53 protein-coding genes, 1 tRNA gene and 1 pseudogene (2 of these 55 cut by a window edge) are annotated in these 55792 nt (G+C 62.3%); 23 read left to right on the top strand and 32 right to left on the bottom strand.

The window, feature by feature from the left end:
- From nuoL to CCOS865_RS16135, 12 genes are all read right to left on the bottom strand, one after another.
- On the bottom strand, window positions 1-62 hold the beginning of the coding sequence (gene nuoL, locus CCOS865_RS16190) for an NADH-quinone oxidoreductase subunit L (RefSeq protein WP_119142591.1). 1792 nt of this gene lie to the left of the window's left edge; only the first 62 of its 1854 coding nucleotides appear in the window; its start codon is at window positions 60-62; the stop codon falls past the left edge of the window.
- Window positions 59-367, bottom strand: a complete 309-nt coding sequence (gene nuoK, locus CCOS865_RS16185; protein WP_008096201.1) for an NADH-quinone oxidoreductase subunit NuoK — start codon at window positions 365-367, stop codon at window positions 59-61. Before nuoK ends, nuoL begins: the two co-directional genes overlap by 4 nt.
- A gap of 3 nt (window positions 368-370) precedes the next feature.
- Window positions 371-871 carry an NADH-quinone oxidoreductase subunit J gene (nuoJ, locus tag CCOS865_RS16180; protein ID WP_119142589.1) on the bottom strand — a complete coding sequence of 167 codons (501 nt, stop codon included), beginning with the start codon at window positions 869-871 and terminating at the stop codon, window positions 371-373.
- Between the two features lie 10 nt (window positions 872-881).
- The gene (nuoI, locus tag CCOS865_RS16175) at window positions 882-1430 is read right to left on the bottom strand and encodes an NADH-quinone oxidoreductase subunit NuoI (RefSeq protein WP_027592814.1); all 549 of its coding nucleotides are present in this window, start codon (window positions 1428-1430) and stop codon (window positions 882-884) included.
- Between the two features lie 11 nt (window positions 1431-1441).
- Window positions 1442-2449 carry an NADH-quinone oxidoreductase subunit NuoH gene (gene nuoH / locus CCOS865_RS16170; RefSeq protein ID WP_119142587.1) on the bottom strand — a complete coding sequence of 336 codons (1008 nt, stop codon included), beginning with the start codon at window positions 2447-2449 and terminating at the stop codon, window positions 1442-1444.
- Window positions 2446-5160 (bottom strand): NADH-quinone oxidoreductase subunit NuoG, encoded by a 2715-nt coding sequence (gene nuoG / locus CCOS865_RS16165; RefSeq protein ID WP_119142585.1) that lies wholly within the window; start codon window positions 5158-5160, stop codon window positions 2446-2448. The genes nuoH and nuoG overlap by 4 nt, the downstream gene beginning before the upstream one ends.
- A 133-nt stretch (window positions 5161-5293) precedes the next feature.
- Entirely contained in the window at window positions 5294-6673 is a 1380-nt protein-coding gene (gene nuoF, locus CCOS865_RS16160) for an NADH-quinone oxidoreductase subunit NuoF (RefSeq protein WP_119142583.1), read from the bottom strand.
- Complete coding sequence (gene nuoE, locus CCOS865_RS16155; RefSeq protein ID WP_119142581.1) at window positions 6670-7167, bottom strand: NADH-quinone oxidoreductase subunit NuoE; 498 nt, start codon at window positions 7165-7167, stop codon at window positions 6670-6672. Before nuoE ends, nuoF begins: the two co-directional genes overlap by 4 nt.
- Window positions 7168-7169: 2 nt before the next feature.
- Complete coding sequence (nuoC, locus tag CCOS865_RS16150; RefSeq protein WP_119142579.1) at window positions 7170-8951, bottom strand: NADH-quinone oxidoreductase subunit C/D; 1782 nt, start codon at window positions 8949-8951, stop codon at window positions 7170-7172.
- 79 nt (window positions 8952-9030) lie between these two features.
- Complete coding sequence (locus tag CCOS865_RS16145) at window positions 9031-9708, bottom strand: NuoB/complex I 20 kDa subunit family protein (RefSeq protein ID WP_119142576.1); 678 nt, start codon at window positions 9706-9708, stop codon at window positions 9031-9033.
- A gap of 9 nt (window positions 9709-9717) precedes the next feature.
- Window positions 9718-10131: an NADH-quinone oxidoreductase subunit A gene (locus CCOS865_RS16140; RefSeq protein ID WP_003251427.1), complete on the bottom strand. Its 414-nt coding sequence runs from the start codon at window positions 10129-10131 to the stop codon at window positions 9718-9720.
- Between the two features lie 1043 nt (window positions 10132-11174).
- A complete protein-coding gene (locus tag CCOS865_RS16135) occupies window positions 11175-11486 on the bottom strand; it encodes a hypothetical protein (protein WP_119142574.1) in 312 nt (103 codons plus the stop codon).
- Window positions 11487-11946: 460 nt separating this feature from the next.
- Here CCOS865_RS16135 and CCOS865_RS16130 point away from each other — a divergent pair, with 460 nt between their 5' ends.
- Window positions 11947-13107, top strand: coding sequence for an MFS transporter (locus tag CCOS865_RS16130; protein ID WP_244216130.1), 1161 nt, complete (start codon window positions 11947-11949; stop codon window positions 13105-13107).
- Window positions 13108-13244: 137 nt separating this feature from the next.
- Here the strand turns inward: CCOS865_RS16130 and aceA are convergent, their stop codons facing one another.
- Both aceA and CCOS865_RS16120 read right to left on the bottom strand, forming a co-directional pair.
- Window positions 13245-14570, bottom strand: coding sequence for an isocitrate lyase (gene aceA, locus CCOS865_RS16125; RefSeq protein ID WP_119142572.1), 1326 nt, complete (start codon window positions 14568-14570; stop codon window positions 13245-13247).
- Between the two features lie 494 nt (window positions 14571-15064).
- Window positions 15065-15829 carry a secretin N-terminal domain-containing protein gene (locus CCOS865_RS16120; protein WP_208644541.1) on the bottom strand — a complete coding sequence of 255 codons (765 nt, stop codon included), beginning with the start codon at window positions 15827-15829 and terminating at the stop codon, window positions 15065-15067.
- 202 nt (window positions 15830-16031) lie between these two features.
- Here CCOS865_RS16120 and CCOS865_RS16115 point away from each other — a divergent pair, with 202 nt between their 5' ends.
- On the top strand, window positions 16032-17474 hold the full coding sequence (locus CCOS865_RS16115; protein WP_119142568.1) for a SulP family inorganic anion transporter: 1443 nt from the start codon (window positions 16032-16034) through the stop codon (window positions 17472-17474).
- A 145-nt stretch (window positions 17475-17619) separates the two neighbouring features.
- On the opposite strand, the gene fusA is transcribed toward CCOS865_RS16115, so the two are convergent.
- A complete protein-coding gene (fusA, locus tag CCOS865_RS16105; RefSeq protein ID WP_119142566.1) occupies window positions 17620-19731 on the bottom strand; it encodes an elongation factor G in 2112 nt (703 codons plus the stop codon).
- A 100-nt stretch (window positions 19732-19831) separates the two neighbouring features.
- Entirely contained in the window at window positions 19832-20260 is a 429-nt protein-coding gene (locus CCOS865_RS16100; protein ID WP_119142564.1) for a hypothetical protein, read from the bottom strand.
- A 190-nt stretch (window positions 20261-20450) separates the two neighbouring features.
- Here CCOS865_RS16100 and CCOS865_RS16095 point away from each other — a divergent pair, with 190 nt between their 5' ends.
- Window positions 20451-20744 (top strand): hypothetical protein, encoded by a 294-nt coding sequence (locus CCOS865_RS16095; protein WP_119142562.1) that lies wholly within the window; start codon window positions 20451-20453, stop codon window positions 20742-20744.
- Between the two features lie 3 nt (window positions 20745-20747).
- Here the strand turns inward: CCOS865_RS16095 and CCOS865_RS16090 are convergent, their stop codons facing one another.
- Together CCOS865_RS16090 and gcvA are read right to left on the bottom strand one after the other, a co-directional pair.
- Entirely contained in the window at window positions 20748-21998 is a 1251-nt protein-coding gene (locus CCOS865_RS16090) for a 2-aminoadipate transaminase (protein WP_119142561.1), read from the bottom strand.
- 116 nt (window positions 21999-22114) lie between these two features.
- Entirely contained in the window at window positions 22115-23011 is an 897-nt protein-coding gene (gene gcvA / locus CCOS865_RS16085) for a transcriptional regulator GcvA (protein ID WP_119142559.1), read from the bottom strand.
- A 258-nt stretch (window positions 23012-23269) separates the two neighbouring features.
- Between gcvA and CCOS865_RS16080 the strand changes: the two genes are divergently transcribed.
- The 12 genes from CCOS865_RS16080 (at window position 23270) to CCOS865_RS16025 (ending at window position 33977) form a co-directional block, all read left to right on the top strand.
- The gene (locus CCOS865_RS16080) at window positions 23270-24676 is read left to right on the top strand and encodes an amino acid permease (RefSeq protein WP_119142557.1); all 1407 of its coding nucleotides are present in this window, start codon (window positions 23270-23272) and stop codon (window positions 24674-24676) included.
- Window positions 24677-24792: 116 nt separating this feature from the next.
- Window positions 24793-25290, top strand: coding sequence for a PaaI family thioesterase (locus CCOS865_RS16075; protein WP_119142555.1), 498 nt, complete (start codon window positions 24793-24795; stop codon window positions 25288-25290).
- A gap of 316 nt (window positions 25291-25606) precedes the next feature.
- Entirely contained in the window at window positions 25607-25993 is a 387-nt protein-coding gene (locus CCOS865_RS16070) for a DUF4398 domain-containing protein (RefSeq protein WP_119142553.1), read from the top strand.
- 10 nt (window positions 25994-26003) lie between these two features.
- Window positions 26004-26777 (top strand): OmpA family protein, encoded by a 774-nt coding sequence (locus CCOS865_RS16065; RefSeq protein ID WP_119142551.1) that lies wholly within the window; start codon window positions 26004-26006, stop codon window positions 26775-26777.
- 120 nt (window positions 26778-26897) lie between these two features.
- A complete protein-coding gene (locus tag CCOS865_RS16060) occupies window positions 26898-27593 on the top strand; it encodes a glutathione S-transferase N-terminal domain-containing protein (protein ID WP_119142549.1) in 696 nt (231 codons plus the stop codon).
- Between the two features lie 71 nt (window positions 27594-27664).
- On the top strand, window positions 27665-28096 hold the full coding sequence (locus CCOS865_RS16055; protein WP_119142547.1) for a GNAT family N-acetyltransferase: 432 nt from the start codon (window positions 27665-27667) through the stop codon (window positions 28094-28096).
- A gap of 115 nt (window positions 28097-28211) precedes the next feature.
- The gene (locus CCOS865_RS16050; RefSeq protein ID WP_119142545.1) at window positions 28212-28601 is read left to right on the top strand and encodes a helix-turn-helix domain-containing protein; all 390 of its coding nucleotides are present in this window, start codon (window positions 28212-28214) and stop codon (window positions 28599-28601) included.
- A gap of 63 nt (window positions 28602-28664) precedes the next feature.
- Entirely contained in the window at window positions 28665-29303 is a 639-nt protein-coding gene (gene gacA, locus CCOS865_RS16045; protein WP_119142543.1) for a response regulator transcription factor GacA, read from the top strand.
- Window positions 29304-29311: 8 nt separating this feature from the next.
- The gene (gene uvrC, locus CCOS865_RS16040) at window positions 29312-31135 is read left to right on the top strand and encodes an excinuclease ABC subunit UvrC (RefSeq protein ID WP_119142541.1); all 1824 of its coding nucleotides are present in this window, start codon (window positions 29312-29314) and stop codon (window positions 31133-31135) included.
- Window positions 31136-31168: 33 nt separating this feature from the next.
- Window positions 31169-31729, top strand: a complete 561-nt coding sequence (gene pgsA / locus CCOS865_RS16035) for a CDP-diacylglycerol--glycerol-3-phosphate 3-phosphatidyltransferase (protein WP_119142539.1) — start codon at window positions 31169-31171, stop codon at window positions 31727-31729.
- A gap of 64 nt (window positions 31730-31793) precedes the next feature.
- Window positions 31794-31869: transfer RNA gene (locus CCOS865_RS16030), tRNA-Gly, on the top strand.
- 359 nt (window positions 31870-32228) lie between these two features.
- Window positions 32229-33977, top strand: a complete 1749-nt coding sequence (locus CCOS865_RS16025; protein WP_119142537.1) for a BCCT family transporter — start codon at window positions 32229-32231, stop codon at window positions 33975-33977.
- A 56-nt stretch (window positions 33978-34033) separates the two neighbouring features.
- Here CCOS865_RS16025 and CCOS865_RS16020 read toward each other — a convergent pair.
- The 4 genes and pseudogenes from CCOS865_RS16020 to CCOS865_RS16005 form a co-directional block, all read right to left on the bottom strand.
- A pseudogene (locus CCOS865_RS16020) lies at window positions 34034-34150 on the bottom strand (oxidoreductase); the annotation flags it as partial.
- 126 nt (window positions 34151-34276) lie between these two features.
- A complete protein-coding gene (locus CCOS865_RS16015) occupies window positions 34277-34915 on the bottom strand; it encodes an RraA family protein (RefSeq protein WP_119142535.1) in 639 nt (212 codons plus the stop codon).
- A gap of 27 nt (window positions 34916-34942) precedes the next feature.
- Window positions 34943-35917 (bottom strand): hydroxyacid dehydrogenase, encoded by a 975-nt coding sequence (locus tag CCOS865_RS16010; protein ID WP_119142533.1) that lies wholly within the window; start codon window positions 35915-35917, stop codon window positions 34943-34945.
- Window positions 35918-35927: 10 nt separating this feature from the next.
- Window positions 35928-37268, bottom strand: coding sequence for an MFS transporter (locus CCOS865_RS16005; protein ID WP_119142531.1), 1341 nt, complete (start codon window positions 37266-37268; stop codon window positions 35928-35930).
- A 167-nt stretch (window positions 37269-37435) separates the two neighbouring features.
- Here CCOS865_RS16005 and CCOS865_RS16000 point away from each other — a divergent pair, with 167 nt between their 5' ends.
- Window positions 37436-38950 (top strand): IclR family transcriptional regulator domain-containing protein, encoded by a 1515-nt coding sequence (locus CCOS865_RS16000; protein ID WP_119142530.1) that lies wholly within the window; start codon window positions 37436-37438, stop codon window positions 38948-38950.
- Between the two features lie 44 nt (window positions 38951-38994).
- Here the strand turns inward: CCOS865_RS16000 and CCOS865_RS28050 are convergent, their stop codons facing one another.
- The gene (locus tag CCOS865_RS28050; RefSeq protein WP_147406517.1) at window positions 38995-39324 is read right to left on the bottom strand and encodes a hypothetical protein; all 330 of its coding nucleotides are present in this window, start codon (window positions 39322-39324) and stop codon (window positions 38995-38997) included.
- 289 nt (window positions 39325-39613) lie between these two features.
- Between CCOS865_RS28050 and CCOS865_RS28465 the strand changes: the two genes are divergently transcribed.
- Window positions 39614-39823 carry a hypothetical protein gene (locus CCOS865_RS28465; RefSeq protein ID WP_244216129.1) on the top strand — a complete coding sequence of 70 codons (210 nt, stop codon included), beginning with the start codon at window positions 39614-39616 and terminating at the stop codon, window positions 39821-39823.
- Between the two features lie 15 nt (window positions 39824-39838).
- The gene (locus tag CCOS865_RS28575; RefSeq protein ID WP_279630136.1) at window positions 39839-40576 is read left to right on the top strand and encodes a GlxA family transcriptional regulator; all 738 of its coding nucleotides are present in this window, start codon (window positions 39839-39841) and stop codon (window positions 40574-40576) included.
- A gap of 84 nt (window positions 40577-40660) precedes the next feature.
- On the opposite strand, the gene CCOS865_RS15990 is transcribed toward CCOS865_RS28575, so the two are convergent.
- The 4 genes from CCOS865_RS15990 to CCOS865_RS15975 form a co-directional block, all read right to left on the bottom strand.
- A complete protein-coding gene (locus CCOS865_RS15990; RefSeq protein WP_119142528.1) occupies window positions 40661-42712 on the bottom strand; it encodes a TonB-dependent receptor in 2052 nt (683 codons plus the stop codon).
- Window positions 42713-42839: 127 nt separating this feature from the next.
- A complete protein-coding gene (locus tag CCOS865_RS15985) occupies window positions 42840-42980 on the bottom strand; it encodes a DUF2474 domain-containing protein (protein ID WP_119142526.1) in 141 nt (46 codons plus the stop codon).
- A gap of 12 nt (window positions 42981-42992) precedes the next feature.
- Complete coding sequence (gene cydB / locus CCOS865_RS15980) at window positions 42993-44000, bottom strand: cytochrome d ubiquinol oxidase subunit II (RefSeq protein ID WP_119142524.1); 1008 nt, start codon at window positions 43998-44000, stop codon at window positions 42993-42995.
- Window position 44001: 1 nt separating this feature from the next.
- Entirely contained in the window at window positions 44002-45417 is a 1416-nt protein-coding gene (locus CCOS865_RS15975) for a cytochrome ubiquinol oxidase subunit I (RefSeq protein ID WP_119142522.1), read from the bottom strand.
- Window positions 45418-45710: 293 nt separating this feature from the next.
- Between CCOS865_RS15975 and CCOS865_RS15970 the strand changes: the two genes are divergently transcribed.
- The 3 genes from CCOS865_RS15970 to CCOS865_RS15960 all read left to right on the top strand — a co-directional run bounded on the left by CCOS865_RS15970 (window position 45711) and on the right by CCOS865_RS15960 (window position 47326).
- Window positions 45711-46097 carry a DUF2946 family protein gene (locus CCOS865_RS15970; RefSeq protein WP_119142520.1) on the top strand — a complete coding sequence of 129 codons (387 nt, stop codon included), beginning with the start codon at window positions 45711-45713 and terminating at the stop codon, window positions 46095-46097.
- A gap of 174 nt (window positions 46098-46271) precedes the next feature.
- Window positions 46272-46667 (top strand): DUF2946 family protein, encoded by a 396-nt coding sequence (locus CCOS865_RS15965; RefSeq protein WP_119142518.1) that lies wholly within the window; start codon window positions 46272-46274, stop codon window positions 46665-46667.
- Window positions 46668-46750: 83 nt separating this feature from the next.
- Window positions 46751-47326 carry a putative natural product biosynthesis protein gene (locus CCOS865_RS15960; RefSeq protein WP_119142645.1) on the top strand — a complete coding sequence of 192 codons (576 nt, stop codon included), beginning with the start codon at window positions 46751-46753 and terminating at the stop codon, window positions 47324-47326.
- Between the two features lie 116 nt (window positions 47327-47442).
- Here the strand turns inward: CCOS865_RS15960 and CCOS865_RS15955 are convergent, their stop codons facing one another.
- Together CCOS865_RS15955 and CCOS865_RS15950 are read right to left on the bottom strand one after the other, a co-directional pair.
- On the bottom strand, window positions 47443-48852 hold the full coding sequence (locus CCOS865_RS15955; RefSeq protein WP_119142516.1) for a di-heme oxidoreductase family protein: 1410 nt from the start codon (window positions 48850-48852) through the stop codon (window positions 47443-47445).
- 524 nt (window positions 48853-49376) lie between these two features.
- Complete coding sequence (locus tag CCOS865_RS15950) at window positions 49377-50264, bottom strand: MBL fold metallo-hydrolase (RefSeq protein ID WP_119142514.1); 888 nt, start codon at window positions 50262-50264, stop codon at window positions 49377-49379.
- A 195-nt stretch (window positions 50265-50459) separates the two neighbouring features.
- Here CCOS865_RS15950 and CCOS865_RS15945 point away from each other — a divergent pair, with 195 nt between their 5' ends.
- Window positions 50460-51461, top strand: a complete 1002-nt coding sequence (locus tag CCOS865_RS15945; RefSeq protein WP_167469069.1) for a GlxA family transcriptional regulator — start codon at window positions 50460-50462, stop codon at window positions 51459-51461.
- A 242-nt stretch (window positions 51462-51703) separates the two neighbouring features.
- Here the strand turns inward: CCOS865_RS15945 and CCOS865_RS15940 are convergent, their stop codons facing one another.
- The gene (locus CCOS865_RS15940) at window positions 51704-52489 is read right to left on the bottom strand and encodes an ABC transporter substrate-binding protein (RefSeq protein WP_119142510.1); all 786 of its coding nucleotides are present in this window, start codon (window positions 52487-52489) and stop codon (window positions 51704-51706) included.
- A 483-nt stretch (window positions 52490-52972) separates the two neighbouring features.
- Here CCOS865_RS15940 and CCOS865_RS15935 point away from each other — a divergent pair, with 483 nt between their 5' ends.
- Window positions 52973-55150: a methyl-accepting chemotaxis protein gene (locus CCOS865_RS15935; protein WP_425272960.1), complete on the top strand. Its 2178-nt coding sequence runs from the start codon at window positions 52973-52975 to the stop codon at window positions 55148-55150.
- 226 nt (window positions 55151-55376) lie between these two features.
- On the opposite strand, the gene CCOS865_RS15930 is transcribed toward CCOS865_RS15935, so the two are convergent.
- Window positions 55377-55736, bottom strand: coding sequence for a type II toxin-antitoxin system RelE/ParE family toxin (locus CCOS865_RS15930; RefSeq protein ID WP_119142507.1), 360 nt, complete (start codon window positions 55734-55736; stop codon window positions 55377-55379).
- Between the two features lie 2 nt (window positions 55737-55738).
- Window positions 55739-55792: the final stretch of a type II toxin-antitoxin system ParD family antitoxin gene (locus CCOS865_RS15925; protein WP_119142505.1), read on the bottom strand. 237 nt of this gene lie beyond the right edge of the window; only the last 54 of its 291 coding nucleotides appear in the window; its start codon lies off the right edge, out of view; it ends in the stop codon at window positions 55739-55741.

Genomic DNA, 55792 nt, shown 5'->3' with positions numbered 1-55792 from the left:
GAGAACGACAGCAGCAGGAAGCCGATCAGGGGGAAGACGAAAGTCAGGAAGATAAGGTTCATCCGCGCATCTCACTGGCAGCATCGATGTCGAGAGTGTGGAAGCGGCGATACAGCTGCAGCAGGATCGCCAGGCCAATGCTGGCCTCGGCGGCTGCCAGGCTGATCACCAGGATGAACATCACCTGGCCGTCGGGCTGGACCCAACGCGCACCGGCGACGATGAACGCCAGGGCAGAGGCGTTCATCATGACTTCCAGGCTCATGAGCACGAAGAGGATGTTGCGGCGGACCATCAGGCCAACCAGACCTAAGCAGAACAGGATGCCGGCGACCGCCAGACCATGCTCGAGAGGGATAGCACCCATGATTTACTCCTTCGCCTCGTTGCGGCCCAGGTGGAAGGCGGTGACGGCTGCAGCGAGCAGCAGCATCGAGGCCAGCTCGACCACCAGCAGGTAAGGACCGAACAGGCTGATGCCCACGGCCTTGGCGTCGACGGTGGTGCCACTGATGCCGGCGCCGCTCGGGGCGACGAACAGCACGTACAGCAGCTCCAGCAGCAGCAGGGTGCCGAGCAGCACGGGGCCGGCCCAGATACCCGGTTTCAGCCAGCCGCGCTCCTGGGCGACCGACGCCGGCCCGAGGTTGAGCATCATCACCACGAAGACGAACAGCACCATGATGGCGCCGGCGTAGGCGATCACTTCCAGGGCGCCGGCAAACGGCGCACCCAGGGCGAAGAAGATCATCGCCACGGAAATCAGCGAAATGATCAGGTACAGCAGGGCGTGCACGGGGTTGGTGCCGGTAACCACCCGAAGGGTGGAGACCACGGCGATCCCGGATGCAAAGTAGAAAGCGAATTCCATCTTTCTGTCCTTATGGGAGCAAGCTCTTCACGTTGATCGGCTCGGCTTCGTTCTGTGCAGAGCCTTTCGGCTTGCCGGCGATGGCCATGCCCGCAACACGGTAGAAGTTGTAGTCAGGGTTCTTGCCGGGGCCGGAGATCAGCAGATCTTCTTTCTCGTACACCAGGTCCTGACGCTTGAACTCGGCCATTTCGAAGTCCGGCGTGAGCTGGATCGCGGTGGTCGGGCAGGCTTCCTCACACAGACCGCAGAAGATGCAGCGCGAGAAGTTGATGCGGAAGAATTCCGGGTACCAGCGGCCGTCCTCGGTCTCGGCTTTCTGCAGCGAGATGCAGCCAACCGGACAAGCCACCGCGCAGAGGTTGCACGCTACGCAGCGCTCCTCGCCATCGGGGTCGCGGGTGAGGACGATACGGCCACGGTAGCGCGGCGGCAGGTACACAGCTTCTTCGGGGTACTGCAGGGTGTCGCGCTTGCGGAACCCGTGGGAGAACACCATGGCCAGGCTGCGCAGCTGAGTGCCGGTGCCCTTAACGATGTCGCCGATATACTTGAACATGGGTCAAATCCTCACTGGGCCGCGACGGCTGGCGTGTTGTAAAGCACGATCGCAGCGGTCACCAGCAAATTGATCAGGGTCAGCGGCAGGCAGAACTTCCAGCTGAAGTCCATCACCTGGTCATAGCGTGGGCGCGGGATCGACGCGCGCAGCAGGATGAACAGCATGATGAAGAACGCGGTCTTCAGGGCGAACCAGAGGAACGGCACTTGCGGCAGGATGCCGAACGGACCGTGCCAGCCACCGAAGAACAGGGTTACCAGCAGCGCCGAGATGAGGATGATGCCGATGTACTCACCGACGAAGAACATGCCCCATTTCATGCCGGCATACTCGATGTGGTAGCCGTCGGCCAGTTCCTGTTCTGCTTCCGGCTGGTCGAACGGGTGACGGTGAGTCACGGCGACGCCAGCGATGAAGAAGGTGCAGAAGCCGAAGAACTGCGGAATGATGAACCACAGGTTCTGCGCTTGGTACTCGACGATGTCGCGCATGTTGAACGAGCCCACCTGCACCACCACGCCCATCAGCGCCAGGCCCAGGAACACTTCGTACGACACGGTCTGTGCCGAAGCACGCAAGCTGCCCAGCAGGGCGTACTTGTTGTTCGACGACCAGCCGGCGAACAGCACCGCATACACCGACAGGCCGGCCATGGCGAAGAAGAACAGCAGGCCGATGTTCAGGTCGGCAACGCCCCAGCCCGGTGTGATCGGGATGATCGAGAAGCCGATCAGCAGGGCGCTCATGGCCACGACCGGCGCCAGGGTGAAGATCATCTTGTCGACGAAGGGCGGGTTCCAGTCTTCCTTGAAGAACATCTTCAGCATGTCGGCAGCGATCTGGAACATGCCGAACGGGCCGACACGGTTCGGACCGTAGCGGTCCTGCCACCAGCCCAGCAGGCGGCGCTCGACGAAGCTGAGCAGGGCGCCGCAGACCACCACGGCCAGCAGCACCACGATAGCCTTGACGACCTGGATGATCACATCGATCACTTCGGGGGTGAACCAGGTCATTGTGCTGCCTCCTGCAGGCCTTCGACGGATGCACCGAAGATGGCCGGTGGAATGCCCGCCAGGCCTTTCGGCAACGCGACCAGGCCAGCGCCCAGCTCTTCATTGATACGCAGTGGCAAGCGCAGCTCGACACCGCCGACCTTAAGGCTCAGCAGCGCGCCTTCGTTGACCCCGAGGCGGTCGGCTTCGGACTTGGCCAGGGCCACGTATGCGGCCGGGATGCGCTCTTGTACCGGGGCGGCGCGCGAGGAGCTTTCTTCGCTGCCGAACAGGTGGAAGAACGGTACCGCGGTCCAGGTGCCACGGGCTGGGCTGAACGCCGCCGGGATGGCGCTGAACCAGCTCAGGCGGTCACCTTGTGCTTCGATCAGGCGGATGCCTGGGTCACCGGCACGCAGGTGGCCACCGACTTCGTCCTGGAACTTGTTCCAGGCTTGCGGCGAGTTCCAGCCCGGCGACCAGGCGAACGGCACCTGCTGGCGCGGTTCGGCCGAACCCGAGTAGCCTTCCATCGAGAAGGCGAACGCGGAGTCCTTGTCTTGCGGGGTACGCGGCTCGTGCACGCTGATGTTGGCGCGCATCGCGGTGCGGCCGGAGTAGCGCAGCGGCTCACGTGCGAGCTTCATGCCCTTGATGCGGAACGCGGCGCTTGGCGCGGCGTTGACGATCCCGGCCAGTTGCGGCGCGGCCTCGGCGCAGGCGCTGGTGACGTGGTCCAGTTGGGTCCAGTCGATCGGCTTGTTGAGCAGGGTGGCACGCAGGGCGTGCATCCAGCGCCAGCCTTCGTGGATCTGGATGCTGCTGTCCAGGTAGGTTGGATCGAACACCTGGAAGAAGCGCTGGGCGCGGCCTTCGAGGCTGACCAGGGTGCCGTCGCCTTCGGCGAACGAGGCGGCGGGCAGGACCAGGTCGGCGCGATCGCTGGTGGCGGTCTTGGTGTGGTCGGCAACGATTACCACCTTGGCCGCGGCCAGGGCAGCGTCGACCTTGGCGGCCGGTACACGGGTGTACAGGTCGTTTTCCAGGACCACGATGGCGTCGGCCTTGCCGCTGATCACAGCGTCCAGCGCAGCGTCGACCGAGTCACCACCGAGCATGGCCAGGCCGAGGCTGTTGGCTTCCGGCACGATCAGGGTCAGCGAGCCGTTCTTCTCGCGCAGCTTCAACGCCTTGGCGATGTTGGCGGCGGCTTCGATCAGCGCAGGCTCGGCCAGCGAAGCACCGGCAACCAGCAGCGGACGCTTGGCAGCGACCAGGGCATCGGCGATGCGCTGGGCCAGGGCCTTGGCGTCGTCGTCCAGGCCTGCAACGGCCGGGGCGCTCGGGTCGATGGCGTGGGCCACGGCGAAGCCCAGGCGCGCCAGGTCGGCCGGTGCGGCGTGGACGCATTCTTCGGCCACGTCGTCGAGCTTGGTTTCAGTCAGGCTGGCGATGAACAGCGGGTACAGCGCGTGCTGGCCGATGTTCTTCACGGCAGCATCCAGCCACGGCTGGACGCGCATGGCGTCGGCCATGGCTTCGGCCTTGCCCTTGGTTGCCTGGCGCACGGCCAGGGCAACGCGGGCGGCGGTCTGGGTGAGGTCTTCACCGAGCACGAACACGGCGTCGTGGTCTTCGATGTCGCGCAGGGTCGGCACTGGCAGCGGGCTGTTGTTCAGCACGTCGAGGGCCAGGCGCACGCGAGCCAGTTCAGCGGCTTCCATACCTGAGTAGAAGTACTCGGCACCGACCAGCTCGCGCAGGCCGTAGTTGCTCTCCAGGCTGGCGCGTGGCGAACCGATACCGACGATGGTGCGGCCGCGCAGCAGGTCGGCGGCCTTGTCCAGGGCGGCGTCCAGGCTCAGCTTGCTGCCATCGGCAAGCAACGGCTGGCGTGGGCGGTCCTTGCGGTTGACGTAGCCATAGCCGAAGCGGCCACGGTCGCACAGGAAGTACTGGTTGACCGAGCCGTTGAAGCGGTTCTCGATCCGGCGCAGTTCGCCGTAGCGCTCACCCGGGCTGATGTTGCAGCCGCTCGAGCAGCCATGGCAGATGCTTGGGGCAAACTGCATGTCCCATTTACGGTTGTAGCGCTCGGAGTGGGTCTTGTCGGTGAACACACCGGTCGGGCAGACCTCGGTGAGGTTGCCGGAGAACTCGCTCTCGAGCACGCCGTCTTCGACACGGCCGAAGTACACGTTGTCGTGGGCGCCATAGACACCCAGGTCGGTGCCGCCGGCGTAGTCCTTGTAGTAGCGCACGCAGCGATAACAGGCGATGCAGCGGTTCATCTCGTGGGAGATGAACGGGCCGAGGTCCTGGTTCTGGTGGGTACGCTTGGTGAAACGGTAACGGCGCTCGTTGTGGCCGGTCATTACCGTCATGTCCTGCAGGTGGCAGTGACCGCCTTCCTCGCAGACTGGGCAGTCGTGCGGGTGGTTGGTCATCAGCCATTCGACGACGCTGGCGCGAAACGCCTTGGACTCATCGTCTTCGATGGAGATCCAGGTGCCGTCGGAGGCAGGGGTCATGCAGGACATGACGATACGACCACGGGTGTCGTTCTCGTCGGTGTACTGCTTGACCGCACACTGCCGGCAGGCGCCGACGCTACCGAGCGCCGGGTGCCAGCAGAAATAAGGGATGTCGAGGCCAAGCGACAGACAGGCCTGTAACAGGTTGTCCGCACCGTTGACTTCGAGCGCTTTGCCGTCTACGTGGATAGTGGCCATGGTTCAAAGTTCTTCGTTGGCCCGCGTGAGCAGGCGTGGCTAATGGAAATCGGTGTGCCCGCGGCTCTGCCCGAAACACTCGGGCGAGCCAGCGAGGCCGGCGGGTGGCACGGACCACCCGCGCTTCATCTTGTTATGCGCCGACCACGATCGGCCCGCTCGGGATTGGCTTGGCCAGGTTCGGGCGCAGGGCGTCAGTGCCAGTGTTGCTGGCGACGCCGGCCTCGAACTCCGAACGGAAATACTTGATGGCACTGCCCAGCGGCTCGACGGCACCCGGTGCGTGAGCGCAGAAGGTGCGGCCAGGGCCGAGGAAGTTGACCAGCCCGAGCAGCGTCTCGATGTCTTCGGCGCGGCCTTGGCCTTGCTCCAGCGAGCGCAGCATCTTCACGCTCCACGGCAGGCCGTCACGGCATGGGGTGCACCAGCCGCACGATTCGCGGGCAAAGAACTCTTCCATGTTGCGCAGCAGCGAGACCATGTTGACGCTGTCGTCGACCGCCATGGCCAGGCCGGTACCCATACGGGTGCCGACCTTGGCGATGCCGCCGGCGTACATCTGCGCGTCGAGGTGCTCGGGCAGGAGGAAACCGGTACCGGCGCCGCCTGGCTGCCAGCACTTGAGCTTGAAGCCGTCGCGCATGCCGCCGGCGTAGTCTTCGAACAGCTCACGGGCGGTCACGCCGAAGGGCAGTTCCCACAGGCCTGGGTTTTTCACCTTGCCGGAGAAGCCCATCAGCTTGGTGCCGTGGTCTTCGCTGCCTTCGCGGGCCAGCGACTTGTACCAGTCGACGCCGTTGCCGACGATCGCCGGCACGTTGCACAGGGTCTCGACGTTGTTCACGCAGGTCGGCTTGCCCCACACGCCAACGGCGGCAGGGAAGGGCGGCTTGGAGCGCGGGTTGGCGCGGCGGCCTTCGAGGGAGTTGATCAGTGCGGTTTCTTCACCGCAGATGTAACGCCCGGCGCCGGTGTGCACGAACAGCTCGAAGTCGAAACCCGTGCCGAGGATGTTCTTGCCCAGCAGGCCGGCGGCCTTGGCTTCATCGATGGCGCGGTTGAGGTTTTTAGCCGCGGTGGTGTATTCGCCACGCAGGAAGATGTAGCCGCGGTAGGCCTTGAGGGCGCGGGCGCTGATCAGCATGCCCTCGACCAGCAGATGGGGCTGTTGCTCCATCAGCATGCGGTCCTTCCAGGTGTTGGGCTCCATTTCGTCCGCGTTGCACAGCAGGTAGCGGATGTTCATGGATTCGTCTTTGGGCATCAGGCCCCACTTCACGCCAGTGGGGAAGCCTGCGCCGCCGCGGCCCTTGAGGCCGGCGTCCTTGACGGTCTGGACGATATCGTCCTGGGACATCTGCGCCAGCGCCTTGCGGGCGGCACTGTAGCCGTCCTTGGCCTGGTACTCGTCGAGCCACACGGGCTCGCCGTCGTCACGCAGGCGCCAGGTCAGCGGGTGGGTTTCGGCCGCCCGCGCGATGCGGTTGGCCGGGCCGAAGGAAGTGATGGTCATACGTAACCCTCCAGCAGTTTGGTGACGCCAGCAGGCTGCACGTCGCCAAAGGTGTCGTCGTCGATCATCAGCGCCGGGGCCTTGTCGCAGTTGCCCAGGCAGCACACCGGCAGCAGCGTGAAGCGCCCGTCCGCGGTGGTCTGGCCGAGGCCGATGCCCAGCTCGCTCTGGATCTGGCTGACCACCGATTCATGGCCGCCGATGTAGCAGACCATGCTGTCGCAGACGCGAATGATGTGGCGGCCGACCGGCTGGCGGAAGATCTGGCTGTAGAAGGTGGCCACACCTTCGACGTCGCTGGCCGGGATACCGAGGATCTCGCCGATCGCGTAGATGGCGCCGTCCGGCACCCAGCCGCGCTGCTTCTGGACGATCTTCAGGGCTTCGATGGACGCCGCGCGCGGGTCCTCGTAGTGGTGCATCTCGTGCTCGATGGCCGAGCGCTCGGTTTCGCTCAGGGCGAAACGGTCGGTTTGGATAAGCGTGTTGTTCATGCTTAGCGGTCCACGTCAGCCATAACGAAGTCGATACTGCCCAGGTACGCGATCAAGTCCGCGACCATGCTGCCTTTGATCACCGAAGGGATCTGCTGCAGGTGCGGGTAGCTCGGGGTACGGATCCGGGTGCGGTAGCTCATGGTGCCGCCGTCGCTCGTCAGGTAGTAACTGTTGATGCCCTTGGTCGCTTCGATCATCTGGAACGACTCGTTGGCCGGCATGACCGGGCCCCACGAGACTTGCAGGAAGTGCGTGATCAAGGTCTCGATGTGCTGCAGGGTGCGCTCTTTCGGCGGCGGCGTGGTCAGCGGATGATCCGCCTTGTACGGGCCTTCCGGCATGTTGCGCAGGCACTGGTCGATGATGCGGATACTCTGGCGCATCTCCTCGACACGGACCATGCAGCGATCGTAGGCATCGCCGTTGTGGGCCAGCGGTACTTCGAACTCGAAGTTCTCGTAGCCGGAGTACGGGCGGGCTTTACGCAGGTCGAAGTCCAGGCCCGTGGAACGCAGGCCGGCACCGGTGACGCCCCACTCGAGGGCCTCTTTGGTGTTGTAGGCGGCCACGCCGACGGTCCGGCCCTTGAGGATGCTGTTCTGCAGGGCGGCCTTGTTGTACTCGTCGAGGCGCTTGGGCAGCCAGTCGACGAAGTCCTTGACCAGTTTTTCCCAGCCGCGCGGCAGGTCGTGGGCAACGCCACCGATGCGGTACCAGGCCGGGTGCAGGCGGAAACCGGTGATCGCTTCGATCACGGTGTAGGCGCGCTGGCGGTCGGTAAAGGTGAAGAACACCGGGGTCATGGCGCCGACGTCCTGGATATAGGTACCCAGGAACAGCAAATGGCTGGTGATGCGGAAGAACTCGGCGAGCATGATGCGGATCACGTCGACTTTCTGCGGCACCTTGATACCGGCCAGCTTCTCCACCGCGAGTACGTACGGCAGGTTGTTCATCACCCCGCCGAGGTAGTCGATACGGTCGGTGTAGGGGATGAAGCTGTGCCACGACTGGCGCTCGGCCATCTTCTCGGCACCACGGTGGTGGTAGCCGATGTCCGGGACGCAGTCGACGATCTCTTCGCCGTCCAGCTGCAGGACGATACGGAACGCACCGTGCGCGGACGGGTGGTTAGGGCCCAGGTTGAGGAACATGTAGTCCTCGTTGGCGCCCTGACGCTTCATGCCCCAGGCTTCCGGGTTGAAACGTGCCGATTCCTCTTCAAGCTGCTGCTTGGCCAGGGTCAGGCTGTAGGGGTCGAACTCGGTGGCGCGGGCGGGGTAGTCCTTGCGCAGCGGGTGACCTTCCCAAGTGGGCGGCATCATGATGCGGCTCAGGTGCGGGTGGCCGGCAAAGTCGATGCCGAACATGTCCCAGACTTCGCGCTCGTACCAGTTGGCGTTTGGCCAGATGCCGGTCACGGTCGGCAGGTTCAGGTCGCCTTCGCTGAGCGACACCTTGATCATCACGTCGCTGTTACGTTCGACCGACATCAGGTGGTAGAACACGCTGAAATCGGCGGCGGGCAGGCCGCGGCGCTGGGTGCGCAGGCGCTCGTCGACGCCATGCAGGTCGTACAGCATGCTGTAGGGCTTGGTCACGCCACGCAGGAAGCTGAGCACCTCTTTGAGCTGGGCGCGCTTGACCCACAGTACCGGCATGCCGGTGCGGGTCTCTTGGGCGACGAATGCCTCGGCGCCAAAACGGTTGTTCAGTTCGACGACCACATCTTGGTCGTCAGCCTTGTAAGGCGGAATAAAAATAGCGTTGTCCGCTGTCATGGTCTCGGTCGCTTTGGGTCAACGTAGAGAATGAAGCCAGGCCGCCGGCTCCAGGGGGAGCGGGCGGCAGGTCGCTGGATCAGACTTCGTCGGGGCTGCGCAGGTTGGTCACTGCAATGCGCTGTTCACGACGCAGGTCTTTCTGGGCGGGCATCTCGGCACGGTAAATGCCTTGATCACCAACCACCCAGGAAAGCGGGCGTCGTTCCTTGCCGATCGACTCCTGCAGCAGCATCAAGCCTTGCAGGAACGCCTCGGGGCGCGGCGGGCAGCCGGGTACGTAGACGTCCACGGGGAGGAACTTGTCGACCCCTTGAACGACCGAGTAGATGTCGTACATGCCACCGGAGTTGGCGCACGAGCCCATGGAGATGACCCATTTCGGCTCGAGCATCTGCTCGTACAGGCGCTGAATGATCGGCGCCATCTTGATGAAGCAGGTACCGGCGATGACCATGAAGTCGGCCTGACGCGGCGAGGCCCGGATGACTTCGGCGCCGAAGCGAGCGATGTCGTGGGGTGCCGTGAACGCCGTGGTCATTTCCACGTAGCAGCAGGACAGGCCGAAGTTATACGGCCAGAGGGAGTTCTTGCGACCCCAGTTGACCGCGCCACGCAGCACATCTTCGAGTTTCCCCATGTAGATGTTCTTGTGGACCTGGTCCTCTAGCAGCTGGTCGGTGACGGTTTCCCGCTCACCGACCGGATACTGCTCGTTGGGCGCATCCGGATCGATTCTGGTGAGATTGTATTGCATGCCAAAGCCTCATTGTTTCAGCTTCGCTTGCCGCTTGCGGCGACCTTCGGGAGCCCAATCAAGAGCCCCGACGCGCCAAAGGTAGACAAGACCTGCCAACAGAATTGCTATGAAAACGAGTGCTTCGACGAATCCGGTCCAGCCGCTTTCGCGGACGGACACAGACCATGCAAAGAGAAAGAGGGCTTCGATATCGAAGATCACGAACAGCATCGCGACCAGATAGAATTTGGCGGACAGGCGCAGGCGGGCGCTGCCGACGGGCAGCATGCCGGATTCGAAGGGTTCGTTCTTGGCGCGGCCCCAGGCCTTGCTACCGAGCAGGCTGGACAGGCCGAGCATGAAGGCACACAGGCCGACGACACCCAGGAGGAAGATGGCAAAGCCCCAGTTGTGGGCGATGAGTCCTGCCGAATCGGACATGCTAGAGATCCTTATACAGAGACCCAGCTCTGCAGTCTGAAATAAGTAAAGCGGCGACGTGGTGTCGCAGGTGCAGTGACCAAATGTCGCAGCTGAATCAATCGCGCTGATTTTATGGGTAAACCCAGTGCAAGTAAAATTTCTATAGCAAATTAATTCATGGGTTTAACAACAAAAAACGCTCGTAACTGGCTGAAAGCCTTGATTTTCGGGCATTGCGGGCGGTTTTGTTAATTATGTTTCTTGCATTCTGTAACGGCTGGCAAGTTGCGTAATGATAATTGATATCGTTTAGGCTGAGCCGGTCTTCTTTACTGGGTCTGATGCTTGCTAAGTTGGTCACGGCGATTTGCCTACTTGCAAATGCGAAGGACTCTCGTTCTAGCATTATTCGGGGTGGTGCGACCCGCTCTGGATCAATACTTTGGTGATTTTGTGGGTGGGGCCGAGCGCGTCGTGTCGCGCTAGATGTGCTGCTGACTGGCGAAAGCAGAGCAGTGGGGCTCGCCGCCGCGTTGGGATAGGGGGCAGCTGCGACCGTAGCCATTGTGAAAAGGCTGGTTCGGCGGGACATGGGCAGTCCTTGCTGTTTGTTGTTATGGGGGAAGCATAGACCTGATCCTGGGTTTTGCTTTTTATGGGGGTGGGTGGGGGAGGTTCCCGGCTTGGGATTGCTGGAGGGCTGCCAGGCGCATGCCACTGGCTTCTCTAGCGCTCTCACTATCGAGCGCCGCCCGCGCGGCGCTTCGCGAGTAAACTCGCTCCCACATTTGTTGCATCGTGCCATGGCCTGACAGACCCCAGGCTTAGCCCTTGTTTGTCCGGCGAAAATCTTGAGCCGACCCAAATGGCCTCCCCGCAACCTTTCGCCTTGCACCAAGGCTGGCAACTCATCTTTCACAGGCCATGGTGCGTTGCAACAAATGTGGGAGCGAGTTTACTCGCGAAGCGCCGCGCGGGCGGCGCTCGATCTCAAGGGCGCCAGAACAGCTGGTGGCATGCGCCTGGTCGCCCTGATGCTATTCAGGGCGGGAATGGCCCACTCACTCCAGCAATCTCTTGCTCAAGGTCCCGGACTCAAAGCTGTTCAGCAAAGAATCCACAACCCCCTCAGCCGCTTCGACCGCATGCAAATTCGCCCAGAACATCCCGCGCCCCTCATCCCGCAGATGATCCATTGCCCGGATGCCGGTTTCATAGGCGCAGCGCAGGTGTAGGGCCACATGGACCAGGGCGTCTTCAATGGCGATGTTCGGGTTCACGGAATACAGGGGAGGATGCCCAGCATCGCATCGGCCGAAGGCGTGGGATGTGGTGCAGGGAAGTGGAGGGTCAGGCACAAGCTTTTTAGTCATGGGGAAATCTCTATCAGTGGCCGCCACAACCCGTTACCACACGAACTGGTGGCAGCTATACGCGGGGTGGTAAACCGGATCGATTTCCCAATACCCGGCAGGCTCGAAAGCCTCCCGCGCACAGCTGCCATGACTGACATGAAGAAATCGAATTTCCGGGTTACCACACCCCATCGCTGAGTTATTCAGCGACGGAATGAAGCCTAGAGGCACGAGTTCCCACTGAGAAGGTGATGGCTTCAGCAGAGCGCGTAGGATATTTCCCTGAGTGGGCTTCGCACACCCCTCAAGTCAAAATCAGAAAAGTCCGCACTCCGTTCGTGAGCAACACCTAGTTGTAGGATTCTTCCTGATTTATTCCGCAGGGCAGGTTTGATTTCCGCTGGGGCTTATCATGCTCTGCCTAGCAAAATCATTCCTCATTTCCGGTGCTCGATAATTTATGCAAATGACCCCCGCCATGCATAAAGTCGCCCTGCTCAAATTGTTGTTCGTCATGGCAAATGGCGTGGGCTCATTTGCGGCAATCTTCATGCAGCGACACTTCGGCCTCGAAGAGGGGGAGCTGGCGACGACTGTCGCCTTGATGATCATCTGCTATCGGGCGGGCAACTTGGTCGGTGGCCATTTATCTGGGCGCCTGGGGAGCAGAGCGCTACTGCTGGCTACTTCGGTCATCGCATTGGCAAGCCTGTCGGCCAGTCTGCTGCCGGTCTGGCAACTGCTGTCGATTGGTCTGATTCTGACCTTCATGTTCAGCGCTGGCCTTGTTACACCGTTGTTCAGCGTCATGACGGCACGGGCGGCCGAGCCCGATGATCAGGTAGGTGCCTTCGCCTATTTGCACCTCGCCAGCAATGCCGGTGGCGTGATGCTCTTCGTTGTCGGCGGCCTACTGTTGAGTTGGAGTAGCCAGTATCTGGTGTGGTTTGCCGTCGCGACCAGTCTGGTGTGCTTGGTCACCAGCGCTTTGCTGCCGCTGCCGGCGCTCGAGACTGTACCCCGTCTGGGTTCATTGGGCGGCCGGGCTGGATCAGGTCCCATACCCTGCGTGGTGATCGTGGCCGGTGCCTTGTTCCTTGGTGTTTCACTGCTTGATGGCCAGCGTGAGTACCAGTTCCCACTATGGTTGGGCGCGCTTGATATCGGAGACTCCGCGCGACTGTTTGCGGTTGCCGGGATCGTCAACGGGTTGCTGGTCATCGTGCTGACACGGCCGCTTATCGCCCTCACGCGGCGGTGGAGTCCCATGGATAATCTGGCATTGGCGGCGCTCAGCTATGGCATCGGTTTTGGAGCCTATGCGTTTGTTGACGGCTGGCTGCCCATTTTGTTGTTTGTAGGGATATGGACGCTTGGCGAAATTCTCGGCACCACTTATATGGCGACCCTTATTGCCCAGCGTGCGCCGGCGGCGCGTCAAGGAATGCTGTTTTCATTGATTCCTGTCCTGCAGGCAGGCGCCCGAGTGCTTTGTGTAGGGATTGCGGTTCCGATGCTGGCCGGGCTGGGTTACAACGGGGCTTGGGCAGTGTTCGGCATTGGCGGCGTGTTGTTTGGCGGGATATGTCTACTGTTGCACAGGTACTTCAGCTGGCGACAAAGCGAGCAATCGCGATGAAAGGCCTAAAGCTAAACCTGCACGATTTCTACTGCTGCTATCTGGCGGTGGTTTCTGCTTGAACAGAAAATAAAAAACGGGCGCTTCAATCGAGGCGCCCGTTTTCTAACTCACCTTAACCCGTGGTGTACTGGGGCTTAGTGGAACTGCTCTTCCTCAGTCGACCCCGTCAGCGCCGTCACCGAAGACGCGCCACCCTGAATCACAGTGGTCATGTCATCAAAGTACCCAGTGCCCACTTCCTGCTGGTGCGCCACAAAGGTGTAGCCCTTGCTCGCATCAGCGAACTCCTGCTCCTGCAGCTTGACGTACGCGGTCATGTCGTTGCGCGCATAGTCGTGCGCCAGGTTGAACATGCCGTGCCACATGTTGTGGATGCCGGCCAGGGTGATGAACTGGTGCTTGTAGCCCATCGCCGACAGCTCGCGCTGGAACTTGGCAATGGTGGCGTCGTCCAGGTTCTTCTTCCAGTTGAAGGACGGCGAGCAGTTGTACGACAGCAGCTGGTCCGGGTACTCCTTCTTGATCGCTTCGGCAAAGCGACGCGCTTCGTCCAGGTCAGGCTTGGCGGTTTCGCACCAGATCAGGTCGGCATACGGGGCGTAGGCCAGGCCGCGGGCGATGGCCTGGTCGAGGCCGGCACGTACCTTATAGAAGCCTTCACGGGTGCGCTCGCCGAGCACGAACGGCTGGTCGTACGGGTCGCAGTCGCTGGTCAGCAGGTCGGCGGCGTTGGCGTCGGTACGGGCCAGGATGATGGTCGGTACACCGGCAACGTCGGCAGCCAGGCGCGCAGCGGTCAGCTTCTGTACGGCTTCCTGGGTCGGTACCAGGACCTTGCCACCCATGTGCCCGCATTTTTTCACCGAGGCCAGCTGGTCTTCGAAGTGCACACCGGCGGCGCCCGCTTCGATCATGTTCTTCATCAGCTCGTAGGCGTTGAGCACGCCACCGAAACCGGCTTCGGCGTCGGCCACGATCGGCGCGAAGTAGTCGATGTAGCCTTCGTCACCTGGGTTCTTGCCGGCTTTCCACTGGATCTGGTCGGCACGGCGGAACGAGTTGTTGATGCGCTTGACCACGGTCGGTACCGAGTCGACCGGGTACAGCGACTGGTCGGGGTACATCGACTCGGCCGAGTTGTTGTCGGCGGCAACCTGCCAGCCGGACAGGTAGATGGCCTGGATACCAGCCTTGACCTGTTGCACTGCCTGGCCGCCGGTGAGGGCACCCATGCAGTTGACGAAATCTTTTTCAGGGCGGAAGGACGGGTGGGCACCTTGAGTGACCAGCTTCCACAGTTTTTCAGCGCCTACCTGGGCCAGGGTGTGCTCCGGTTGCAGCGAGCCACGCAGGCGAACGACATCAGCGGCGCTATAGGTACGGGTCACGCCTTTCCAGCGCGGGTTCTCGGCCCAGTCTTTCTCGAGGGCTGCAATTTGCTGTTCGCGTGTCAGTGCCATGGAAATAAACCTCGTCGCATCGATCTTGGGGTAATTGTGCTGATGCTCAAAGTCGCGGATCAGAAGCCTGACGGCTGTCCTGTTCGGCGGTGTTGCGACGGCTGACGCGAAGGCTCGAAGGGGAAGGAGGGTGCAGCGCGGGCAATGTAGTGCTGCAGGTCGGCTCGTGGATGCCTTGCTGCGGTGCGACTAGGCTTGCCTGTGACTGCGGTGATGCGCTTCCGTCCCTCGGGACAACTTCTTCGTTGCAGTCGCAATCCGGTCGAACCGCCTTGTGGGCCGTAGTGACACGAGGCGCCTCCAAGGGTGGGAGGAGCGCGCCTCGAAGACCCTTGCCAGGGCCTCTGATTAGCGGGAGCGAGGCCATCATGCCCTCGCCAAAAAGTGCCTGTCAAATGTTTTGTAGTGCTTTTTAGTGGTTACTACATCTTTCGTCTAATGCGACTCGACGGTCATTTTCAAGGCCTTTGGTCGAGGCCTTGAATTGCCTGGGATCAGTCCAAAAGGTCGACTTTGACACGCAATGTCATGTTTTCACCGCGCTGGGTGCTGTAACTGTGGCTTGACGTGTTGCGTTCGGCTTGGCTCTGCTGATTGTACCCGGCCAGGGTGATCCACTCGCCGAGCTTGCCGGTGACGGTCGTGTCGGTACTTTGCACTTTCACTACATCCGGACGTTCGCTGCTCATTCGATCATTATTGGTGCTGATCGCCAGACGAACCGTCTCACCGCTCAGACTTGGGGTGACGTAGAAACCCTGGGTCACGTTGCGGTATTCGGTGTCGGTCTGCACACGGCCGTAGCCGTCGGTGCTGCTGCTGGTGATGGGCACGCTCTGGCCGACCTGGATCAGCGCCGGTTGGCCTTCGCTGGCCTGTACCTGCTGCAGGCCGCCTTCGCGGTTGCTGGTGCCGTAGCGGATGATCCGGGCGTTGCCGCGGTTGTCCTGGAAGTTGCTGTCATTGTTGTCGACGCTGATCAGCAGGCGTTTCGGGGCGGTATCCAGCTGCTGCAAGAGGGCGCGCAGGTCGTCGATGCGTTCGGGGCTGGCGTTGACGATGAGCTTGTTCTCGAAGGCGCTGACGCTGCCGTCCTTGCCCAGGAAGGACTGGGCCGTGGGCAGCAGTTCGGCGCTGTTGCGGTGCTGCAGCGGCAAGACCTCGGTGGCGGCCTGGGCGGTGAGGCTGGCAGCCAGCAGCAGGGAGGCGAGTAGCGGGCGTAGCGGCATGTCCATGATCTCCGCGGGTAGAACAGACATGATGGCAAATTTGTCTGGATCTTGCCGGGTGAGGATCACAAATGCAGGTGTGGACGGGGTGACGGTGGTGGCGGTCAGACAAATTCCGTAACATCGCGGGCCGTATCGCGGGGCAAGCCCGCTCCCACGCAGCAGGAACTTCGTGGGAGCGGGCTTGCCCCGCGATACGGCCCGCCGCAGATTCGCTGATTACAGGACCTCCATGAAACCCGCCCGACTTCGCGCCGACATCCTCGCCGGCCTGACCACGTCTTTCGCCCTGGTGCCCGAGTGCATCGCCTTTGCCCTGGTCGCCCACCTCAACCCGCTGATGGGCTTGTACGGTGCCTTCATCATCTGCACCCTGACCGCTCTGTTCGGGGGGCGCCCGGGGATGATCTCCGGCGCCGCCGGCTCGATGGCGGTGGTGATCGTCGCCCTGGTGGTGCAGCACGGTGCGCAGTACCTGCTGGCGACGGTGCTGCTCGGCGGCGTGCTGATGATCCTGTTCGGTGCGTTGCGCCTGGGCAAGCTGGTGCGCCTGGTGCCGTACCCGGTGATGCTCGGCTTCGTCAACGGCCTGGCCATCGTCATCGCCATGGCCCAGCTGGAGCATTTCAAGCAGGGCGAGCACTGGCTCGACGGCGCGCCGTTGTACCTGATGATCGGCCTGGTGGCGCTGACCATGCTGGTGGTCTACGTGCTACCTCGGCTGACCCGCGCCGTACCGCCGGCGCTGGTGGCGATCCTGGGTGTCGGCCTCTTGGTGTACCTGTTCGACCTGCCCACACGCACGCTTGGCGACATGGCACACATCGCCGGTGGCCTGCCGCAACTGGCCTGGCCGGACGTGCCGTGGAACCTCGAGACGCTGAAGATCATCGCCCCCTACGCGCTGCTGATGGCGATGGTCGGGCTGCTGGAAACCCTGCTGACCCTAAACCTCACCGACGAGATCACCGAGAGCCGCGGCTTCCCTGATCGCGAGTGCGTCGCACTGGGCGCGGCCAACATGGTTTCGGGGCTGTGTGGCGGCATGGGCGGCTGCGCGATGATCGGCCAGACCGTGATCAACCTCAGCTCCAACGGCCGCGGGCGGCTGTCCGGGGTGGTGGCCGGGGGCATGATCCTGCTGTTCGTGTTGTTCCTGTCGCCGCTGATCGAGCGTATTCCGCTGGCGGCGCTGGTCGGGGTGATGTTCGTGGTCGCCCAGCAGACCTTTGCCTGGGCCTCTTTGCGGGTTCTGCACAAGGTGCCGGTGAGCGATGTGCTGGCGATCATTGCGGTGACGGTGGTGACGGTGTTTACCGACCTGGCGACGGCGGTGCTGTTCGGCATCGTGATCGCGGCGGTGAATTTTGCCTGGCAGCATGCGCGCGAGCTGTATGCCGACAGCCATGACGATGGTGAGGGCGGCAAGCGCTATCAGGTGCATGGCACGCTGTTCTTTGCCTCGACTGCGCCGTTTCTCAATCAGTTCGACCCGGCGGGGGATCCGGACGGCGTGACCCTCGATTGCAAGCACCTGAGCTTTGTCGACTACTCGGCCGTGGCGGCGTTGCAGACCCTGCGCGAACGCTATGCCAAGGCGGGCAAGCATCTGCGCGTGGTGCATCTGTCGGAGCGTTGCAAGAAGCTGCTCAAGCGGGCAGGGGAGCAGCACTGAGTGCTGCGGGTGTCTGTGGAAACTCCTGTAGGAGCGGGCTTGCCCGCGAACACCGGCGACGCCGGTGCCATACACCGCGCTGGCTGCTTCGCGGGCAAGCCCGCTCCTACAGGGCGGGCGGCTCGCGTGGACATCCCCTGAACGGTCAACCGCCGGTGTTCTTCTTCACGATCGCCTCGGCAATGTTCGCCGGGGCCTCGCCATACTTGGTGAACTCCATCGTATAGCTGGCCCGCCCTTGGGTCATCGAGCGCATCTGCGTCGAGTAACCGAACATCTCACCCAGCGGCACCTCGGCGCGGATCACCTTGCCGGCCGGTGTTTCCTCGCCTTCCTGGATCATCCCGCGGCGCCGGCTGAGGTCGCCAATAATGTCCCCCTGGTACTCTTCAGGCGTCACCACTTCGACCTTCATCACCGGCTCCAGCAGCACCGCGCCGCCCTTGCTGGACAGCTGCTTGGTGGCCATCGAGGCGGCAATCTTGAACGCCATCTCGTTGGAGTCGACATCGTGGTACGAGCCGTCGAACACCGCCGCCTTGAGGCCGATCAACGGATAGCCAGCGAGCACGCCATTGTGCATCTGCTCCTCGATGCCTTTCTGGATCGCCGGGATGTACTCCCGCGGGATCACCCCGCCGACCACTTCGTTGATGAACTGCAGGCCTTCTTTGCCCTCATCGCCAGGCGCAAAGCGAATCCAGCAATGGCCGTACTGACCACGCCCACCAGATTGGCGGACGAACTTGCCTTCGATCTCGCAGGTGTTGCGGATCTTCTCGCGGTACGCCACCTGCGGCTTGCCGATGTTGGCCTCGACGCCGAACTCGCGGCGCATGCGGTCGACAATGATGTCCAGGTGCAGCTCGCCCATGCCGGAGATGATCGTCTGCGCGGTCTCTTCGTCGGTCTTGACCCGGAATGACGGGTCTTCCTGGGCCAGCTTGCCCAGGGCAATGCCCATCTTCTCCTGGTCGGCCTTGGTCTTCGGCTCGACCGCCACCGAGATCACCGGGTCGGGGAAGTCCATGCGCTCGAGGATGATCGGTTTGTTCAGGTCGCACAGGGTGTCGCCGGTGGTCACGTCCTTCATGCCGATCAGCGCGGCGATGTCGCCGGCGCACACGTTCTTGATCTCGGCGCGCTGGTTGGCGTGCATCTGCACCATGCGCCCGACCCGTTCCTTCTTGCCCTTGACCGAATTGAGCACGGCGTCGCCGGAGCTGAGGATGCCCGAGTAGACCCGGGCGAAGGTCAGGGTGCCGACGAAGGGGTCGGTGGCGATCTTGAAGGCCAGCGCCGAGAACGGTTCGTTGTCGTCGGCGTGGCGTTCCAGGTGCTTCTCTTCGTTGTCCGGGTCGGTGCCCTTGATCGCCGGGATCTCGCTCGGCGCGGGCAGGTAGTCGATCACCGCGTCGAGCATCAGCGGCACGCCCTTGTTCTTGAACGACGAGCCGAGCACGGTCGGCACGATCTGGTTGGCAATGGTGCGTTGGCGCAGGCCGGCCTTGATCTGCTCGTTGCTCAATTCCTCGCCATTGAGGTACAGCTCCATGAATTCATCATTGGCCTCGGCGGCGGCTTCGATCATGTGCGCGCGCCATTCGTCGGCCAGCGCCTGCAGCTCCGCGGGGATCTCCTCTTCGCGGTAGCTGGCGCCGTGGTCGGCATCGTTCCAGTAGATGGCCTTCATCTTCACCAGGTCGATCTGGCCGATGAAGTTCTCTTCGCTGCCGATCGCCAGCTGGATCGGCACCGGATGGTGGCCCAGGCGCTGGTCGATCTGCTTGACCACGCGCAGGAAGTCGGCGCCCTGGCGGTCCATCTTGTTGATGTAGGCCAGGCGCGGCACATGGTATTTGTTGGCCTGGCGCCAGACCGTCTCGGATTGCGGCTCGACCCCGTCGGCGCCGCTGAACACCACCACCGCGCCATCGAGCACGCGCAGCGAGCGCTCCACCTCGATGGTGAAGTCGACGTGGCCGGGGGTATCGATGATGTTGAAGCGGAACTTGTCGCCGAACTGCTTGGTGGAACCCTGCCAGAACGCCGTGGTGGCGGCCGAGGTGATGGTGATGCCGCGCTCCTGCTCCTGGGCCATCCAGTCCATGGTCGCGGCGCCGTCGTGCACCTCGCCCATCTTGTGGTTGACCCCGGTGTAGAACAGGATGCGTTCGGTGGTGGTGGTCTTGCCGGCATCGACGTGGGCGACGATGCCGATATTGCGGTACAGCTCGATGGGCGTTGTGCGGGCCATGGTCAGTCACCTGTGGGTGAATGCGCGGGGAGGGGTACTCCCACGGTAGCAGACCGCTGACGGCCTGCTTGCCCGATGGCCGGTGAAGCGAGGAGCGGTGTCAGTCGGCTTGAGCGACCAAGTGCCAGCGCCCGTCGACTTCGCGCGCCAGGCCGCTGGCGGCCAGCAGCACCAGCAGGCGCGGGTGCTGCTCGGTGTCGGTGAAGCCCTTGACTGCGGCGATGTCGAGCTCGCCGATCAGTTGCAGCTCGGCCTTGGTGTACGACAGCCAGGCTTTCTTCAGGACCTGCAGCACGTCACTGCCAGCGGTGTTGGCAAAGCGCCGGTGGGTCTGCCGGCCGTCGAACTCGAAGGTGTGGCGGTGGCTGTAGCTGCTCTCATCGCCAGCGCCCTCGACGCAGCGGTGGCAGCGGCACGGGCCGTCGCCAAAGGCGTTGCGCAGGTAGCTGTTGAAGTCCACGACGGGCTTGAGGGTCAGGCGTTTGTCGACCTCGAACAGGTCGGCGATCAGGGGTTCTTCGGCGCTCACTCGGTGTCCTCGTGTGGTGTGGCGTGCTTCGGCGGGCACCCTAACAGATCGAGGCTTTGCAGGCCATGTGGTCTGTCTGGGAAATGCCCCGCGATAGGGGGCTAGAGACAACCGCTGAGCGCTGCCGTACCCTGTACGCCCCGGCGCCCGACGCGCCGCTCCTTACACGTAAAAGGCAGCCCGATTGAGCATGTATAAGTATACCGCCACCGTCACCATCAGCAGCGAAGACCGCGGGGGCGATACCGAGGCCTCGGAGAACGTCAATATCCGCGTCGGCCTCGAGGCGGTGACCGAGACCCTGAAGAAGGTGCATTTCGTCGGCGCCCTGGCGGCCCCGGAAAAACCCGCCACGCACATCTGCGTGACCCTGGAGAACGGCCTGACCTACTACGGCCCGATCGTCAACGGCCACGCCGAACTGGAAGGCGGCTGGATCGCCTTCGAGTCCGACATGCTCACCCCAGAAGAGCTGGGCCTGTAAGCCTCAGCCCAGTTCCACCAGGCACTGCTCGAGGATATCCAGGCCTTCTTCGAGCACCTCTGGCTCGATGGTCAGCGGCGCCAACAGGCGGATGATGTGCCGGGCCTTGCCGCTGGGCATCAGCAGCAGGCCCTTGGCGCGTGCCGATGCCAGCACCTTGGCCAGGTGCGCCGGTGCCGGGCTGCCGTCGGCATTGACCAGCTCGATCCCGCGCATCGCGCCGACCCCGGTCAGGCGCCCCAGCGCCGTGCTCAGGCCCGCTGCCTGCCAGCGCTGGTAACGGCCGACGATGGCCTGCTCGTGGCGTTCGCCCCAGGTCGCCAGGTTCTCGTCGGTCATCTGCGCCAGGCTGGCCAATGCCGCCGCGCAGGCGATCGGGTTGCCCGAATAGGTGCCGCCCAGGCCGCCCTTGGGCAGTGCCGCCATCAAGTCCTGACGCCCCACCAGCGCCCCCAGCGGCATGCCGCCGGCGATGCTCTTGGCCAGCAGCAGCAGGTCGGGCTCGATGCCCAGCCGCGGGAAGGCAAAACGCTGGCCGGTGCGGCCAAAGCCCGACTGGATCTCGTCGATGATGATCAGGATCCCGTGTTCGTCGCAGAACCGCCGCAAGGCTTGGGCAAAGGCCGGGTCGAGGGCCAGGAAGCCGCCTTCGCCCTGCACCGGTTCGAGAATGAACGCCGCCACGTCTTCCACGGCCAGCTCGACGCTGAACAGCCGCTCCAGGGCCTTGAGCCCTTCCTCACAGGTCACCCCGGTGTCGACGCTAGGGTAGGGCAGGTGGTACACCGGCCCAGGCAGGTCACCGACGCGCTGCTTGTACGGCGCCACTTTGCCGTTGAGGTTGAGGGTGGCCAGGGTACGCCCGTGGAAGGCGCCGTCAAAGGCGATGATGGCGCGCTTGCCAGTGGCGCCACGGGCCACTTTCAGGGCGTTTTCCGCCGCTTCCGCACCGCTGTTGGTGAGCATACCGGCCAGCGGGTAGCTCAGCGGCACGAAGCGTTGCAGCTGGTCCATCAGCTCCAGGTACGGGCCATGCGGCGCGGCGTTGAAAGCGTAGTGGGTGAGGCGGCTGGCCTGGGCCTGGATCGCCTCGACCACGGCCGGGTTGCAGTGGCCCAGGTTGAGCACGCCGATGCCGCCGACAAAGTCGATGTAGCGTTTGCCGTCGGTGTCCCAGACTTGCGCATTGCGCCCATGGGAAAGTGTGATCGGGTGAACTACGGCAATGGACTGGCTGATACTTTCCTGATTCATGAGCACGCGGACCTTGTTCGATTTTGCCTATATCCAAGCGCGTCGCGGGATTAGTCCGCAAACGAATTATCCGATTGCGATCATTCCATAGATTCTGGAAGTCACCGCCAGCCCACTCAATTGCCCTCTGCCACGCGCTCGCGAATCCACTGCACGAACGCCCGGATCTTCGGCACCTCTGCCGCATGTTCGGCATGCGCGATGAAGTGCCGGCCATTGCTCGCCACCGGATGGTCCCAGGCCACCACCAGCTTGCCCTCGGTCAGCTCCTCGGCCACCAGGTAACGCGGGATCAGGGCGATCCCGCAGCCGGCGATGGCCGCGCGGATACACAGGTAGAACGTGTCGAAGCGCGGCCCGTGGTAGCTGTTCTCGCTGTGCAGGCCCAACCCCAGAAACCACTCGTGCCAGGCCTCCGGGCGTGACGCGCACTGCAACAGCCGGTGCTCGGTCAGTGCCTCGGCGCTGTCGAAGGGGTAACGCGCCAGCAGCTCTGGCGCGCACACCGGCACCACCTCTTCGCTGAACAGCTCGATGCACGTCGCCCCTGGCCAGGTGCCCTGGCCGAAGAAAAAGGCAATGTCGGCCTTGGCCTGGACCAGGTCGAACGGCTCCAGTTCGTTGCGAATATCCAGGTGAATACGCGGGTAACGGTCGCCAAAGCCCTTCAGGCGCGGCACCAGCCAGCGCGCGCCGAAGGTCGGCTGGGTGGCGATGCGCAGCACCTCGGTCTCGTCGCCGTAACTCAGGATGTAGCGGCTGGAGATGTCGATCTGGGTGAGGATCTTGTTCACCTCGGTGAGGTACAGGGCGCCCGCCGGGGTCAGGTGCAGGCGCCGGCGAATGCGCTGGAACAGCGGGTGCGAGAGCATGTCCTCGAGTTGCGCCACCTGCTTGCTGACCGCGCTCTGGGTCAGGTGCAGCTCCTGCGCCGCACGGGTGAAGCTGAGGTGCCGGGCGGCCGCTTCGAAGCACTGCAGGGCGGTGGTGGAAGGCATCAGGCGTTTGGACATGATCAGTCTATTACCCAGCGAAAAAGGATGAAGTTCATTCCGAAGAGGAATCATGTACGTCGAAAAGGTCGTTTGTTGGCCACGCCCTATAGATTAATACTGACCTGGATCAATGATTACAACCGGTGATGGAAACAGGAGAAAAAGTCCCTTCAGCGTCGTCCTCACAACAACAACAAACGAGCACTACCGACTTTCAAGAATTCTGCTCCAAGTTCAGCCGTCCCCTGCGGCGGCCGACCCACTCGAGGGTTTTCCATGGCTTCGCAACACAACAAGAAACAGCGTTCCCTGCAACACGGCCTGACCTCCCGCCAGGTGTCCATGATCTCCATTGCCGGCATCATCGGTGCCGGCCTGTTCATCGGTTCTTCCAACGCCATCGCCACGGCGGGCCCGGCGATTCTCATCTCCTACGCGATGACCGGCCTGCTGGTCCTGCTGGTGATGCGCATGCTCGGCGAAATGGCCATCGCCAACCCCAACAGCGGCTCCTTCTCCACCTATGCCAGCGAGGCCATCGGCCCGTGGGCGGGCTTCACCATCGGCTGGCTGTACTGGTGGTTCTGGGTGCTGATCATTCCGGTCGAAGCGATCGCTGGCGCCGACATCCTGCACGCCTACTTCCCCGACGTACCGTCCTGGCTGTTCGCCTTCCTGATCATGGTCGTGCTGTCGTGCACCAACCTGATCAGCGTGAAGAACTTCGGTGAGTTCGAGTACTGGTTCGCCTTGATCAAGGTGATCGCCATCGTCGCTTTCATCGGCATCTGCAGCATGGCCGTGTTCGGCTTCTGGCCGCTGGCCGAGACCTCCGGCGTCAGCCACCTGTGGAGCAACGGCGGGTTCATGCCCAACGGCTTCGGCACGGTGCTGGGCGGCGTGTTGATCACCATCTTCTCGTTCTTCGGTGCCGAGATCGTCACCATTGCCGCCGACGAAACCGCCAACCCGAAAGACAAGATCCGCCGCGCGACCAACCTGGTGGTGTACCGCATCGGTATCTTCTACCTGGCGTCGATCTTCCTGGTGGTGTCGCTGGTGGCCTGGAACGACCCGGCCCTGAAAGCCGTCGGGTCCTTCCAGCGGGTGCTCGAAGTGCTCAACGTGCCGGGCGCCAAACTGGTGGTCGACCTGGTGGTACTGGTCGCAGTGACCAGCTGCATGAACTCGGGCCTCTATACCGCTTCGCGGATGCTCTACTCGCTCGGCTCGCGAGGCGAAGCGCCGCGCATGATCAAGCGCGTGTCCGGCAACGGCGTGCCAACCGTGGCGGTGCTGCTGTCGACCCTGGCGGGCTTCGCCGGTTGCCTGGTCAACTATGTGTTCCCCGGCAAGGTGTTTGGCTTCCTGCTGTCGACCACCGGCGCCATCGCCTTGCTGGTGTACCTGGTGATCGCCGTGTCGCAGCTGCGCATGCGTGCCCGGGCCGACCGCAACGGCACCGTGCTGGAGCTGAAGATGTGGCTGTTCCCTTGGCTGACCTGGCTGGTGATCGGCACCATCGTGATGGTGCTGGGCTACATGCTGTTGAGCGACGCCTATCGCTACGAGACGCTGATGACCGCCGGGGTGACGCTGTTCATCCTGCTGGTTTCGCTGACCCGTCGGCGTAACGCACAGGGCCCTGCCAGCGCCGTGGTGGCGAACGGCAAAGGCGCCTAGCAACGGTTAGCCGCACGTATCGAGCCCGTGACCTGGTCACGGGCTTTTTCATTGGCGCGGCACAGGCCTGGCGTTACCCTAGGGGCTCTTCCAATACCCACAATTCCAGGAAGCCCATGAACGAAAAAGTCTCTTCACTGCAGTCTCTGGCCGCCCCCGACGGCACCTGTTATGGCTGCGGCTGCGCCCATCCCACGGGCCTGCACATCGACAGTTTCTGGAGTGCCGACGGCAGCGAAGTGATCTGTCGGCACTCCCCGGACAGCGGCTTCATCGGTTGGCCAGGGCTGGTCTACGGCGGCCTTTTGGCAATGCTCGTCGACTGCCATTCGAACTGGACCGCGATGGCCTGGCACTATCGCGCCGAAGGTCGCGAGCCTGAGAGTCTGCCGCGTATCCACTGCGTGACCGGCCAGCTCAGCCTCAGCTACCTGAAACCGACGCCGATGGGCGTGGAGCTGCTGCTCAAGGCGCGCGTAGAAGGTGAGGTGGGTCGCAAGACCCGGGTCATCTGCGAAGTCTGGGCCGGCGATGTGCTGACCGTCACGGCCGATTCGCTGTTTGTCCGGGTCGACACCGAAAAGCTCAAGCACCAGGCGCACGGCCTGGCCTGAGACAACCTGACCCGGGGCGGTCCTTCACCGCTCCTGGGCCTTCGGCGCCGGGGTCCGCGCTGAAAATCCCTACAAGGTGCGACGTCCCAGCCCTATAGGGCCTACGCGATCTGCGCAATAGCCTAGCTGCCTTCCCACCCTAGGCTGCTTGCGATGTTCACCGTCATTACCTTTGCCATTCTCCACCGAGGCCGTTTCGCTGCTCGGTCGGCTGTCGCCTGAACATCCCGGCTCATTTTCCCAGAAGCAGACACAGCCCGGTCGCGATGATCCCTGCGTGCCCGGTCGTTCGCCAACGCGTTAAAGGAGATGTTCCATGCGCGCCAGATTCAACCCCAAGGTCCTTCCTGTCGCCGGCTTGCTGGTGGTTCTCAGCGGTTGCGCCAACGTGATCATGCCAAACGAGCAGATCGAGCTGACGCGCAACGCCGTCAACCGCGCCGTTTCAGCCGATGCCACCCACTATGCGCCCGTGGAAATGCGCGCCGCCCAAGACAAGCTCAGCGCGATGGACCGGGCGCTGGGGCACCTGGACGTGAACACCGTCCGCACCCTTGCCGAACAGTCCGAGGCCGATGCGCGTCTGGCTGAGCGCAAGGCCCTGGCCAGCAAGACCCAGGAACAACTCGAGGATGCGCAAAAGGGCATCGAAGTCCTTAAACAAGAGCTGCTCGATGCCCCTTCCGAAACCTCCGTCCTTTAAGGAACAGAACATGTTGAAACGCTACCGCTTGCCTACCGTGTCGGTTTTCAGCCTGCTGCTGGCCGGTTGCGGCACGACCCCTGAAAACGCTCAACTGATGGAGGCCCGAGAGGCCTACTCGATGCTGCAGGGCAAGCCTGCGGCCAGCCGAATCGCCGCGCTGGAAACCCAGGAGGCCTACGCTGCGCTGGGCAAGGCCGAGCAGGCCTCGCTGAAGGACCGCAAGGGGGGCGAGGTCGAGCAGTTGGCCTACCTGGCCCAGCGCAAGATCGAGACGGCGGAGCAGACCATCAACCTGCGCCAGGCCCAGGCCGGCCTGCAGCGTATCGAGGCGCAGCGCAACCTGGCCCGCCTGGAAGTGCGCACTGCCCAGCTCAAGGCGCTGCAGGCACTCAAGGCCAAGCCGATTGATCGCGGCATGCTCATCACCTTCGGCGATGTGCTGTTCGACACCGGCCGCTCCGAGCTGCGCCAGGGCAGCCAGCGCGACATCCTGCAACTGGCCCAGTACCTGCTGGATAACCCGGAGCGCAAGGTCCTGGTCGAAGGGTTCACCGACGCCACGGGTAGCGATGGGCTCAACCAGATGCTCTCGGAGCGCCGCGCCGCTGCGGTGGGCAATGCGCTGCGCCGTCAGGGCATCGCGGCCGAACGGGTCGTCACGGCCGGTTATGGCAAGCAGTATCCGGTGGCGACCAACGCCGATGGCCAGTCCCGTCAGCTCAACCGCCGCGTCGAAGTGATCATCTCGCGTGACGCCAACTCGGTCGCCCCGCGTTACTGACGGCGCTCCCAGGCACCCCCTGTAGCGGTGCGTGACTGCAGGGGGTGGCTCTAACGGGAGATGGTCAACGGTCGGTGTTGGCCCTAGAGTGTGGGCTCTTTCGTCCACAGGCTACCGACCATGACCGACCTGAGCGCATTCCCCATCACCCGCAAATGGCCCGCGCAGCACCCCGAGCGCCTGCAGCTGTACTCCCTGCCGACGCCCAATGGGGTGAAGGTGTCGATCATGCTCGAAGAAATCGGCCTGCCGTATGAGGCGCACAAGGTCAGTTTCGAGACCGAAGACCAGTTGAGCCCCGAGTTCATCTCGTTGAGCGCCAACAACAAGATCCCCGCCATCCTCGACCCGAACGGGCCAAACGGGCAGCCGCTGGCGCTGTTCGAGTCCGGTGCGATCCTGCAGTACCTGGCGGAAAAGACCGGGCAGTTGCTCAGCGCCGACCCGGCCAGCCGCTATCAGACCCTGCAGTGGCTGATGTTCCAGATGGGCGGCATCGGGCCGATGTTCGGCCAGGTGGGCTTCTTCCACTTCTTCGCCGGCAAAGAGTACGAAGACAAACGCCCACGCGATCGCTACGTCAACGAGTCGCGGCGCCTGCTCGGCGTGCTCGATCGGCACCTGGAAGGCCGTGAGTGGATGGGCGACGACTACAGCATCGCCGATATCGCCATCTTCCCCTGGGTGCGCAACCTGGTGGACCGCTACAATGCCCGTGAACTGGTCAGGTTCGAAGAGTTCGAGCAGGTCCAGCGGGTGCTGGCGGCGTTCCTCGAGCGGCCAGCGGTGCAGCGGGGGTTGAAGATCCCCGGCTGATGAGCCTAGGAGCACACGATGACTCGCAGCGGCAGGCGCGCGCAGGAGGCCGGGCAGTGCACCGGTGTGCCATGCCCCTTGAACTGATCCCCGCCACGGACGCGCGCCGCACCTTCGCCCGCGACCTGACGCGCCGCGCGATGCTGCCTTATTACCGTGAATTCGATTTGTTGTGGATCGAAGAAGCCTTCGACGAGGCGTGGGGCTGGCGCGAGCAGTGGCTGGTCGTCGAGGGCGGGGCGGTACTGGGCTTCTGCAGCCTCAGCCAGGACCGCCAGGCACTGTTCATCCGCGAGCTGCACCTGCTGCCCGAGCACCGTGGGCGCGGCGTGGGCAGCTGGGTGCTGGAAACCCTGGCCGCGTGGACCGTGCAGCGCAAACTGCCATTGCTGCGCCTGATGGTCTTCAACAGCAATCCCGCCCGCCAGCTGTACCTGCGCCAGGGTTTCGAGGAGATGGGCGAGGACGAGTGCTTCGTGCGCATGCAGCGCGCGGTCAGCTGACCGCCGGCGGCTTGCGTGCACTGGATCCAATTGGCATAGTCGCAGACGGATTCACCGCTATTCACATGGGTGCGGGATGCACCGTTTCGGCGATACGCATAAGGAAGCGCAACACATGAAAGGATTCGGGCCGCGGCTCAGGGAAGAAAGAGAACGGCTGGGCCTGACCCAGCGGGTTTTTGGCGATATCGGCGGGGTCGAGCCCAATGCCCAGGGCAAATACGAAAGCGGCGAACGCACGCCGCGGGTCGATTACCTGGCGGCGGTGGCGGCCAAGGGCGTGGATGCCCTGTACGTGCTCAGCGGCCAGCGCACCCCGGCACCGCTGGACAGCCTGAGCAGTGACGAGAACCGTCTGCTCGGCGCCTTTCGGCGTTTACCAGGCAGCGACCAGGCGGCGCTCTGGCACCTGGTCGGCCGCCTGCTGGGCGACGCCACGGGCCAAGACGCTAACCGGCTGCGTCACCACGACCGTCAGGCCTATATCCAGGACGCTTTACGCTAGGTTACGCATGACATTTTTTGTTAAGGTGTCGGGATCCAATCGCCCCATTGCCGAGGTGTCTGCTTGATTAGGGTCCTAGTGGTCGACGACCACGATCTGGTGCGTACCGGTATCACCCGCATGCTGGCGGATATCGACGGCCTGCAAGTGGTGGGCGAGGCGGACTCCGGCGAAACGGCCCTCAAGCTCGCCCGCGAGCTGAAACCGGATGTGGTCCTGATGGACGTCAAGATGCCTGGCATCGGCGGCCTCGAAGCCACCCGCAAGCTGCTGCGCAGCCATCCCGACACCAAGGTGGTGGCGGTCACGGTGTGCGAGGAAGACCCGTTCCCCACCCGTTTGTTGCAGGCCGGCGCCGCCGGTTACCTGACCAAGGGCGCGGCCCTGGATGAAATGGTCCAGGCCATTCGCCTGGCCTTTGCCGGCCAGCGCTACATCAGCCCGCAGATCGCCCAGCAGCTGGCGCTGAAGTCGTTCCAGCCGCAAGGTTCGCCGTTCGACGCGCTGTCGGAGCGCGAAATCCAGATCGCCCTGATGATCGTCGGCTGCCAGAAAGTGCAGATCATCTCCGACAAGTTGTGCCTGTCGCCCAAGACCGTCAATACTTACCGGTATCGGATCTTTGAAAAACTCTCGGTTACCAGCGACGTCGAACTGACCTTGCTGGCCGTTCGCCACGGTATGGTTGACGCAAGTCTATAAAGCCGCTCATGTCCCAAGTCTTTGATGCCAGCGCGTTCCTGGCGACCTGCAGTGGTCGCCCGGGCGTTTACCGTATGTTCGACGCCGAGGCGCGGCTGCTCTATGTGGGCAAGGCCAAGAACCTCAAGAAGCGTCTGGCCAGCTATTTCCGCAAAACCGGGCTGGCGCCCAAGACCGCCGCCCTGGTCGGGCGCATCGCCCAGGTCGAAACCACCATTACCGCCAACGAGACCGAGGCGCTGCTGCTCGAGCAGAACCTGATCAAGGAATGGCGGCCGCCCTACAACATCCTGCTGCGCGACGATAAGTCCTACCCGTATGTGTTCCTGTCTGACGGCCCCTTCCCACGACTGGGCATTCACCGTGGGGCGAAGAAAGCCAAGGGCCGCTATTTCGGGCCCTATCCCAGCGCCGGAGCCATTCGCGAGAGCCTGAGCCTGCTGCAAAAGGGCTTTTCGGTGCGCCAGTGCGAAGACAGCTACTACGCCAACCGCACCCGGCCGTGCCTGCAGTACCAGATCAAGCGCTGCAAGGCCCCGTGTGTCGGCCTGGTCACCCCCGAGGAATACGCCGAAGACGTGCGCCACTCGGTGATGTTCCTCGAGGGCCGCAGCCAGCAACTGGGCAACGAGCTGAACGCCGAGATGGAAAAGGCGGCAATGACCCTCAACTTCGAGAAGGCCGCCGAACTGCGCGACCAGATCGCCCTGTTGCGCCGCGTCCAGGACCAGCAGTACATGGAAGGCGGCTCTGGTGACGTCGACGTCGTCGCCTCCTTCATCAACCCAGGCGGCGCCTGCGTGCACCTGATCAGCGTGCGCGGCGGCCGCGTGCTGGGCAGCAAGAACTTCTTCCCGCAGGTCGGCATCGAAGAAGACGTCAGCGAAGTGATGTCGGCCTTCCTCTCCCAGTACTACCTGGGCAACGCCGAGCGCGAGCTGCCTGGCGAACTGATCGTCAACGTCGTCCACGAAGACTTCGAGGCCATCTGCGCCGCCGCCGAGGCCCTGCGCGGCCGCGAACTGACCATCACCCAGCGCGTGCGCGGCACCCGTGCCCGCTGGCAGCAACTGGCGGTCACCAACGCCGAACAGGCCCTCAACGCTCGACTGGCCAACCGCCAGCACATGGCCTCGCGCTTCGAAGCCCTGGCCCAGGTACTGGGCCTCGACGAAGTGCCGCAGCGCCTCGAGTGCTATGACATCAGCCATTCCAGCGGCGAAGCCACCGTCGCCAGCTGCGTGGTGTTCGGCCCCGAAGGGCCGCTCAAGTCCGACTACCGCCGCTTCAACATCGAAGGCGTCACCGCGGGCGACGACTACGCCGCCATGCACCAGGCGCTGATGCGCCGCTACGGGCGGATCAAGGACGGCGAGGGCAAGCTGCCCGACGTACTCCTGGTCGACGGCGGCAAGGGCCAGCTGAACATGGCCCGCGACGTCATGCAGGAGCTCGGCATGACCGACCTGACCCTGCTCGGCGTGGCCAAGGGGGTCACCCGCAAGGCCGGTTTCGAGACCCTGTACCTGAATGACGTGGCCCATGAGTTCACCCTCAAGGGCGACTCCCCGGCGCTGCACCTGATCCAGCAGATCCGCGACGAAGCCCACCGTTTTGCCATTACCGGCCACCGCGCCCGGCGCGGCAAGGCCCGTCGTACCTCGAGCCTGGAGGACGTCGCCGGGGTAGGGCCCAAGCGCCGGCGCGACCTGCTGAAACACTTCGGCGGCCTGCAAGAGCTCAACCGCGCCAGTATCGACGAGATCGCCAAGGCACCCGGGATCAGTAAAAAGCTTGCCGAGTCGATTTATGCCAGCCTGCATAGCGAGTAGAATGCCTGGCTCAACTCGCAGCCAGTCGTACCGATGAATATTCCAAATCTGCTCACCGTTCTACGCGTCCTGCTCATCCCGATCTTCATCATGCTGTTCTATGTGCCCTATCACTGGAGCTACATGGCCGCCAGCACGGTGTTCGCGATCGCCGCCGCCACTGACTGGCTGGACGGCTACCTGGCCCGCAAGCTGGAGCAGAGCACCCCGTTCGGCGCCTTCCTCGACCCGGTCGCCGACAAGCTGATGGTCGCGGTCGCGCTGGTACTGCTGGTGCAGGTGCATGCCAACTTCTGGCTGACCCTGCCGGCGGCGGTGATCATCGGCCGCGAGATCGTCGTCTCGGCGCTGCGCGAGTGGATGGCCGAGCTGGGGGCGAGGGCGCATGTGGCCGTGTCCGACCTGGGCAAGTGGAAGACCGCCGCGCAGATGTTGGCGCTGGTGATCCTGCTGGCCAACCCGCCGGTGTTCGGCTTCTGGGTAGTCACCGGTTACACCCTGCTGCTGGTGGCCGCGGCGCTGACCCTGATCTCGATGGTGCACTACCTGATCGCCGCCTGGCCGCACTTGCGCGAAGGCTCCGAGCAGAAATAAAAGTTTTTTTGAATCAAGGGGTTGACGTCGTTTGGTAGATCGTTAGAATAGCCACCATCACGACGCGGGAATAGCTCAGTTGGTAGAGCACGACCTTGCCAAGGTCGGGGTCGCGAGTTCGAGTCTCGTTTCCCGCTCCAAAATAAAGATTTACAGAGTTCTACTGAAGTCTGTAAGTCGTTGAAAAAAGGCCCTTCGGGGCCTTTTTTCGTTTCAGCGAAAAACACCGAAGCCCCCACCTCCAGCGCTCTGGAGGTGGGGGCTTTTGTTTGGGCGCGTTTTGTCCCTGGGTCCTGGTCTACAGCACGAATTGAAGGCGTCTGCGCAGATATTGGGAGTCGTCCAGAGGTTGCGCATGGCCGTTCTCAGAACAGGAGACGCGCATAGGAACCGGATAATCGCCTGGCCTCCAGTGCGCACTGACGTCGGACTGTTTGCAGCGTTACTGACAAGTACAAGAACAAAGACCTGCAAAAATAACAAAAATGGGTGGCTATTCATGGCAATGGAAAACAACGCTGAAACCCTGGCGCTCGGCGTAACCGACCCTTCCAAAACAGAAGAGGCGAGGCAAGATCGCCATCTCGAAGGCAAGATCGACTGGATCGTGTTCGGCATTACCAGTATCAGCGCAATCGCATTCATCATCTGGGGGTTCGCCAGCCAGGCGACCCTCGCCGCTAGCGCTTCAGCGGCTCAATCCTGGGTCATCATCAACTTCGGCTGGTTCTTCGTTCTGACATCGACGCTGTTTGTGGTCTTCGTCCTCTGGCTGGCGGCGAGCCGGTACGGGAGGATCCCACTGGGGCGAGACGGTGAGGTACCCGAGTTTCGTACGGTCTCCTGGGTCGCCATGATGTTCAGTGCCGGCATGGGTATCGGCCTGATGTTCTTTGGCGTCGCTGAGCCGCTGTCTCACTACATGACACCCCCTCCGGGGTCGGCTGCTCCTCAGTCCAGCGAGGCGATGCAAGTGGCCATGGCCACCACACTCTTTCACTGGACGCTGCATCCGTGGGCGATGTACGCGATTGTCGGTCTGGCGATTGCCTATGGTACGTTTCGGCGCGGCCGCTCTCAGCTGGTCTCGACTGCATTCCGCCCCCTGATAGGCAAGCATGCCAACGGGCCGCTGGGGCGAGTGATCGACATGATGGCCATTTTTGCCACGTTGTTCGGCTCTGCCGCTTCACTCGGGCTCGGCGCGCTGCAGATCGCCGGCGGCCTGGAGTACAACGGATGGATCGACAATCCTGGCAAGGTCTTCTACCTCGCCATCGTGACTGTCCTGACCATCGCCTTCGTTGCCTCTGCGGTGTCCGGGATTGGTAAAGGAATTCAGTGGCTGTCCAACGTCAACATGATCCTGGCCCTTGCGCTGGCAGTGTTCGTGTTTCTGGTCGGCCCTACGTTGTTGATGTTGAACCTGCTGCCCACCTCTATCGGTGTCTACATCAAGCTGCTGCCCGAAATGATGGCGCGTACCAGTGCCAGTGGCGGGCCTCAGATGGACAGCTGGTTGGCCAGCTGGACGGTGTTCTACTGGGCGTGGTGGATTTCCTGGACCCCGTTCGTCGGTATGTTCATCGCACGCATCAGTCGCGGGCGGACCATCCGCCAATTCGTCAGCGGCGTGCTGCTGGTGCCAAGCCTCGTCAGCCTGATCTGGTTCACCTTGTTCGGTGGCGCAAGTATCGATGCGGTGCGCGACGGCAGCCTGCTGTTGGTGGACGGCGTGGTGAACAGTAACAACGCGCTTTACCAGCTCCTGAACGGATACCCGCTGGCTAGCCTGACGTCGGTATTGGTCATGGTGCTGGTGGCGATCTTCTTCGTCTCCGGGGCTGACGCGGCATCACTGGTAATGGGCACGCTATCGGAGCGCGGGACGACCGAGCCGTCGCGGGCCACGGTGATTTTCTGGGGCGGCCTGACCGGTACCGTTGCCGCGATCATGCTGGCGATTGGCGACCCCGCGAATCCCGGCGCTGCCCTTACCGGGCTACAGAATCTGACTATCGTCGTGTCACTGCCGTTTGTGGTCGTGATGGTATTCCTGTGCCTGGCGCTGTACCGCGATCTGCGCAAGGATCCCATGATGTTGCGTCACCTGCGGGGCAGCGAACTGATCGAAAAGGCAGTGCTCTACGGGGCGGTGAAGCATGGCGAGGAGTTTTACATCGTCGTCCAGGAAACCAAATCCTCACCCAAGCACGCGAGGGAAAAAGAGCACGTCTCGGGGTCATGAGTGCTCACTGCGTTGGCGGGGAATGCGCTGCGCATCCAGGGATGATGTAGCCTTCATCACAGCTTGCCCATGCGCTTCATGGGGATCGATCGCTCGACGATCAGCTCGGTACCGGCAGACAGGATCGCGGTATCGATCTCGCCGGGTGCGATCGCGTTCACCCGCACGCCGTGCGCCCGAATCAGGGCCAACGCCCCTTGTTCTGATCATCGGAGCGCTTGAGTAGGGTGTAGGCAGCAGCCCCTCGACAGGGTCTGGTCGAGGCGTGGGAGGCCGCTGCCTACCTGGGCAATGTGCGTTTAGCGCACGCTGGCCCGCACTTTTTCGCGGAAGCTGTTTTCGTAGCCGTCCTGTTGCCTGACCTTCTCGGCCAAGGTCGGGATCGCGCTGCGAGCGATGACAATGATGCCGTCGCGGTCACCGATGATGGCGTCGCCTGGGTAGCAGACGACGTTGCCGCAAGCGACTGGAATGCCAACCTGGCCAGGGCCCCACTTCGAGGGGCCGGCAGGGTTCACTGCGCGGGCGTATACCGGCAAGCCCATGCTGTTCAGTTCTTCAACGTCACGCACCGCACCGTCAATGACGACCGCTGCGACCTGCTTGGCCAGGCAGATTTCGCCCAACAGGTCGCCGAATACCGAGCGGTTCACTTCGCTGTTGCCGTTGATCACCAACACATCACCAGGCCGGGCCTCATCCAGTGCTCGGTGAATGGCGAGGTTGTCGCCTTCGCGGGTATTGAGCGGGAGGACGGTGCCAAAGAAGCTCGGCTTGCCGGCGGTGTGGCGAATGGCCGATGCCATCATGCCCATGCGCTGGAGCACGTCACCGATGAGCGCCACGGGGTAGTGCGAAATTGCTTCGATCAATGACAGCTCGGCTCGCTGCCAATCAGCGTTGACGCTGATCGACTCGTCGGACACATTGATGAACATTGGATACCTCCACTTACGAAAAAAGACTTAGCTGAACGACTTCGGCACAGGCGTGTTGACGGGGTGCGCGGGCGCTTCACCGTTGAGCACGGCAGCAATGGCCTGCAGTGCGCTCATGCCGACGCGCATGAGCGACTCGTCAGTCTGTCCGGCAACGTGGGCGGTCACGATCAGGTTGGGTGTATTGGCGATGTCGGGGGTGGGGTGATCGAACGGTGTGATCATGTCGGCGTTCTCGGCATTGAGTACATCCGCACCAGCGCCCGCCAGTTTTCCGCTCTTCAGCGCGTTGACCATGGCTTCTTCGTCAACCACGCCACCACGGCTGGTATTGATCAGCATCGCGCCGTCTTTCATCTTGGCGAATTCAGGTGCGCCGATCAGGTTGCGGGTGGTTGCCAGCAGCGGCACGTGCAGGCTGACGACATCGGCAGTGGCCAGCAGAGTGTCGAAGTCTACCCAACGGCTGTCCGAGCCTGGCTCGATGGCCGGGTCGGTGAAGATCACCTTCATGCCGAAGGCTTCAGCAACGGGCGCAACGCTAGAGCCAATGTTGCCAAAGCCCACCAGGCCCAACGTGCGGCCTTCAAGCTCGATGCCCGTCAGCGCAAGACGGTCTTGTGCCCAATTGCGGTTGCGGGTCTGTTCGGTGGCCATCGGCAGCTGGCGGCACAGCGATAGCAGCAGAGCGAAGACGTGTTCGATCACGCTGCGCTGGTTTGCGCCTGGCGTGTTGGTCACCCAGACGCCGTGCGCTTGCGCCGCCTGGTAATCGACGTTGTCGTAGCCCGCGCCGTGTCGAGCGACGATGCGCAGCTTCGGCGACGCGGCGATCATCTCAGCGCTGATATGGCCGCCGCGCAAAAATACGGCCTCCACCTGATTACGGATTTCGTCATAGCCCACGGCGTTGGGGCCGTAGCCAAGACGAACCTCACCCAGATCAGCAAGACGAGCAAGCACCGTCGCGTGAATAGGGCTCGTGACGTAGATAAGCGACATGTTGTTGTACTCAGGAAAATTGATGTTTGTTGTCGTCGGCGTCAGCGTGTTTGCGGACAGTCCACAACACGAGCAGGCCGATAACACCGGCGCCGCAGAGAATGAAGGCAGGCGCCATCTGATTGCCGCTGGCGCCGATCAACCAGGTCGCCATGAACGGCCCGATGCCACCGCCGATCACAGCACCGACGCTGTGGCCGAATGCGACCCCGGTGTGGCGAACGTGGGTCGGGAAGAATTCCGGCATGACCGAGTAGGTGCCAGCCAGGCACAAGGCGTACGGCACCATGCCCAGGGCCAGGCCGGCCATGGCCAGGCTGACGTGTCCTTGCTGCATGAGCATGAAGGACGGAATGGAGAGCACCGCGTAGCCAAGGTAGGCCAGGCGCAGCACGGCTTTGCTGCCGATGATCGAACCCAGCTGGCCTGCCAGGGGAATCATCAACGCCGCGAAGCTGACGGCAACCAGGACGATGGTGGACGCTTGACCTTTCGAGTAGCCGAGGATGGAGCTGAAGTACGCTGCAATGAAGACGGTGCCGATGTAAGTACCGATGTTCTGCACCATGGAGATCATCATCACCTTGGTCAGCGGGCGCATGTAGTCACGCACGAGTTCGGCGAACGGAGCGCTTTTTGGCTCGGTCTCTTCGGCTTTCTTGGATTCGAATTCCGGGCTGTCCTCGATGCCCAGGCGCATCCACAGGCCGATGATGCCCAGCGGCAGGGCCAGCAGGAACGGAACACGCCATCCCCATTCAGCCATCTGCGGATCGGTCAGCCATGCGGCTGCCAGGCCGGCGATCGCGGCCGCCAGGCCTTTACCGAACTGCGCGATCGACGGCAGGAAGGAGATGTACAGCGAACGACGGTTGGCCGGCGCCCATTCGCGAATGTAGCTGGCCGCACCGCCGATCTCGCCGCCTGCCGAGAAGCCTTGAAGCATGCGCAGGGCCACCAGAAGGATGGGCGCCCAGACGCCAATTTGTGCGTAACCGGGGAGCAACCCAATCAGCGTGGCTGCGATACCCATCAAGGTGATGCTGGCGATCAGGCTTGCACGACGCCCGACTTTGTCGCCGAGCCAGCCGAATGCGACAGCTCCGATAGGGCGCACCAGGAAGGCGGAGCCAAACACCAGAAAGGTGTTGAGCAGGCCGGTCGTTGGGTCGTCGGAGGGAAAGAACACGAGCGCCAGCGTCGCGGCGAGGTACCCATAGATACTGAAGTCGTAATATTCAACGAACGTGCCGAACACGGCGGCGGCGGTGGCTTTCTTCGCCTTGGTCGTGCGCTCGGCTGCAGGCTCAGGCATGGCGACGGACTCCGTCAGCGTATTGTTGTTATTCATAGGTCACTCCAGCTTATAGGTCACGTCCATGTTAAAAAATGGGACAGTGTCCTGTTTTGTTTTTTGTAGGATCCTCGCGCAGTGAGTGGTTGTCAACAGGCTGATGATTGCCATGGGCAAGGCATCAGGCCCAAAATGGAGCCCCGAACGCTTGCAAGTAACCTGATATGCCTAATGCCCCCCTCGAAATCTCCAGTGCTAAAGCCTCTGCTGCCACCTCCAGCCATGGACGGTTGATCGAGGTGATGGACGCTTTGGTCAGACGAGCGGACGGCGAGCCCTGGGGGGTGAGGGAGTTGGCAAGCGAGCTGAACGAGAGCCGCAGCACGATCAATCGAATCCTCACCGCATTGGTCGATCGCGACTTCGCGGTGGAGGAGGGGGTAGGCAAATATCGAGTGGGGCCACGTTTCAGGGTGCTCATGCTTGCCCTGAGTAACCGCAGCGCGTTGCTGAGCGCCGGCAGGCGTCTTCTGGACGGGCTGGCAGGGGGCGCCAAGCAGGCGGCGCTGCTCTCGGTGTATGCCCCGCACGTAAACGGCTATTACGTGCTCTATTGCGGTCAGGCCCAGGCCACCCTGGCATTTCGCCCGCAGATCGGTGCGGTCTACCCCTTGGGTTTTGGCGATATCGGCCGTGGCTTCAAGGACGTTTTACAGCGTACGCCAGACAGCGATTCGCAGTGCACGCCCGACAAGGCTGTGAGTCCCGTTGCGCCGATAGCGGAGTACGAGTTCCCCCCTGCCGTTACGATAGTGACCAGGCGCTTGGCCCAGGGGTTGATCATCTCGGTTTCACTTCACGACCTGGGTGGCGACGATACGCAGGGGACACGGGCCTCACGTGAGACGGTCGATGATGTGGTGAGTGAGCTTGAGCGCTTGCTCTTTCAACCTCGCGGGGCCGAGCAGCACATCAGCGCTGATGACAGCTCTACCGTAGCTCGGCTTGAGGGGCTGTTGCAGATGCTTTGCGCTGCACCGAACGGGTACCTGTGCAGTTCCGGAATCGCAGTGCAATTACACTGCAATGCTGCGACGGCTCGGAAAATCATTGAGTCCGCCTCCCAGGCGAACCTGGTGTTTGCGACGAGCGAGGCGCTGTACCCAGGCGCACGCTTGTATCAATGGGCCGCGCTGTTGAACAATAAAGCGTGCACGACCGCTAAATTGTGCCGGGGCGTCATCGAGTCCCTGGTCAAGGAAACCGGCGAAACCGTCGCGTTTTTGAGCTATGACGCCAAGACCGCCAAAGCGCACTTCATCGAGGTTGTGCAGGGATGGCGACCCATCCAATACACGCTCGAAACGGGCGTCGATGTGCCGCTCTATGCAGGGGGCGCGGGCAAGGCAGTCTTGGCTCACCTGGCCCCAGGTGTTGCTGACGGATTGACGCTGCAGAAATTCACCGAGACCACAATCGTATCCCATGAGGAACTTCAGGCAGATCTGCTGGCGATCAGAAAGCGCGGCTGGTCTGTGGGTGATGGCGAACGTGTATTAGGGGCATTTGGTATTGGTGTACCGTTCTTCGTCGATGGTCAGGTGGCGGGCGCGCTATCAGCCACCATCCCGCAATATCGAAAGCAAGAGTGCGATGTGCCTGGATTAGTCGAAAGCATGAAGTCAGCGACGAAGCGTATCGGGCGTTTGCTCTCCCTGGGGGAGACTATTAGAGATTGACGCGCATTTTGTGCAGCCTGACATCAGTAAAAACACGGTTGAACTCAGCGTGAATGTGGGGTCGATAGCCTAGGGTGCTGGGTATCAGGCGGTGGTATTTGAAATTCCGTAAACGACAGTCTGGAACACCGTGAAATCAATAGATTCAGCAGCGTCTGCAGCGAACCAGACGAGAAATGATTTTCCATGGAGGCCGCATCACGCCACGTAAACTCTAAGCGCCAGGTCTGAGGGTTATCGGTTTTTTTTAGTGTGTGCCTGATATGGTTGGGCGACACCTGCGCGATGTGATGTAACAGCAGCACGATTTCAAGATGAAGGGTTTCATCCATGTGCGTTTCGAATTCAATAAGGTTGCGTGGTGAGTCAGGCATGGTGAAATCCCCCTGAAAATGTGAATGCAGGGCACAGGTGTTAGGTGGGTGACGCGCTGGGGTTCGTAGAGGTTGTGTCTGAATTTAGTATGCACCAGCCTGTTTTCGAGAAAAGGTCAGAATGTTGATCATTTCCGCCATTCCTGTGGCAGAAACGGTGCGCGGCAGACGCGTGCATGCGACGCCTCGTACGTCGAACCTTCGTATCCGCAACCCTGCTGCATTGACGCCTTCCGTTCAAATGATCAGACTTCATGGCGCGCCAATCGATGTTCGGGAGTGGCTATGAATGCAAACTAAGTCGATACATTTTGTTGCTTATCCCAAGGTCAGTCTTCTTGATTTGGCGGGCCCATTGGAGGTCTTTATTGCCGCTAATTATTTGGCGCGCTGTGCACATCCGCCTTATTCAATTTCGATTGTTGCACTGAATGAAATGCCTGAGGTCTTTGGCGGTTTTTCAATAGCGCCTGAACGGCTGACGCCTGAAACGCGTTAAGCGCATACACTGATCGTGCCGGGCGGGGCGGGAATTCAAGCGTTCTGCAAGGATTCAAGATTCTTCTCGCACTTTGTCGAGCATGTTAACAACGCCCAGCGGCTGGTCTCAGTGTGTACGGGAGTATTTGCGCTGGCGGCAGCGGGTCAACTGGACGGCCGAACAGTCACTACCCATTGGTCAGCCTATGACGAGCTCGAAAGCGCTTTCCCTTCAGTCATCGTAAAAAGAGGGCCCATCTTTATCAACGATGGCCACCTTTGGACATCCGCAGGTGTGACCTCAGGTATTGATTTGGCCCTTTCAATCGTTGAGAACGACCTGGGGCACGCGGCGGCACTTGAAGTGGCGCGTCACTTGGTGGTGTATTTACGGCGCCCTGGAGATCAAGAGCAGTTCAGTTCACCGTTGGCGCTGCAATCTAAAAGCAGCCATTTTTCAGACCTTCATGCCTGGTTGAGTAATAACCTGGAGGGTGATCTTTCGGTTTCCGCCATGGCGAGCTTTATGAGTATGAGCGAGAGGACCTTTGCCCGGCGGTATACTCAACAGACAGGCAGTACACCCAGCAAGATGGTCGAATCGCTGCGACTGGATGCGGTTCGTCATTTGTTGGTTACGTCGAACAGTCCGCTGAAAACGATCGCCAAACGCTGCGGAGTGGGCAGCGAGTCAACGCTCATTCGACGGTTTATCAAGACGTTTGGCGTGACACCTGGAGAGTATCGAGTTCGCTTCAATTCACAGAAATGAAGCGCAACCAAAGTGCCTGTAAGCAGGGACGCTTGTCCCCACTGTCGGGAGCGCCTGGCAAGATGCCGGGCACTCCCGCACGACTTAAAAGTCGAGGGTCAACCCCGCGTACAACGCCCGCCCATCGCCGGGAGAATGCAGCGACGCATTCGCGCCATCAGGGTCGTACCACGCATACGCATAGTCGCGGTCTGTGAGGTTCTTCAACTGCAGATCCACACTCAGCGTTTCGCTGAATGTGTAAGTACCGCCGATGTTCATCAGCACATAACCGCCGTACGTGCCTTGGGTGTTTTCCCGCTCCAGATAATAGTCGGTCTGGCCGTTCATCCACGCGCTCAACTGCAACGCTGGCGTGGCCTGATAGCGGATGCCGGTGTTCCACAGGTGATGCGGAACATGGTCGATTTCCTTGCCTTTGCTCTGGGGCAACGCGCTGCTGGGTTCAAGGATTTTCGAGTATTGCCAGGCGTACGACATCCACACTTCGGTGCGTTCGTCCGGGTGCAGATTGACTTGCAGGTCGTACCCCCAGCGGCGGGTTTCGCCGACATTGTCGGACTCTCCGCTGGGGTCATTGAGGCGGCGGCTGACTTCGCCGGTGGCATCCTGGCGCCAGTAGGCGACTCGTCCGTCGATCCAGCGGGCGGGGGTGAACTTGACCCCGGTTTCCCAGCCTTCGTTGATCGACGGTTGCAGGTCTTCAGTGCGCGGCGGCACTTTATAGGCCGCGGCGCCGCTGCCCACCTGGAATGTACGGCCCCAGTTGGCATAGACGCTCGCGGACTTCCAGGGTGAGTAGACCACGCTGAGCTTGGGTTGCTTGATCAGCCCATAGTCGTTGATGTCGGAGTCCTGGCCGGTGAGCACGTTGGTGAAGTCGCCGCTGATCTTGTCGACGCGGTAGGCGGGCACGATCTTCAGCGATTCGAACGGTTCGATCTCGGCCTGCACATAGGCGCCGACGGTGTTGAAGTCGAAGTCCTGATCGCGGGTCTGCGACTGGCGTACGCGCTGCAGCGTGCGGTAGCGCTCGCTGCGGTTTGCCTGCTGCTGCACATCGCTGCCGCCTTCCAGGGCAAACCCGTGCAGCCAGTCAACCTCCGGCCGCCAGGTCAGCGAGGACATCGCGCCGTACTGCGTCTCGTAGGCATCGCGTTCTTGTTGCGCGCTGGTGCGCCAGTACTGGGTCCAGCGGCGGTCATCGAAGGTATTCAGGTAGGTCTTGGCCGACCATGCCAGGGTGTCATTGAGGTCCGCGTCGACATGCACGCTGAGCTGATTCATGCGCCGCGTACCCTTGTCGGTAGCGTTGAAGTCGTTGCTCATGCGCGGGTGCTGACGCGCATCGGCTTCGCTCAGGTAGCCCGCTTCTTGTGCCTCGGCTTCGTAGTGGCGGGCGATCAGGCCCACGCGGTAGTTGCCATCATCCGGGGTGTAGAACCACTTGCCGCTGAAGCTGTAGCGTTCGGTATCGCCATGCTCGCGATAGCCGTCGACCTGCTGGCGGGCGAAGAAGTAGTTCTGCGTCCAGTTGCGGGTCTCGATGCCCTTGGCCAGTTGCACTTCGCGGGTGTTGAAGCTGCCATAACGCAGGCGCGCCTTGTTGTAGTTGCCGCCAGTGCGGGTATTGATGTTGACGTTGCCGGCGATGTTGTTCAGGCCGTAGCGTGGGTCGCTGGTGCCGCGCACCACCTCGATGCTGTCGATGTCCATGGGGAACACCGCGTCGATGAAGGGCATGTTGCCGTCATTGGTGTTGCTGGGAATGCCGTCGATCAACAGTTTGACGGCATTGACTTCGCCTTCGCCATTGAAACCGCGAAACGACAGCTTGCCGGACGTCGTGCCTTGGTTGAACTCGGTGAGCATGACCCCCGGTGCTCGGCGGAACAGCTCCCAGCTGTAGGCGACCGGCATCTTTTCGAGGATGTCACCGCCCAGAATGTCCACCGAACTGAGCACGCTGGTAGCGGCCAGCGGGCCGCTGCTGGTGCCGGTCACATTGACCGCGCCGAGGGTGAGGGTCGAGTTTTCGCTGGGCAGCGTTTGTGCGATGGCCAGCGACAGGGGGTTGAGGCCGAACAGGGCTAGCACGGGCAGAACGGCCCGTGCGGTGCAACGGAATACAGGCATGGTGGGTTCCTGGCAATAACGGTCGTGCAGGGTCAGGCGCGGTGCGGAGCACGCATCGAGCGCAAGACTGCGGGCTGTAAAGGTGCTGTTGTGCGCCTGTTGCTCCCAGGCGCAGCACACAGCGGGATCAATGACTGCGCATACCTGCGGCCATCATGAACAGTCGGATCAGCCAGGCGAACAGGCCCAGCGCGGCGACGCTGCCCACCCAGATCAGCACCAGCCAGGCGAGGCGGCGCCACCACGGTTGCTTCGAGCTTGGGTTCATCACCTCGTACTCCTAGTGATAGCCGTCTTCATGGGTCACCTTGCCGCGGAACACGTAGTAGCTCCAGAACGTGTAGCCGAGGATGATGGGCAGGATGAACAGCGTGCCCACCAGCATGAAGCCTTGGCTCTGCGGGGGAGCCGCGGCCTCCCAGATGCTGATCGACGGCGGCACGATGTTGGGCCACAGGCTGATGCCCAGGCCGCTGTAGCCCAGGAAGATCAATGACAGGGTCAGCAGGAACGGCGTGTAGTGGGCGTTGCGTGCCACGGCACGCAGCAGCCCGTAGAACGTCACCAGTACCAGGACCGGGACTGGCATGAACCACATCAGGTTGGGCATGCTGAACCAACGGTCGGCGATTTGCGGGTGGGCCAGCGGCGTCCACAGGCTGACGACGGCGATCACCACCAGCAGCACCAGCGCCAGCGGCCTGGCGACATCGTGCATGCGCCGCTGCAGCGGGCCTTCGGTCTTCATGACCAGCCAGGTGCAACCGAGCAAGCTGTAGGCGACCACCAGGCCCAGCCCGCAGAACAGGCTGAACGGCGTCAGCCAGTCGAGGGCGCCTCCGGCATACTTGCGCTCGACCACTTTGATCCCTTCGATGAAGGCGCCCAGGGCGACGCCCTGGAAATAGGTCGCGACCAGTGAGCCCCAGATGAAGGCCTTGTCCCACAGATGGCGCTTGGCGGGCTTGGCCTTGAAGCGGAACTCGAAGGCCACGCCCCGGAAGATCAACCCCATCAGCATCAGGATCAACGGCAGGTACAACGCCTCGAGCACCACCGCATAGGCCAGCGGGAAAGCGCCGAACAGCGCCGCGCCGCCGAGGATCAGCCAGGTTTCGTTGCCGTCCCACACCGGGGCAACCGTGTTCATCATCACATCCCGGTCACGTGCGTCCTTGACGAACGGGAAGAGCATGCCGATGCCCAGGTCGAAGCCGTCCATGACCACGTACATCATCACGCCGAAGATGATGATCACGGCCCAGATCAGCGCAAGATCGATACCCATCTCAGTTCACCTCGTGCTGAAAGTCGTTGGCGGCCGACAACGGCCGTGCCGGCGTGTGCCGTTGGCCCGGGCCACCCGGATTGTCCTGCTCGCCCTCGCCGGTCTGCGGCCCTTTGCGCACCAGGCGCATCATGTAGCCCAGGCCGGTGCCGAAGAGCGCGAAATAGACCACCACGAACATCACCAGGGTGATGCCCAACTGAGTCGCGTCGTGGTTGGAGACGCCCTCTGAGGTGCGCATCAGGCCGTACACCACCCACGGCTGGCGGCCGATCTCGGTGGTGAACCAGCCGGCCAGGATGGCGATCAGGCCGGACGGGCCCATCCACAGGGTCAGGTAGAGGAACGGCTTGCAGCTGTAGAGCTTGCCCCCTCGACGCAACCACAGGCTCCACAGGCCGACGAAGATCATCAGCAAACCGAGGCCGACCATCACCCGGAACGACCAGAACACAATGGTCGAGTTGGGCCTGTCTGCCGCTGGAAACTCTTTTAATGCCGGTACCTGCTTGTCCAGGCTGTGGGTCAGGATCAGGCTGCCCAGCGCCGGGATCTCCAGCTTGTAGCGGGTGGTCTCGGCCTGCATGTCGGGGATGCCGAACAGGATCAGCGGAGTCGGCTCGCCGGGCACGTTCTCCCAATGGCCTTCGATGGCGGCGATTTTCGCCGGCTGGTGCTCCAGGGTGTTGAGGCCGTGGAAGTCACCGATCACCGCCTGTACCGGGGCGACGATCAGCGCCATCCACATGGCCATCGAGAGCATCTTGCGCAGCGCCGGGTTGTCGCGCCCGCGCAGCAGGTGCCAGGCCGCGGAGGCGGCGACAAAGAAGGCGGTGGCGACGAATGCGGCGGTGGCCATGTGCATCAATCGGTAGGGGAATGAGGGGTTGAAGATGATCATCAGCCAATCGACCGGGACCACCCGACCCTCGATGATTTCATGGCCCTGGGGTGTCTGCATCCAGCTGTTGGACGCCAGAATCCAGAAGGTCGAGACCAGCGTGCCGAGCGCCACCATCACTGTCGAGAAGAAGTGCAGGTTACGGCCCACACGGTTCCAGCCGAACAGCATGACACCGAGGAAGCCCGCTTCGAGGAAGAATGCGGTCAGTACCTCGTAGGCCAGCAATGGGCCGGTGACGGCACCGGCGAAGTCGGAAAAGCGGCTCCAGTTCGTGCCGAATTGGTAAGCCATCACCAGGCCGGACACGACGCCCATACCGAAGTTGACCGCGAAAATCTTCGACCAGAAGTGGTAGAGGTCGCGGTACACCTGGGTACCGGTTTTCAGCCATAGCCCTTCGAGTACCGCCAGGTAACTGGCCAGGCCAATGGTGATGGCGGGAAACAGGATATGGAACGAAACGGTGAAGGCGAACTGGATTCGAGCCAGGTCTAGCGCCTCGAGCACGCTCATAATGATGGGGCCTCACGGGGGGAGGGCGCACGGGCGCCGGTCAGGGGAAGCAGTGTCCGGGGTCCTGGCCGGGCCTGCGGTCGGGTCTAGGGGTTGTCCGAAGTGGCCATCGCAATGGCGGCGCCACTGTAAGGACGCTGCCTGGCGCGACCAACTGCGACAATCTGTCCACCCAGGGCCGTTGCGGGTAGCGGGGCTAGGCCGCAGGGGTGGGGTGCGACGGCTTGTCGCAGTCAGTGCTGATGGCAGGTCGCCCTTCAACCTGGGCGGATTCGATGCTAGAGTCGCCGCCCATGAACCGTCCGCCTTCCCATCGTCCTTCCATTGCCTTGGCACTGTATTTCTGTGTCCTGTTCAATGTGCTTTCCTGTGGCCTGGCCCACGGGCAGGCGCTGGGTCTGGCGCTGAATGGTTTTGGCGGCGCCTTCTGCAGCCTGGGTTCCGCTACCTCGGCATTGCAGGCCAAGCAAGACGGCGCGTTGGCTGGGACAGACCTGACCAAGACGCTCTCTTGCCCGATGTGTTCGGCGGCCTTTCTCACCCTGGTATTCCTGGTGGGCGTGGCCTGGCTGATTGCCAATGCCAATGCCAATCGCCGCATGCCCATCCGAGAGGTGCGCAGCCAGGCACCTCCGCGCTATTGCTGGCCCTCGTCCAACCCCCGCGCTTCTCCTCTCTGACGCTGCCTGCGCCTTGGCGCGAAGCGGGCTTGTGCCCGCCATCCGGACGTCGGCTCCTGCGTGCGTGTGCCCCTTGGCACGCCCATTGACGGGAGCTGGCGGCTGACATCACCGTCGTTGGAGAAGACCTGTCATGACTGTTCCTATCCCTGCGCTCACGCCGACTAAAAAGGCATGAGCGCGGCGCGTTGCGGCCTGCGCGCGCGCACCTGGGACAACCTCTGGGTCGCAGCGCTGCTGGCGATGCTGCTCAAGGTGCTGGCCCTGCCCATGGCCAGTACCCTGGGCGAGCTGAACCTGGCTCAACTGCTGACGGGCAGCTATTGCGCGTCGGGTGGGGGTCAGTTGCCCCTGCTGGACAAGGAGGGCGCCGCCAGTACGGTGGTGTCGGACCCTGGTCACTGTTGCTGCGCCCAAGGTGGCCCGGCACCGCTGCCGGCTGCGCTGGTAGTGCCGGTGGCACTGCCTCGTGCGCTGCCGGTCGGTCAGGTGCAAGCGGCCCGCGGCTGTTCGCCCCGGCACTGCTGGCCGTCGATCAACCCTCGTGCTTCGCCCATGCCGATTGCCTGAACTCAAAGGACTGCGGGTCTGTGCGTACCAGCAAGGTTGGTGGCATGGGCCTGCCAAAGGCTATCTGCATCGAGGAACACACGATGTCCCGAACCCTGAACGTTTCCGCCGCGGCGGAGGCACCTGCTCGCCCGTCGCGCAACGGCGATTTCCTGCTGCCGTTTCCCGACTATCCCTGCAATGCGCGCAGTTTCGTCAACCTTGACGCACGCCTTTTGCCGTACTGGCACACGCTGTTCGATGTCTGTCCGGGGCTGCTCAAGCTCGACCCGCCGGAAGGCCTGGAGCTGTTCCGACGCTTCATGACCTGGGCCTATCGCCACCATCCGGCCCTGGACTGGACCTATTACATCAGTGTCTGCCGCTGGCTGCTGGCCTCACCCTACCAGGCGCGTGTGACCGAAGAGCATGTCGAGGCCTTCATGGTGGCCGCGGCCGCGCTCTGGGTAGCGGCCGATGTGTCCCAGGCCCGCGGCCTGGTAATGGCCTGGCAGCCCATGGCCGCGCGTGTAGTGGAGTGGAAGACGGGGGTGCGTCCGGCCACGGTTTCCCAGGGGGAGGACGAGGATCTGCCGCCACCCCCCTGGGATTTTTCCTGGAGCCCGCTGAGCGCCAAGGGTGCCAGCAGCTTCCGACGCTGGTTGCCGGTACCGGGATAAGCCGTGTGAGCAAGCCGGGCGAACGGCGGCGTGCGGTTTTCCTGTGACCGCAACCTGTTTCGAGATGCCGACGAGGGACGTACTTCAAGCCATGCGCGCCTTCAGTTGCGCACATCTCAAAGTGAGTGCAGGAATGTCAGCAACGCTTCACGCCGTCCGCGATCCAGCTTGATCACTGCATCGCGAGCCTGGCTGGCCTCGCCATCGTGCCAGAGGATCGCTTCCAGTACGCTGCGTGCCCGGCCATCGTGCAGCAACTGCGTGTGGCCGCTGACCACCCCGGTCAAGCCCAGCCCCCACAAGGGTGGGGTGCGCCACTGCCGGCCAGTGGCGCGAAACTCCGGGCGGTGGTCCGCCAGGCCTTCACCCATGTCGTGCAGCAACAGATCGGTATACGGGAAGACGCGTTGGCCGGACAACTCCGGCAGCGGGTGTGTGCCGGTCACATAGGACGGGCGGTGACAGGCGGCGCAGCCGGCGGCGTGGAAAACCCCTTTGCCTTCGAGTACCTGAGGCGCTTGAATGCCCCGCCGTGCCGGCACACCGAGCGTGCGGCTGTAGAACAGCACCTGAGCCCGAACCTTGTCACTGACTTCCGGAGTCCCTCCCTGGGCTGCCTGGCGGCAGGCCGACTGATGTTCGGTACAGTCATCGCGGGGCAGCACGCTGCTGGTCAGCCCCATGTCGCCGGCGAAGGCGTGAGCGTTCTGCTGGTCGAGGTTGGGTTGGCCGGCCTTCCAGCCGAAGCGGCCGATCGTGGTGCGCTGTTGCAGTTCGTCCCAGACCTGGTTCAGTTGGCCACGCACGGGGCCTGCGTCGCGAGCCTGGTCAAGGACGTTCTGTTCCAGGTCGCTGTCGCTGATCGCTTCCAGCAGGCCAAGGCCGATCATGGGCGGCGCCACTCGCAATGACATCTGCGTCTGCGGGTGCAACGGGCCGTAGCCTAACTGGCGAATGTCGATCAGCGGCCGGCGCAGGTCGACCCGTTCGCCGTCGGCGAGGGTGACCTGGCGTGATTCATAGCGCAGGTGAACACGCCCCTCCGGCGCATGCCCATCGATGGCGGCATCCTGCAACTGGCCGCCATAAGTGGGTTCAGGGATAACGCCAAGACGTTCAAGCTGCTCGGCCTGGGCGGGGTCTGCCGTGACCGACAGGCGCACCAGTGACGATACGGCAGGTGCAGCGCTACCCTCGGTTGGCGGGAAGCCCCGACCATCCTTGATATGGCAGCTCTGGCAAGCATCGGTGTTGAACAGCGGCCCCAGGCCGACTCGGCCACCCGGGCGGCGCTCGGGGTGGGCCACATGCCAGTTTCCGCGGAAGAACGCGTTACCGACGAAAAAGTCCATGCGCCTTGACGGCGACAGGTTCGCCGCCGGCATGGAGAACGCATCTTTATCGAAGCGTTGCACGGTGGTACTACCACCCGGCAGCTGCTCGCCCGGTTCAGGTTGAGCGTTCGGGTCGCCACAGCCGGTCAGCAGACTGGCCAGTGTCATGGCGAGTAGGGAGGAGGTGCGCATGGTGCCACTCGAAATCAGAAGGTGTCGGGGCAAAGGCCGACTGCCTGCGCACAGGATGGGCCGGCCCTCGGTGGGAGGGCTTTGCGTGTTGAGCAACGCGCTGGCTGGGCGCCCGGATCACTTGGACATGGCGTCGTTCACGGCTTTGTAGTCTTGAGTGCTTGTTGGAGCTCGTAGTCTAGGGACGTGGGCGCCGAAGTCAGGTGCGACAGCGTGTCTCAGGTGCTGGGGGCGGTGGCTTGAACGCTCGAGTGACTGCCCCTGCTGGATCGTGGTGCGGCGTACTGTCGCAGGGCGGGGCGCAGTCCCGCACGTGCTAGTTTGAAGTTGACACGGTGGTTGCTCTTGGCAGGGTTTTCGTCGTGTCAAAAAGCAAAAGCCGGGCTGCAGGCAGCTCGGCTTTTGCTTTTCCAGTGGAGCCGCTGGTCGCGCCTACGCAGACCGGTGCAACGACACTGTTTGCATCGCGCCGAACTGCTTGCGCTGAAGCAAGAGAACGTCGGCCGCGGCTAGCAGTGGTGTATTCAGTACTCCAGAGAAGCGCCGTCTTCTGGAATATCTACGCGGCTTTCGATGCCTTGCTTCTTGACGTAGGCCCGCAGCGCTTCACGGGTGAGGGACATATGGTTGATGGCGTCCATGTGAACCGCGACGATTTTAGCGGTTTTGGCGGCCTGGGACGCCCGAAGGACGTCTTCCTCACCCATGATGATCGATCCCTCGTACCCAGCCATTTTTGCCTTGCCAGCATTGAGCACGATGACTTCGGGGTGATAGTGCTCGATGGCCTGGTCTACTTCTTTACGCCAGACAGTATCGCCAGCGAGGTAAAGGGTCTTGTAGCCAGGCGCTTGAAAGACTACGCCCATGGCTTCGCCAAGGGGTTTCGCGAGGGCGGGAATGGCATACATTTCGTCTGTGCCATGCTGACCACCGGTCTTGGTGATTGTGACGCCGCCGAATTCAGCTTCATTCGTCAATACGCGTACATTCTTGAAACCCTGGGAACGAATCAGCTGAGCATCTTCCTCATGCTGCGTGAACAAAGGGATGTCTTTAGGCAGCGCTTTCTGTGCCGCATCGTCCCAGTGATCGAGGTGCGTATGGGTGACGATGACTGCGTCAACACCCGAAATCACCTTCGCGGGCGACTCGGTCAGATCAACCATCGGGTTGCGCAGGTTGCTCCGGTAGGTATGTTCAAACCCAGGATAAGCGCCCTTTTTAGCCAGCATCGGGTCGATCAGGAAGGTCGTGTCGCCATAGGTGATTTTCACCGTGGCGTTGCGCACTTGCTGCAGATCCACTTTATGAACTGCGGACGACTCAGGGGCTTCAACGCCCGCAAATGCTTGGGTGCTGCCTACAGCAGCGATGATGCTCCAGGCCAGAGGAAGTGCTTTCAAACGCATGAGGTTAATCCTGTTCATTAATCGAGGACACCATTCTTGCCGAACGCCTTGTAGCCTAATAGTGGCCTGAATGACAATTTCCGATATAATTGGGCCAGGCGATGAGCGTGATCCTGGAGCGGGGGCCGGCGCCAAACTTTTTCAGGGCGTTGGCGTGCGATGGACGTGCGGTACAGGCCAAACCGAGGCGACGTGATGCAATCCATACGTGTTGCTGTTTTAGCTTTTGAAGGCGTAAGTCTGTTCCATCTGTCGGTGCCCGGTGTGGTACTGGGGACGGCTCAATCAGCACCCGGCGAACCTCACTACGAGGTGAGTTATTTCGCCGAGACACCGGGAATGGTGAATAGCGACCAAGGCATCGGCTTGGCGGTCACGCATGGCCTTGAGTGCATGGAGGACGCTGAGGTCATTGTCATCCCCGCGTGGGGCGATCAATCCGTTACTGCTTGCGCACCGCTTGTGAAAGCCCTGAAGTCCGCAGACGCCCAGGGCAAGCTCATCGTCGGGTTATGCTTGGGAGCATTCGTGCTTGGAGATGCCGGGCTCCTCGATGGCAAAGAGGCAACGACTCACTGGGCAGCGAGAGACGAGTTTGCACGGCGCTTTCCTGAGGTTCGGTTCAGACCTGATGTGCTCTACATCAGTGACGGCAACATCATGACCTCGGCTGGAACCGTGGCAGCAATCGACTGCTGCCTTCATCTTGTGCGCCAGCGTCTCGGTGCTGAAGTGGCGAATCGCACCGCAAAGATGCTGGTGACACCGCCGCACAGGCAGGGCGGCCAAGGCCAGTACGTTGAGCACCCCATGCCGCAGCTATCCAGCCAGACTCATTTATCCGATGTGCTGGCGTGGGCGCGATTGAACCTGTCCAGTGACCTTTCGCTCGATGTCTTGGCGGACAAGGCGAACATGAGCCGGCGCACCTTCACCCGGCGATTCAGGGAAGCGACTGGCAGTACGGTTTCAACCTGGCTGAACGCAGAGCGCGTTGTTCGCGCTCAAGCGCTTTTGGAAACCACTGACTTGCCTATCGAATGCATTGCGGGCGAGGCAGGTTTTGGAACGCCCCTCTCATTGCGGCAACAATTCGGCGTCCATCTCGGCACGTCGCCTTCTGAATACCGCCGAACGTTTTCTCGAGAAACCAACTCGGACCGGAAGGCGAGGGGCCGTGAAGGTATTGCCGAGTGATATTTCAGTCCATAGCACGCGATCCATGCGTGCCGGCTGCGATGAGGCCGGTGAGGAACCCTCGGCGCTTGCCGCTAGGCGCAGGCCGTGCCAGGGCCTACCCCGGAATCAGTAGGCCTAAGTCCTGGGTACATTCGCTATGCGTTCGCTGCCGGGTAATCTATCAGTGCTATTTCTCTCGGTGCCCCCTGGACAATGCGAATTTGCTTTACCAACAGGGCTCATGCACCGTCGGGCAGGGCTTAGTCGCCGTAGATATCGAAATCGAAGTACTGGTCCTGGATTTCCTTGTACTTCCCGTTTTCGCGAAGGGTTGCCAGGGCCTCGTTAAAGCGGTCCGCGAGCGCCTTGTCGCCTTTGCGCACGGCTATGCCCATGCCCTCACCGAAGTATTTCGGATCCCGCAGCGGTTCACCTGCGAAGGCATAGCCTTTGCCGTTGGAAGTGTCCAGGAAACCCATTTGCAGGGCTACATCATCGCCCTGCACCGCTGCCAGGCGGCCGGCGATCAGGTCCAGATACGCCTCGTTCAACGACGTGTAGCGAACCACTTGGGCGCCTACCGGCGCCAACACTTCTGTAGCGAAGCGATCATGGGTCCCGGCTCGCTGTACGCCGAGACGCTTGCCTGCCAGGCCTGAGAAATGGGTACCGAGATCGGCCCCTTCACGCATTACCAGCCGGCCGGCCGCTTGGTAGTAGCGATGGGTGAAGTCGACGGATTTTTTACGCTCTTCACTGATGGTGAGGGAAGAGATGATGGCATCGACCTTCCTCACCCTCAGCGCGGGGATGAGTCCATCGAACTCCTGCTCCACCCACAAGCATTTGACCTGCATCTTCGCGCACAGCGCATTGCCAATGTCGTAGTCAAAGCCGACTATTTCCCCCGTACTGGTCTTTGACGCGAAGGGGGGATAGGCAGCTTCGATACCTATCCGCAGGCTTTCTGCCGCATGCGTGGCGGATGACAGCAAGAGTGCGATTACTGAGTAGCAGAGCAGACCGGAAACCTTTTTTATTTTCATCTTTCGCTCCGAGAATTGCTGAGCCCGAGCACGCGTTTGCAGAGGCGCGAGCGTATGAGCCGATGGGTAGGCGTTGCTTTCGACATGCGATGACGTGGCGCAGCAATCTCCGCTTGCCTCAACCAACGGGAATGCTCGATCATTGTGGAATTATGGTCCACCGTAGACCTATAGTCCTTTAGGGGCAAGGATTGCCTTATCGCAGATCGCGCTATTTAGCGGTGACGCTGCCGTGCATCAAGCCAGCCACGTCGCGACTCACCTTCACCGCTGGGCACGCTGTTCAGGCAGCCATGGCCGTTTTCGGCGCACGCATCCTGCCGCGACATCAAGACCTCTCTCGCTGCCCTCTGATGATGCGAATTGGCTTCATCGACATCGCAGATGCACCAGTGCGGGGCTTCTAGTCGCGAAAAAACCCGATGATATGCTTGCTAAGCAGTTGGCCTGAAACTTGCCATCATTTTGCCATTCGTGTCGCGTATGGTGAACATAATGTCGCTTTCCAGTAGTTCCATGGCGCTGTCTTCGAGCGAGAAGGGCTGGCTGCCCTGGTTGGGCAAAACCGGTAAATTGCGCATGGGCTGGGCCTGTCGCCTGAACCGCTCCAGCTACCCCGTGATCGAGCAGACCTTCGAAGCCATTGCCCACACCCGCGTGCAGTTGCTGCACAACTGGGCCCGCGAACACTGGGAGCACCTGGCCGAGTTGGCCGAGCAACTGGCGCCCGGGTTCGCCGACCTCGACAGCGCGCTATTGCGCAACACACTGGTCCAGGCCGAAGATTTTTCCGAATTGTTCGTCGTCGACGCCAGCGGCAACGTCCTCACCTCGACTTGGCCCCAGCGCGGCACACCCCGTATCGAGCACATGGCAGCCCTGGCGCAAGGCCTCAAGGCGCCATTCCTGCACGGCCCCTACATCGACCCGCTGACGCTGCGCATCGGCCCGTCGTCGTCGCGTTTCCACGATGAAGTCACGCTGATGTTCTACCAGCCCCTCAAGGTCGACGGCAAAGTCCTCGGCTGCCTCTGCGGCCGGGTGCCCAACGATGTGCTGGGCGACCTGATCCAGCGCGAGGCCGGGCACATCTACGCCGAGTCCGGCGACAACTACCTGTTCATGGCGGAGTCGCGCTTCGACCCGGCCATCCAGCCCGGTACGGCCTTGTCGCGCTCGCGCTTCGAAGACGGCACCTTCACCCATGGCGAAAACCTCAAGAGCGGCGTGCACACGCCCTGGAGCACCGTGCAGGTCCAGCGTCACACCGAGCTGGAGCTGCGCTTCACCGACCCGTCGACCCGCGAGCTGCACCCGGGCGTGCGCGAAACCATCCGCCATGGCGCCAATCTGTTCGTCACCTATCCGGGCTACTCCGACTACCGCCATGTGCCGGTGGTGGGCAAGGGCGTGACCTTTCAGCTGCCAGGTTCGCCCGACCGCTGGGGGATGATGTGCGAGGCCGACCTGGAGGAGGTGTATCGCCGTCGCTCGCTCAGCCATGGGCTGATGAAGCTCTATGTGGCGACCCTGGTCGGCCTGTTTGGCTGCAACTACCTGGTGCAGCATTACGCCGGCCTGTCGCAAGGCCTGAACGACGCCCTCCAGGCGCTGAGCATGCTGGCTGCCACGCTGCTGTTCAGCGTGTTCGGCCCGCGGCGCCTGGCCGCCCGCCTGAACGGTATGAGCGACGTGCTGCGGACCATCGCCGAAGGCGAGGGCAACCTGCGCCGGCGGCTGGACACCAACGCATCGGCCAACGACGAGAGCGGCGACATGGCGCGTTGGATCAACAGCTTCATCGACCGCCTGGACGCGGTGGTCGGGCAGGTGGTCAAGGCCAGCCGCACGGTCGGTGCCACCAACCAGATGATGCTCGGGCGCAGTCAGGATGCCAGCGTCACCTCTACGGATGTGGCCGACGCCGTGCACCAGATGATGATCATCATGGAGGAACAGCTGGGCGAGCTGCAGCAGGCCTCGGTGAGTGCCGAGCAGATGAAGCAAGCCATGGACGAAGTGGTCAGCCGCGCCCGCGAGCAGTACCTGTCGGTGCAGGCGGGCACCCAGTCGATCCGCGATGTGGTGGCGCGCTCCTCGTCCAGCGTGCAGCGGCTCGACAGCCGCATGACCGAGATCGGCAACATCACCGGCCTGATCAGCGACATCACCAACCAGACCAACCTGCTGGCGCTCAACGCCGCCATCGAGGCCGCCCGTGCCGGCGAGCATGGCCGCGGCTTCGCCGTGGTGGCTGACGAGGTCCGCAGCCTGGCCGCACGCACCTCGCGCGCCGCCGATGACATTCGCCAGATGGTCGAGCGCCTGCAGGGCGACACCCAGCAGGCCGTGAGCTTCATGCAGGAGGGCGTGCAGGACGTCGACAACAGCCTGCGCCTGGCCGAGGATGCCTCGTCCGAGAACGTGCAGTTGCACCAGGCGGTGGAGAGCATGTTCGCCATCATTCAGCAGCTCAACCAGCGCAGCGTCGAATATGGCAAGACCATCGAGCAGGTCAATCAGTCGTCCAGCGAGATGCGCCAGACCGCCGTGGTGCTGCAGAGCAGTGCGCAGAGGGTGAAGGTGGATGCCGGCAAGCTGCAAAAGCTGGTGGGGCAGTTCGAAGTCAGTGCTGAAAGTGAGCGGGCCGCAGCCGCGTGAGCGAAAAGGTAGGGGGCGACCGGGGCAGCGGCTTTGATTCGCGAATGGACCCGCGACAATACGCGCCGGCTACCCATCTGCCACAAACGCGACCGCCCGGCCGCACGCGTGAAGTCGGGTCTCGAACCATTCGTTTGAAGGTCCGCGCATTTTGAGGTCAGGATTCGCCCCGTAGCTCACGAGATGAGCATCTACCTGCGCGGTTCTGAATCGCAGAGCAAGTCACTCACCCGTCGTCAGGCAGGTGCAATTGCACTTCCATGGCGTCATGAAGGAGTCTGACGACCTCGATCACCTCGTCGTTTAGCACGCGATAGAACACAGTATGGCGTGGGCTTTTGACGGTCCCATGAGGGCTTCTCGCCTGCTGGCGTGAACCGATCAGGTGGTAGCTACGCAGGCCTGGTAAAAGCTCATCGCGGTTGCGGCTGCCAATGCGATAAGGCGTGTCTGCAGTCGCTTGGAGTGCGGTAAGGATCAGCGCCTGATAGCGCTGGCGTGCCTGTTCGCCGAACTGTGTCTGGGAGAGCCTGAGGATGTCGACAATATCGGCTCGCGCCGCGTTGGAGATCCGATACTGCGCCATGCTCAGTGTTTATCGCGGGCTGGGAGGGTGGCCTCCAGGCTCAACGCTTCGAGATA

Origin of the sequence: Pseudomonas reidholzensis (assembly GCF_900536025.1) — a bacterium.
Taxonomy (GTDB): domain Bacteria; phylum Pseudomonadota; class Gammaproteobacteria; order Pseudomonadales; family Pseudomonadaceae; genus Aquipseudomonas; species Aquipseudomonas reidholzensis.
The sequence above is the reverse complement of the archived record's forward strand: the minus strand, read 5'-3'. Positions and strand labels throughout refer to the sequence as shown.

Excerpts from the sequence above, each read along its gene's own strand:
- nuoK (WP_008096201.1), bottom strand. The coding sequence starts at position 367 with ATGGGTGCTATCCCTCTCGAGCATGGTCTGGCGGTCGCCGGCATCCTG.
- nuoJ (WP_119142589.1), bottom strand. The coding sequence starts at position 871 with ATGGAATTCGCTTTCTACTTTGCATCCGGGATCGCCGTGGTCTCCACC.
- nuoI (WP_027592814.1), bottom strand. The coding sequence starts at position 1,430 with ATGTTCAAGTATATCGGCGACATCGTTAAGGGCACCGGCACTCAGCTG.
- nuoH (WP_119142587.1), bottom strand. The coding sequence starts at position 2,449 with ATGACCTGGTTCACCCCCGAAGTGATCGATGTGATCATCCAGGTCGTC.
- nuoG (WP_119142585.1), bottom strand. The coding sequence starts at position 5,160 with ATGGCCACTATCCACGTAGACGGCAAAGCGCTCGAAGTCAACGGTGCG.
- nuoF (WP_119142583.1), bottom strand. The coding sequence starts at position 6,673 with ATGACCATCACTTCCTTCGGCCCGGCCAACCGCATCGCGCGGGCGGCC.
- nuoE (WP_119142581.1), bottom strand. The coding sequence starts at position 7,167 with ATGAACAACACGCTTATCCAAACCGACCGTTTCGCCCTGAGCGAAACC.
- nuoC (WP_119142579.1), bottom strand. The coding sequence starts at position 8,951 with ATGACAGCGGACAACGCTATTTTTATTCCGCCTTACAAGGCTGACGAC.
- CCOS865_RS16145 (WP_119142576.1), bottom strand. The coding sequence starts at position 9,708 with ATGCAATACAATCTCACCAGAATCGATCCGGATGCGCCCAACGAGCAG.
- CCOS865_RS16140 (WP_003251427.1), bottom strand. The coding sequence starts at position 10,131 with ATGTCCGATTCGGCAGGACTCATCGCCCACAACTGGGGCTTTGCCATC.
- CCOS865_RS16135 (WP_119142574.1), bottom strand. The coding sequence starts at position 11,486 with ATGACTAAAAAGCTTGTGCCTGACCCTCCACTTCCCTGCACCACATCC.
- CCOS865_RS16130 (WP_244216130.1), top strand. The coding sequence starts at position 11,947 with ATGCATAAAGTCGCCCTGCTCAAATTGTTGTTCGTCATGGCAAATGGC.
- aceA (WP_119142572.1), bottom strand. The coding sequence starts at position 14,570 with ATGGCACTGACACGCGAACAGCAAATTGCAGCCCTCGAGAAAGACTGG.
- CCOS865_RS16120 (WP_208644541.1), bottom strand. The coding sequence starts at position 15,829 with ATGTCTGTTCTACCCGCGGAGATCATGGACATGCCGCTACGCCCGCTA.
- CCOS865_RS16115 (WP_119142568.1), top strand. The coding sequence starts at position 16,032 with ATGAAACCCGCCCGACTTCGCGCCGACATCCTCGCCGGCCTGACCACG.
- fusA (WP_119142566.1), bottom strand. The coding sequence starts at position 19,731 with ATGGCCCGCACAACGCCCATCGAGCTGTACCGCAATATCGGCATCGTC.
- CCOS865_RS16095 (WP_119142562.1), top strand. The coding sequence starts at position 20,451 with ATGTATAAGTATACCGCCACCGTCACCATCAGCAGCGAAGACCGCGGG.
- CCOS865_RS16090 (WP_119142561.1), bottom strand. The coding sequence starts at position 21,998 with ATGAATCAGGAAAGTATCAGCCAGTCCATTGCCGTAGTTCACCCGATC.
- gcvA (WP_119142559.1), bottom strand. The coding sequence starts at position 23,011 with ATGTCCAAACGCCTGATGCCTTCCACCACCGCCCTGCAGTGCTTCGAA.
- CCOS865_RS16080 (WP_119142557.1), top strand. The coding sequence starts at position 23,270 with ATGGCTTCGCAACACAACAAGAAACAGCGTTCCCTGCAACACGGCCTG.
- CCOS865_RS16075 (WP_119142555.1), top strand. The coding sequence starts at position 24,793 with ATGAACGAAAAAGTCTCTTCACTGCAGTCTCTGGCCGCCCCCGACGGC.
- CCOS865_RS16070 (WP_119142553.1), top strand. The coding sequence starts at position 25,607 with ATGCGCGCCAGATTCAACCCCAAGGTCCTTCCTGTCGCCGGCTTGCTG.
- CCOS865_RS16065 (WP_119142551.1), top strand. The coding sequence starts at position 26,004 with ATGTTGAAACGCTACCGCTTGCCTACCGTGTCGGTTTTCAGCCTGCTG.
- CCOS865_RS16060 (WP_119142549.1), top strand. The coding sequence starts at position 26,898 with ATGACCGACCTGAGCGCATTCCCCATCACCCGCAAATGGCCCGCGCAG.
- CCOS865_RS16055 (WP_119142547.1), top strand. The coding sequence starts at position 27,665 with ATGCCCCTTGAACTGATCCCCGCCACGGACGCGCGCCGCACCTTCGCC.
- CCOS865_RS16050 (WP_119142545.1), top strand. The coding sequence starts at position 28,212 with ATGAAAGGATTCGGGCCGCGGCTCAGGGAAGAAAGAGAACGGCTGGGC.
- uvrC (WP_119142541.1), top strand. The coding sequence starts at position 29,312 with ATGTCCCAAGTCTTTGATGCCAGCGCGTTCCTGGCGACCTGCAGTGGT.
- pgsA (WP_119142539.1), top strand. The coding sequence starts at position 31,169 with ATGAATATTCCAAATCTGCTCACCGTTCTACGCGTCCTGCTCATCCCG.
- CCOS865_RS16025 (WP_119142537.1), top strand. The coding sequence starts at position 32,229 with ATGGCAATGGAAAACAACGCTGAAACCCTGGCGCTCGGCGTAACCGAC.
- CCOS865_RS16015 (WP_119142535.1), bottom strand. The coding sequence starts at position 34,915 with ATGTTCATCAATGTGTCCGACGAGTCGATCAGCGTCAACGCTGATTGG.
- CCOS865_RS16010 (WP_119142533.1), bottom strand. The coding sequence starts at position 35,917 with ATGTCGCTTATCTACGTCACGAGCCCTATTCACGCGACGGTGCTTGCT.
- CCOS865_RS16005 (WP_119142531.1), bottom strand. The coding sequence starts at position 37,268 with ATGAATAACAACAATACGCTGACGGAGTCCGTCGCCATGCCTGAGCCT.
- CCOS865_RS16000 (WP_119142530.1), top strand. The coding sequence starts at position 37,436 with ATGCCTAATGCCCCCCTCGAAATCTCCAGTGCTAAAGCCTCTGCTGCC.
- CCOS865_RS28050 (WP_147406517.1), bottom strand. The coding sequence starts at position 39,324 with ATGCCTGACTCACCACGCAACCTTATTGAATTCGAAACGCACATGGAT.
- CCOS865_RS28465 (WP_244216129.1), top strand. The coding sequence starts at position 39,614 with ATGCAAACTAAGTCGATACATTTTGTTGCTTATCCCAAGGTCAGTCTT.
- CCOS865_RS15990 (WP_119142528.1), bottom strand. The coding sequence starts at position 42,712 with ATGCCTGTATTCCGTTGCACCGCACGGGCCGTTCTGCCCGTGCTAGCC.
- CCOS865_RS15985 (WP_119142526.1), bottom strand. The coding sequence starts at position 42,980 with ATGAACCCAAGCTCGAAGCAACCGTGGTGGCGCCGCCTCGCCTGGCTG.
- cydB (WP_119142524.1), bottom strand. The coding sequence starts at position 44,000 with ATGGGTATCGATCTTGCGCTGATCTGGGCCGTGATCATCATCTTCGGC.
- CCOS865_RS15975 (WP_119142522.1), bottom strand. The coding sequence starts at position 45,417 with ATGAGCGTGCTCGAGGCGCTAGACCTGGCTCGAATCCAGTTCGCCTTC.
- CCOS865_RS15970 (WP_119142520.1), top strand. The coding sequence starts at position 45,711 with ATGAACCGTCCGCCTTCCCATCGTCCTTCCATTGCCTTGGCACTGTAT.
- CCOS865_RS15965 (WP_119142518.1), top strand. The coding sequence starts at position 46,272 with ATGAGCGCGGCGCGTTGCGGCCTGCGCGCGCGCACCTGGGACAACCTC.
- CCOS865_RS15960 (WP_119142645.1), top strand. The coding sequence starts at position 46,751 with ATGTCCCGAACCCTGAACGTTTCCGCCGCGGCGGAGGCACCTGCTCGC.
- CCOS865_RS15955 (WP_119142516.1), bottom strand. The coding sequence starts at position 48,852 with ATGCGCACCTCCTCCCTACTCGCCATGACACTGGCCAGTCTGCTGACC.
- CCOS865_RS15950 (WP_119142514.1), bottom strand. The coding sequence starts at position 50,264 with ATGCGTTTGAAAGCACTTCCTCTGGCCTGGAGCATCATCGCTGCTGTA.
- CCOS865_RS15945 (WP_167469069.1), top strand. The coding sequence starts at position 50,460 with ATGCAATCCATACGTGTTGCTGTTTTAGCTTTTGAAGGCGTAAGTCTG.
- CCOS865_RS15940 (WP_119142510.1), bottom strand. The coding sequence starts at position 52,489 with ATGAAAATAAAAAAGGTTTCCGGTCTGCTCTGCTACTCAGTAATCGCA.
- CCOS865_RS15935 (WP_425272960.1), top strand. The coding sequence starts at position 52,973 with ATGGTGAACATAATGTCGCTTTCCAGTAGTTCCATGGCGCTGTCTTCG.
- CCOS865_RS15930 (WP_119142507.1), bottom strand. The coding sequence starts at position 55,736 with ATGGCGCAGTATCGGATCTCCAACGCGGCGCGAGCCGATATTGTCGAC.